44 protein-coding genes and 5 pseudogenes (2 of these 49 running past the window's edge) are annotated in these 57,671 nt (G+C 59.8%); 29 read left to right on the top strand and 20 right to left on the bottom strand.

Annotation, left to right across the window (positions count from 1 at the left end):
* From QFW87_RS13515 to QFW87_RS13535, 5 genes are all read left to right on the top strand, one after another.
* Positions 1-315: the 3' portion of a dimethylamine monooxygenase subunit DmmA family protein gene (locus QFW87_RS13515; protein ID WP_283190750.1), read on the top strand. It extends 288 nt beyond the left edge of the window; 315 of the gene's 603 nt are visible here — the last part of the coding sequence; its start codon lies off the left edge, out of view; its stop codon occupies positions 313-315.
* On the top strand, positions 312-1,280 hold the full coding sequence (locus QFW87_RS13520; RefSeq protein WP_283190751.1) for a PDR/VanB family oxidoreductase: 969 nt from the start codon (positions 312-314) through the stop codon (positions 1,278-1,280). The genes QFW87_RS13515 and QFW87_RS13520 overlap by 4 nt, the downstream gene beginning before the upstream one ends.
* A gap of 17 nt (positions 1,281-1,297) precedes the next feature.
* Complete coding sequence (locus QFW87_RS13525) at positions 1,298-2,338, top strand: DUF3445 domain-containing protein (protein ID WP_283190752.1); 1,041 nt, start codon at positions 1,298-1,300, stop codon at positions 2,336-2,338.
* Positions 2,339-2,426: 88 nt separating this feature from the next.
* Entirely contained in the window at positions 2,427-3,956 is a 1,530-nt protein-coding gene (locus QFW87_RS13530) for an amino acid permease (RefSeq protein WP_283190753.1), read from the top strand.
* A 53-nt stretch (positions 3,957-4,009) separates the two neighbouring features.
* Positions 4,010-5,434, top strand: coding sequence for a gamma-aminobutyraldehyde dehydrogenase (locus QFW87_RS13535; protein ID WP_283190754.1), 1,425 nt, complete (start codon positions 4,010-4,012; stop codon positions 5,432-5,434).
* 7 nt (positions 5,435-5,441) lie between these two features.
* On the opposite strand, the gene QFW87_RS13540 is transcribed toward QFW87_RS13535, so the two are convergent.
* The 4 genes and pseudogenes from QFW87_RS13540 to QFW87_RS13555 form a co-directional block, all read right to left on the bottom strand.
* Positions 5,442-5,621 (bottom strand): hypothetical protein, encoded by a 180-nt coding sequence (locus QFW87_RS13540; RefSeq protein ID WP_283180294.1) that lies wholly within the window; start codon positions 5,619-5,621, stop codon positions 5,442-5,444.
* 24 nt (positions 5,622-5,645) lie between these two features.
* Positions 5,646-5,906 (bottom strand): annotated as a pseudogene (locus QFW87_RS13545) (DNA polymerase V subunit UmuC); the annotation flags it as partial.
* 105 nt (positions 5,907-6,011) lie between these two features.
* A complete protein-coding gene (locus tag QFW87_RS13550; RefSeq protein WP_283190755.1) occupies positions 6,012-6,365 on the bottom strand; it encodes a gamma-glutamylcyclotransferase family protein in 354 nt (117 codons plus the stop codon).
* Between the two features lie 17 nt (positions 6,366-6,382).
* Positions 6,383-7,048 (bottom strand): M24 family metallopeptidase, encoded by a 666-nt coding sequence (locus QFW87_RS13555; protein ID WP_283190756.1) that lies wholly within the window; start codon positions 7,046-7,048, stop codon positions 6,383-6,385.
* Positions 7,049-7,221: 173 nt separating this feature from the next.
* On the opposite strand from QFW87_RS13555, the pseudogene QFW87_RS13560 reads away from it, so the two are divergent.
* Positions 7,222-7,416, top strand: a pseudogene (locus QFW87_RS13560) (helix-turn-helix domain-containing protein); the annotation flags it as partial.
* A gap of 99 nt (positions 7,417-7,515) precedes the next feature.
* Here the strand turns inward: QFW87_RS13560 and QFW87_RS13565 are convergent.
* From QFW87_RS13565 to QFW87_RS13585, 5 genes and pseudogenes are all read right to left on the bottom strand, one after another.
* On the bottom strand, positions 7,516-7,776 hold the full coding sequence (locus tag QFW87_RS13565; RefSeq protein WP_283190968.1) for a hypothetical protein: 261 nt from the start codon (positions 7,774-7,776) through the stop codon (positions 7,516-7,518).
* A gap of 24 nt (positions 7,777-7,800) precedes the next feature.
* Positions 7,801-8,003: pseudogene (locus tag QFW87_RS13570) on the bottom strand (PAAR domain-containing protein); the annotation flags it as partial.
* Between the two features lie 291 nt (positions 8,004-8,294).
* Positions 8,295-9,194, bottom strand: a complete 900-nt coding sequence (locus QFW87_RS13575; RefSeq protein ID WP_283190757.1) for a LysR substrate-binding domain-containing protein — start codon at positions 9,192-9,194, stop codon at positions 8,295-8,297.
* A gap of 6 nt (positions 9,195-9,200) precedes the next feature.
* Positions 9,201-11,414 carry a molybdopterin cofactor-binding domain-containing protein gene (locus QFW87_RS13580; protein WP_283190758.1) on the bottom strand — a complete coding sequence of 738 codons (2,214 nt, stop codon included), beginning with the start codon at positions 11,412-11,414 and terminating at the stop codon, positions 9,201-9,203.
* Positions 11,414-11,878 carry a 2Fe-2S iron-sulfur cluster-binding protein gene (locus QFW87_RS13585; RefSeq protein ID WP_283190759.1) on the bottom strand — a complete coding sequence of 155 codons (465 nt, stop codon included), beginning with the start codon at positions 11,876-11,878 and terminating at the stop codon, positions 11,414-11,416. The genes QFW87_RS13580 and QFW87_RS13585 overlap by 1 nt, the downstream gene beginning before the upstream one ends.
* 118 nt (positions 11,879-11,996) lie before the next feature.
* On the opposite strand from QFW87_RS13585, the gene QFW87_RS13590 reads away from it, so the two are divergent.
* The 12 genes and pseudogenes from QFW87_RS13590 to QFW87_RS13645 all read left to right on the top strand — a co-directional run.
* The gene (locus QFW87_RS13590; protein ID WP_283180300.1) at positions 11,997-12,887 is read left to right on the top strand and encodes a LysR substrate-binding domain-containing protein; all 891 of its coding nucleotides are present in this window, start codon (positions 11,997-11,999) and stop codon (positions 12,885-12,887) included.
* A 233-nt stretch (positions 12,888-13,120) separates the two neighbouring features.
* Positions 13,121-14,050 (top strand): transposase, encoded by a 930-nt coding sequence (locus QFW87_RS13595; RefSeq protein WP_283180508.1) that lies wholly within the window; start codon positions 13,121-13,123, stop codon positions 14,048-14,050.
* A 421-nt stretch (positions 14,051-14,471) separates the two neighbouring features.
* On the top strand, positions 14,472-15,401 hold the full coding sequence (locus tag QFW87_RS13600) for an amidohydrolase family protein (RefSeq protein ID WP_283190760.1): 930 nt from the start codon (positions 14,472-14,474) through the stop codon (positions 15,399-15,401).
* Positions 15,402-15,405: 4 nt separating this feature from the next.
* Positions 15,406-16,311 (top strand): amidohydrolase family protein, encoded by a 906-nt coding sequence (locus tag QFW87_RS13605; protein ID WP_134418495.1) that lies wholly within the window; start codon positions 15,406-15,408, stop codon positions 16,309-16,311.
* 134 nt (positions 16,312-16,445) lie between these two features.
* Complete coding sequence (locus QFW87_RS13610; RefSeq protein WP_283180301.1) at positions 16,446-17,831, top strand: UbiD family decarboxylase; 1,386 nt, start codon at positions 16,446-16,448, stop codon at positions 17,829-17,831.
* Positions 17,832-17,842: 11 nt separating this feature from the next.
* Entirely contained in the window at positions 17,843-18,439 is a 597-nt protein-coding gene (locus tag QFW87_RS13615) for a UbiX family flavin prenyltransferase (RefSeq protein WP_283190917.1), read from the top strand.
* Positions 18,436-19,473, top strand: coding sequence for a GTP-binding protein (locus QFW87_RS13620; protein ID WP_283190761.1), 1,038 nt, complete (start codon positions 18,436-18,438; stop codon positions 19,471-19,473). The genes QFW87_RS13615 and QFW87_RS13620 overlap by 4 nt, the downstream gene beginning before the upstream one ends.
* A gap of 92 nt (positions 19,474-19,565) precedes the next feature.
* Positions 19,566-20,933: a nucleobase:cation symporter-2 family protein gene (locus QFW87_RS13625; RefSeq protein WP_283190762.1), complete on the top strand. Its 1,368-nt coding sequence runs from the start codon at positions 19,566-19,568 to the stop codon at positions 20,931-20,933.
* Between the two features lie 12 nt (positions 20,934-20,945).
* Entirely contained in the window at positions 20,946-22,334 is a 1,389-nt protein-coding gene (locus QFW87_RS13630; RefSeq protein ID WP_283190763.1) for an amidohydrolase family protein, read from the top strand.
* Positions 22,335-22,415: 81 nt separating this feature from the next.
* On the top strand, positions 22,416-23,582 hold the full coding sequence (locus QFW87_RS13635; RefSeq protein ID WP_283190764.1) for an XdhC/CoxI family protein: 1,167 nt from the start codon (positions 22,416-22,418) through the stop codon (positions 23,580-23,582).
* A gap of 84 nt (positions 23,583-23,666) precedes the next feature.
* The gene (locus tag QFW87_RS13640; protein ID WP_283180307.1) at positions 23,667-24,524 is read left to right on the top strand and encodes a hypothetical protein; all 858 of its coding nucleotides are present in this window, start codon (positions 23,667-23,669) and stop codon (positions 24,522-24,524) included.
* 265 nt (positions 24,525-24,789) lie between these two features.
* Positions 24,790-25,026 (top strand): annotated as a pseudogene (locus QFW87_RS13645) (transposase); the annotation flags it as partial.
* 17 nt (positions 25,027-25,043) lie between these two features.
* Here the strand turns inward: QFW87_RS13645 and QFW87_RS13650 are convergent.
* On the bottom strand, positions 25,044-25,661 hold the full coding sequence (locus tag QFW87_RS13650; protein WP_283180308.1) for a dTMP kinase: 618 nt from the start codon (positions 25,659-25,661) through the stop codon (positions 25,044-25,046).
* Positions 25,662-25,947: 286 nt separating this feature from the next.
* Here QFW87_RS13650 and gfa point away from each other — a divergent pair, with 286 nt between their 5' ends.
* The 8 genes from gfa (at position 25,948) to QFW87_RS13690 (ending at position 37,857) form a co-directional block, all read left to right on the top strand.
* On the top strand, positions 25,948-26,526 hold the full coding sequence (gene gfa, locus QFW87_RS13655; protein WP_283190765.1) for an S-(hydroxymethyl)glutathione synthase: 579 nt from the start codon (positions 25,948-25,950) through the stop codon (positions 26,524-26,526).
* A gap of 677 nt (positions 26,527-27,203) precedes the next feature.
* A complete protein-coding gene (gene wecB / locus QFW87_RS13660; protein ID WP_283184574.1) occupies positions 27,204-28,442 on the top strand; it encodes a UDP-N-acetylglucosamine 2-epimerase (non-hydrolyzing) in 1,239 nt (412 codons plus the stop codon).
* A 41-nt stretch (positions 28,443-28,483) separates the two neighbouring features.
* Positions 28,484-30,697: a hypothetical protein gene (locus QFW87_RS13665; RefSeq protein WP_283190766.1), complete on the top strand. Its 2,214-nt coding sequence runs from the start codon at positions 28,484-28,486 to the stop codon at positions 30,695-30,697.
* Positions 30,698-30,709: 12 nt separating this feature from the next.
* Positions 30,710-32,824, top strand: a complete 2,115-nt coding sequence (locus tag QFW87_RS13670; protein ID WP_283180311.1) for a glycosyl transferase family protein — start codon at positions 30,710-30,712, stop codon at positions 32,822-32,824.
* The gene (locus QFW87_RS13675) at positions 32,821-35,364 is read left to right on the top strand and encodes a bacteriophage N4 adsorption protein A (protein WP_283190767.1); all 2,544 of its coding nucleotides are present in this window, start codon (positions 32,821-32,823) and stop codon (positions 35,362-35,364) included. The genes QFW87_RS13670 and QFW87_RS13675 overlap by 4 nt, the downstream gene beginning before the upstream one ends.
* Positions 35,365-35,372: 8 nt before the next feature.
* Positions 35,373-36,026 (top strand): alginate O-acetyltransferase AlgF, encoded by a 654-nt coding sequence (locus QFW87_RS13680; RefSeq protein ID WP_283180313.1) that lies wholly within the window; start codon positions 35,373-35,375, stop codon positions 36,024-36,026.
* The gene (locus QFW87_RS13685; protein ID WP_283180314.1) at positions 36,023-36,997 is read left to right on the top strand and encodes a twin-arginine translocation pathway signal; all 975 of its coding nucleotides are present in this window, start codon (positions 36,023-36,025) and stop codon (positions 36,995-36,997) included. The genes QFW87_RS13680 and QFW87_RS13685 overlap by 4 nt, the downstream gene beginning before the upstream one ends.
* On the top strand, positions 36,964-37,857 hold the full coding sequence (locus QFW87_RS13690) for a hypothetical protein (RefSeq protein ID WP_283190768.1): 894 nt from the start codon (positions 36,964-36,966) through the stop codon (positions 37,855-37,857). The genes QFW87_RS13685 and QFW87_RS13690 overlap by 34 nt, the downstream gene beginning before the upstream one ends.
* Positions 37,858-37,876: 19 nt before the next feature.
* Here the strand turns inward: QFW87_RS13690 and QFW87_RS13695 are convergent, their stop codons facing one another.
* A complete protein-coding gene (locus tag QFW87_RS13695) occupies positions 37,877-40,486 on the bottom strand; it encodes an EAL domain-containing protein (protein WP_283190769.1) in 2,610 nt (869 codons plus the stop codon).
* 458 nt (positions 40,487-40,944) lie between these two features.
* Here QFW87_RS13695 and QFW87_RS13700 point away from each other — a divergent pair, with 458 nt between their 5' ends.
* Positions 40,945-46,560 carry a putative Ig domain-containing protein gene (locus tag QFW87_RS13700; protein ID WP_283190770.1) on the top strand — a complete coding sequence of 1,872 codons (5,616 nt, stop codon included), beginning with the start codon at positions 40,945-40,947 and terminating at the stop codon, positions 46,558-46,560.
* A 183-nt stretch (positions 46,561-46,743) separates the two neighbouring features.
* Here the strand turns inward: QFW87_RS13700 and QFW87_RS13705 are convergent, their stop codons facing one another.
* The 4 genes from QFW87_RS13705 to nspC form a co-directional block, all read right to left on the bottom strand.
* Positions 46,744-48,114, bottom strand: coding sequence for an HlyD family type I secretion periplasmic adaptor subunit (locus tag QFW87_RS13705; RefSeq protein WP_283190771.1), 1,371 nt, complete (start codon positions 48,112-48,114; stop codon positions 46,744-46,746).
* Positions 48,107-49,828, bottom strand: a complete 1,722-nt coding sequence (locus tag QFW87_RS13710) for a type I secretion system permease/ATPase (RefSeq protein ID WP_283190772.1) — start codon at positions 49,826-49,828, stop codon at positions 48,107-48,109. The genes QFW87_RS13705 and QFW87_RS13710 overlap by 8 nt, the downstream gene beginning before the upstream one ends.
* A gap of 319 nt (positions 49,829-50,147) precedes the next feature.
* Positions 50,148-51,383 (bottom strand): saccharopine dehydrogenase family protein, encoded by a 1,236-nt coding sequence (locus QFW87_RS13715; protein ID WP_283190773.1) that lies wholly within the window; start codon positions 51,381-51,383, stop codon positions 50,148-50,150.
* A gap of 27 nt (positions 51,384-51,410) precedes the next feature.
* The gene (nspC, locus tag QFW87_RS13720) at positions 51,411-52,508 is read right to left on the bottom strand and encodes a carboxynorspermidine decarboxylase (RefSeq protein WP_283180321.1); all 1,098 of its coding nucleotides are present in this window, start codon (positions 52,506-52,508) and stop codon (positions 51,411-51,413) included.
* Between the two features lie 215 nt (positions 52,509-52,723).
* Between nspC and QFW87_RS13725 the strand changes: the two are divergent.
* Together QFW87_RS13725 and QFW87_RS13730 are read left to right on the top strand one after the other, a co-directional pair.
* Positions 52,724-52,831, top strand: a pseudogene (locus QFW87_RS13725) (DeoR/GlpR transcriptional regulator); the annotation flags it as partial.
* Between the two features lie 421 nt (positions 52,832-53,252).
* Positions 53,253-53,900 (top strand): MliC family protein, encoded by a 648-nt coding sequence (locus tag QFW87_RS13730; RefSeq protein ID WP_283190774.1) that lies wholly within the window; start codon positions 53,253-53,255, stop codon positions 53,898-53,900.
* A gap of 18 nt (positions 53,901-53,918) precedes the next feature.
* On the opposite strand, the gene QFW87_RS13735 is transcribed toward QFW87_RS13730, so the two are convergent.
* From QFW87_RS13735 to QFW87_RS13755, 5 genes are all read right to left on the bottom strand, one after another.
* Positions 53,919-55,103 (bottom strand): patatin-like phospholipase family protein, encoded by a 1,185-nt coding sequence (locus QFW87_RS13735; RefSeq protein ID WP_283190775.1) that lies wholly within the window; start codon positions 55,101-55,103, stop codon positions 53,919-53,921.
* A gap of 100 nt (positions 55,104-55,203) precedes the next feature.
* On the bottom strand, positions 55,204-55,668 hold the full coding sequence (locus QFW87_RS13740; protein ID WP_074876624.1) for a MaoC family dehydratase: 465 nt from the start codon (positions 55,666-55,668) through the stop codon (positions 55,204-55,206).
* A gap of 13 nt (positions 55,669-55,681) precedes the next feature.
* Positions 55,682-56,113: a hypothetical protein gene (locus tag QFW87_RS13745; protein WP_283190776.1), complete on the bottom strand. Its 432-nt coding sequence runs from the start codon at positions 56,111-56,113 to the stop codon at positions 55,682-55,684.
* Positions 56,114-56,179: 66 nt separating this feature from the next.
* Positions 56,180-57,280, bottom strand: coding sequence for an AI-2E family transporter (locus QFW87_RS13750; protein ID WP_283180324.1), 1,101 nt, complete (start codon positions 57,278-57,280; stop codon positions 56,180-56,182).
* A 215-nt stretch (positions 57,281-57,495) separates the two neighbouring features.
* Positions 57,496-57,671, bottom strand: partial view of an IS481 family transposase gene (locus tag QFW87_RS13755; RefSeq protein ID WP_283182018.1) — the 3' portion only. 943 nt of this gene lie beyond the right edge of the window; 176 of the gene's 1,119 nt are visible here — the last part of the coding sequence; its start codon lies beyond the right edge, outside the window; it ends in the stop codon at positions 57,496-57,498.

A 57,671-nucleotide genomic window follows, 5' to 3' on the forward strand; every position in this document is an offset into this window, starting at 1 on the left:
CGCATGGGCACTCGTCTTTACCTCGCAGGTTCTGAAAGTTTCCTCGGTAGTGCCATGCAAGTGGCCACGCATTTCGACCTGAATCGCGACGAGGTGCTTCGCGAGCACTCTGGAACGCTGGTCCGTCGCGTCTGGTGCGTGCACTGCGACAGCTACACCGAAAACGTCACCCAACGCGTCTACGACTGCCCCGGTTGCGGCATAACGCTGGTGGTTCGCGATCACTATTCCCGGCGGCTGGCAGCATTCCAGGCGGTCAAAGCCGATGCCGAAGTCCCGGGTGAATTGCCTGAAGCCGAGGAGCTCGACACATGAGCCAGAACAATGGGACGTTGAATCTGCGCGTGGACCGAATCGAATCGGTAACCCCGGAAATCAAACGCTTCACCCTGGTCTCGCCGACCGGCGCGCATCTGCCGGCGTTCTCCGGCGGCAGTCACGTTGTGGTGCTGATCGCCAATCAGAACAACACCTTGCGCAATCCCTATTCGCTATTGAGTTCGCCCTACGACACCAGCAGCTATCAGATTGCCGTGCGCCGCGTAGAAAGCGGTCGCGGCGGTTCGGTCTTGCTGCACGACAACGTCAGTGAGGGCGATCTGATCGAGGTCACGCCACCGGCCAACCTCTTCCCGCTGATCAAACAGGCGCGCCTGCACCTGTTCATCGCCGGTGGGGTCGGCATCACGCCGGTCATTTCCCAACTGGAAGAGTTGCGCCTGAGCAAGGTGCCCTTCGAGCTGCATTACGCGGTGCGCGGCGAAGAGCACGCCCAGCTCGGCAAAGAGTTGCAGGCCATCTACGGCGAGCAGGTTCACCTGTACCGCAAAGGCATTGAGTCGCGCATGGAGATTCGCCGAATCCTCACCGGCCGCCCGCTGGGCAGCCACGTTTACGCGTGCGGTCCAGACAGCATGATCGACGCCACCCTGACCTATGCCCGCGACCTTGGATGGACCGACAGCCATGTGCACTTCGAACGCTTCCTTGAACAAAGCAGCGGCGGCGAAGCCTTCAGTTTCACCCTCGGCCGCAGCGGCGCGACGATCGAAGTTTCGCCGGACCAGACCATGCTCGAAGCGGTGGAAGCCGCTGGCTACTCCATGCCCTACCTGTGTCGTGGCGGCGCCTGTGGTCACTGTGAAACCGAGGTATTGGAACTCGACGGCGAGCTGCTGCACACCGATGACTGGCTGTCCGACGAAGACAAAACCAGCCGCAAGAAAATCATGCCCTGCGTATCCCGCGCCAAGTGCAATCGCCTGGTCATCGACCTCTGATCGACGGAGACATAACAATGAATATCAAATTCAATCCCGACGAAACCTACCGCGACGACTACACCTTCGCTAACAGCCCGGAGACTATCGCCCGCGCACCCTTCCCGTTCCCTGATGACGACTACATGTACTCGATGAACCTCGAGCCGCATGTCTCGGTCGGCGACGGTGCGTTTCGCGCCGCCTTCGATATCGATGAACACTACATCAGCGAGTGCCGGGACCGCGCGATCACCCTGGAGAAAGATCCGGGTATGCACTACATCTCGGCGCCGCACATGATGGAGGCACAATGGGACCTGCTTGAGTTGATCATGGAGTCCTATGCCCGGGACTATCCGCAGTACTTCAGCCTGGCGCGTGAAGGTCGGCAGTGGCATTGGACCAACCGTCTGCTGGACATCGACGACCACTTTACTTTCGGCGATCCGACTACCCTGCCCTACGAGCCAATGGAATACATGACCCGTCAGGCCCAGGGCGATTGGGTGCTGCAAGAAGAACGCGACGGCACGCTGTACTGGGGTGCCGGGATCGCTACCCAGCGCGCCGATTATTCCCTGCGTTTCAACCTCGGCATGAGCTGGGAAGAGTTCCATGGGCCGGTGCCGTTGGTGAAGGAAATCGGCATGCTCGACCGCGCGCTGAAGTTTTTGCTGCGTCTGCGCACCGGCCACCCGGTGCGTCGTTTGAACTGGTCGCTGACCGTCAATCCGCGCCTCGAAGTCTCGGCCGAAAGTCTGCCGGAATGGGCACCGGACCGCACCATCGTAACTGCGGAAAACGCCGGCAAGCTGGTCTACCTGCGTATCGAGTTGCAGCCGCTACATCGCCTGCCGCGCAGTAACGCCATCGTCTTTCCGATTCGCACTTACCTGCTCAGCCTCGAAGACATCGCCACCAATCCGGCGTGGGCCCGACGCATGCACCGGGTCCTGCGAGATTTGAACCAGCAACTGGTCGATTACAAAGGTTTCAGCCGCTACCGCGATGCCGCCGTCGAATGGCTCTCCAAGTACGACGACGGCCGCGACAGCGAGACCAAAAAACAGGCTTGAGTCTGACATTCACTACAACAAGAAACTCAAATAAGCGGGACAACCCGCCAGTACTGCAATCAACTGCCATTGATAATGAGGAAATAAAATGAGTGGCTTATCCAACGCGCGTGCAAGCGTCGCCGATCAGGATGCGGAACAACTCCGCGCCCTCGGCTACAGTTCGGATTTCAATAGAAGCATGAGTCTGTGGGAGAACTTTTCCCTAGGCTTCACCTACCTGTCGCCGGTCGTCGGTGTCTACACCTTGTTCGGTTTGTGTCTGGCCGCGGGCGGCCCGCCGATGTTCTGGTCCTACCTGCTGATCGGTGCCGGCCAACTGTTGGTGTGCCTGATTTTTGGTGAAATTGTTTCCCAGTTCCCAATCTCGGGCGGTGTCTATCCTTGGGCCCGTCGTTTGGTAGGCAAGCGCTGGGCATGGATGGTCGGCTGGGTCTATGCGTGGGCCTTGTGCGCAACCATCGCCGGAGTAGCGGTCGGTGCGGGGCCCTATCTGGCGATTATGCTGGGCTTCAATCCCGGTCCCGAGGCCAATATCTATATTGCCCTGACGATCATCCTGCTCTCGACCTGCCTTAATCTGGTGGGCACCAAACTGCTGGCACGAGTCGCAATGTTCGGCTTCCTCTGCGAGCTGGTCGGGGCAGTTCTCGTTGGTGGTTACCTGCTGATCTTCGAGCGTCATCAGCCATTTAGCGTGCTGTTCGACACCTTCAACCTTGAAGTCAACGGCTCGTACTTGCCGGCGTTCCTCGCGGCATCCCTAGCGGGTCTGTTCCAGTACTACGGCTTCGAGGCCTGCGGCGATGTCGCCGAAGAAACCCCGAACCCGGGCAAGCGCATTCCAAAAGCCATGCGCATGACCATCTATATCGGCGGCGCAGCAGCGATGTTCGCCTGCCTCGCGCTAATTCTTTCGGTTCCGGACATGGCCAAGGTGCTGGCCGGTGAAGATACCGACCCGGTAGCTACCATCCTGGCTAACGCCTTTGGCCCGGTTGGTTCGCGACTGGTCATGGCGGTGGTGATGGTGTCCTTTATCTCTTGCGCCTTGAGCCTGCAGGCAGCGGCCAGCCGTCTGTTGTTCGCTTATGCCCGAGACGAAATGATCGTCGGTAGCTCGCTGCTCAAGCGACTGTCGGGCAACCACGTACCGTCGTTCGCGTTGCTCATCAGTGGACTGGTGCCCGCAGCGATTGTCTGCCTGGGAATGTTCATGGCCGATGCCGTGGCGACCATCGTCGGTTTCGCGGCGATTGGTATCTACGTCGCGTTCCAGTTGATCGTCGTCGCGGCATTAATCGCTCGCGCCAAGGGTTGGCGCCCGAATGGCCAATTCACGCTCGGCGCCTGGGGGCTTTGGGTGAACCTGGCCGCACTGGTCTATGGCGTTTGCGCCATCGTCAACATGGTCTGGCCGCGATCACCGGATGCGCCTTGGTACATCAACTATTCGATGATCCTGACGACTCTGGTGGTGATGGGAGCCGGCCTGGTTTACATGCTGCTCGGCAAGCCTTATGACAAAGGTACGGCCCCTGCGGGCGATGCCTGGAAGCTCTCCAAGCCGCTTGCCAAACCCGTTGATAATTCGGGCTTGCCGGTACAACAGCGCTGACAAAGTGCCAGGGAAGTTTCACTTCCCTAGCCTATAAAAAAAGAGGAACAGTCATGCAAACCAAACTGCTGATCAATGGCCAACTGATCGATGGCGAAGGCCCCGCCCAACCGGTGTTCAACCCGGCCCTCGGTCGTGTGCTGGTAGAAATCAACGAAGCCAGCGAAGCCCAGGTCGATGCCGCCGTGCGGGCCGCCGACAGCGCCTTTGAAGGCTGGTCGCAAACCACACCGAAAGAACGCTCGCTGCTGCTGCTCAAACTCGCCGACGCCATCGAAGCACACGGCGAAGAGCTGGCCAAACTGGAATCGGACAACTGCGGCAAGCCTTACAACGCCGCGCTGAACGACGAGATCCCCGCGATTGCCGACGTGTTCCGTTTCTTCGCCGGCGCCAGCCGTTGCATGAGCGGTTCGGCGGGCGGTGAATACTTGCATGGCCACACCTCCATGATCCGCCGCGATCCGGTCGGCGTGATCGCCTCCATCGCACCGTGGAACTACCCGCTGATGATGGTTGCCTGGAAAATCGCCCCGGCCCTCGCGGCGGGTAATACCGTGGTGCTCAAACCGTCGGAACAAACCCCGCTGACCGCCCTGCGTCTGGCGGAACTGGCGTCGGAGATTTTCCCGGCCGGCGTACTTAACCTGGTGTTCGGCCGTGGTTCTACGGTCGGCAGTCCACTGGTCACACACCCGAAAGTGCGCATGGTCTCGTTGACCGGTTCGATTGCTACCGGTTCGAACATCATTTCCAGCACCGCCGATAGCGTCAAACGCATGCACATGGAACTGGGCGGCAAGGCTCCGGTGATCATCTTCGACGACGCCGACATCGACGCCGCCGTGGAAGGCATTCGCACCTTCGGTTTCTATAATGCTGGCCAGGACTGCACCGCTGCTTGCCGCATCTACGCGCAGGCAGGCATCTACGAAAAATTCGTCGAGAAACTCGGCGCGGCAGTCAGCAGCATCAAGTACGGCGAGCAGGATGACCCGTCGACCGAACTCGGCCCATTGATCACTGCGCAACATCGCGACCGCGTGGCCGGGTTTGTCGAGCGTGCCGTGGCGCAGCCGCACATCCGTTTGATCACCGGTGGCAAAGCTGTGGAAGGCAATGGGTTCTTCTTCGAACCAACGGTGTTGGCCGACGCGCAGCAGGACGATGAAATTGTTCGTCGCGAAGTGTTCGGGCCGGTGGTGTCGGTGACCAAATTCACCGATGAAGCACAGGTGCTGGGCTGGGCCAACGATTCCGACTATGGCCTGGCGTCATCGGTCTGGACCTCGGACGTCGGTCGTGCGCATCGCTTGTCCGCACGCTTGCAGTACGGCTGCACCTGGGTGAATACGCACTTCATGCTGGTCAGCGAAATGCCGCATGGCGGTCAGAAACTGTCCGGTTATGGCAAGGACATGTCCATGTACGGACTGGAGGATTACACCGTGGTGCGGCATGTGATGTTCAAACACTGATTGCTACTCAGTGAGCCGTGTCGCTTTTGGCGCGGCTCTTGACCGAACCACCTACGATTTTTTGCTCACCGTCCAGGCGGCCATCGTCAAAGTGATCGACGTTAGCGCCAATTACTCCACCGGCATCCCCTGACAGCTCCGGTTTCACCCGAACAAACGGCCGCATGATTGCCTGGACGCTAATCATCCGGCCCGGTTCCTTGACGAATTAAGGTGTACCCGCCAATTCCCTCGCCGTCTTCTCAATCAGCACACTGAATTTCTTGCGCAGCATCCACGAATCAGCCTTGGCCAGATCCATCGCGGTTTTGATACCCAAAGCATCCAAATGCATTTTCATGCGTCGACCCACACCCCATACCTCAGACACATCCGTGTTGCGCAGCACCCAGTCGCGCTTGAAGGGATCACAGATGTCGACCACGCCACCCGTTTCAGCTTGCAGACGTTTTGCGGTGTGGTTCGCCAACTTCCTTTGTTGACTTTCTGGTTGGGATTATCAGAGCATCATTAAGCTTAGCGCTGTGTACTAACAAACATAGCACTCAACGCCTCTTCACTTTACGCGTCGTTGAATTCAGGCTTGCACGTAAACCCAGGCACTGGCTCCAGACTTCAGCACAACCCCTACCCGCCGATAGTCGGCCACTTCATACTCATCGGCCGCGAACAGCTCCTGCTCCGTGATCTCAAAAACAGTGCCGGCGATTTCATCCGACAGATCCCTGCTCTCTTGCACTATGAGGTGGTGGGTTTTCCCACTCGCGGCCAGCACTGCCGGATCGGTGATTTCGACCCAGTTCTGTTTGTACCCCGGCAGGCTATCAGCTCGCCCTTTCAACTTACGCCCGAAGGTGGCCAGCTGGACTGCTTGATCTTGCAGGGTGCCATAGGAGAACAACAGCACCGGTTGCTCGGCTACATGGGTCATTGGAGCTCCTAAGTTGTTCAGATCAGCAAGTCTTCATAAAACGCGCCAAATGGACGCTCGGGATGGGCAAGCTGGATTTCCAGAATCCACAGGCCGGTGTTCGGATATTGATCAAGATCCCCGAGGTCGCCGCCCCGGTAAATCGCATGGGGAAAATCGCTGACCCTGTGCCCCTTGATGTCGAGGTTGAGCGTCCAGCCCATGGCCAGCGCCTGAGCGGCTGCAAAGTCGTAAAGCGCCACCCCCGAAACCCGCTCACTGCGCCAGAAGCTTTCGACCCGATTGAACAGCTCCTTGGCCGCCGCGGCACAGGCGATCATTTCCGGATCGGAACCCGTGGTGAACGTCGCGCCGGCATCACCTTCATGCCCCTGCCACACCACCCCCATGTCGATGAAGAAAATGTCGTCGGCCCCCAGCTCTGGATCGCCATCTGAACGCTGCTTGAAGGTCTTGAGCGTGTTGCCGCCGAAGCGGATCAGCAGCGGGTGCCAGATCCGATCCATACCCAGTGCCGCCAGGATCTCTTTGCCTCGCAACTGAGCCTCGGATTCGCGCATGCCGGGCGTGATGACTCGGGCGATCTGATCGATGGCCTTCCAGGTCATCTGCTGTGCGTGACGCATCGATTCCAGCGCATAACGTTCACCTACCGCTTCTTTGCTGCTCAAGACCGTACTCATCATTCATTCCCTTGGTGAGAAAGCGCAGGCCAAGCGCTATATAGTTTTATATATTGCGATACTCAACATCAAAGATAAAGCCATGACCCAGGCTTCAACCCAACCTTATGACAATCTCTAGCACCGAGACCGTTGATCAATGCAGCACGCTGGATCACTCTCTCAAGCCCGCAGTGACCAGCATCCGCCAGCGGAATCAGCACCTGATCCTGAAGGCGGCCAGCGAAGAGTTTTCAGTGACTGGTTTCGACGCCACCCAGACTCGTGACATCGCGGCTCGTGCCGGGATTCCTAAGGTAAATCTCTATTACTACTTTCAAAGCAAAGAGAATCTATACGCTCGAGTACTGCTGAGTTTTGTTGAGCCGACGACAGTGACTTGGTGGCTGCTTCCTTGCTGATTATTTGAGCTTGTTCGATTGTTCGTGAGTACTGGCATTCTTCAGTGTCGATTTAGAAGTTTGGCGTCAAGCGAGGTCATCCGGTTCCAGATGCAGTTCTTCAATGATCGAGGTTGGTATGCGCTGGGTATTTCCTAATTCGTTCGTCACGCCTCTGAAAACTTTTCCCGAAGCGGTGGTTACCTTGTAGGCAAAATCGGCCACGGGTTCACCTTCAGTATCGAGCAAGATAAATTGCTCATCGAAGCCAAATGAAATCGGGATAATCGGCGTAAATGTCGCACCACCGCCACTGTTGCCAATGATGACGGTTCCGGATCCGCCCATTACTGCGTTGCCATGATTACCAAGGCTTCCAACAACGACCGCCGGCAAGCCGTTGGTAATGACGTTGTCCGCGATTTGACTGCCACAGGCTGTGGGGTCGGTTTGTCTGGCTGCGCTCAGCCATCAAAAAATACATCTGGCGAACCGCCGGTAATAGGGTTCGTGCCATGAACCGGTAGTGGGCAAGCTGTTGGGTCAGACACCCGCGCTGCAGGTTTACCACTCATATGAAGCTCCTTAATTGACGTGGATTTGATAAGAGCCGGCAGTGCTTCCAAAGCACCAACGGCAATCGACTGGGTCGAATAATTTTATTTGATCCCAACTGCTTGTTTCGGTGTCATGGGTTGCCATTACACCTATGGCTTCACTCTTGTGCCAATGCATCCCCTTTGTGTGAGCATCCAGGATGTTGAGGAGTGCGTTGTAGTCGGCAAATTTTCACTGGTTATAAATCGGGGTTATGCCACGACAGCGAAAAGATCAAACAGCCTTCGGCAGCTCCTTGGTGCGATCTTTTAAGCTCGACCACCCCTTTCCTCGACGACTAACTCGCGCAACGTATCAAGAAAAAGCTTGAGCACCGGCGAGTCATCGTCCGCGCGGTAAGTGGCGTACAGCGGCACTTCCGGCAATGCCGGTGTCAGGCGACGAAACACCAGCCCGACTGGCGCCATCTGCTCGATGGACGCTGGCAATAACGCCACGCCGAAACCCGCCCGCACCAAGCTGAGCAGGGTTTGAACCTCGATCACCTGCTGGCGGATTTGTGGGGTAAACCCCGCCTTGATGCAGCACTGAAAGAGAAAATCGGCAAACCGCGACTGCTTGAGTTCCAGCGCCACAAAAGGCTCCTGTGCCAGGTCCTCCGGTGCCAGGCTTTCGCGCCGTGCCAAGGGATGATCGACCGGCATGACCACGCGAATCGGCTCGTAGATCAGCAGTTCATTGCGCAACTGCGGATCGTCATAGCCGACCCGAAACACACAGGCATCGATGCGTTTCTCCTTCAACGCCATGACCTGTGCCGCCGGCGTCATTTCATGCAGCCGCCAGGACACCTGAGGATAGCGCTCGCGGAAGAGGTGTAAGGCCCGCGGTAGCACGCCCACCATCACCGAACTGATCATGCCGATTTCCAGCTCGCCCAACTGGCCACGACCGGTCTGACGAGTCAGGTCTAGGGCGCGGTTCAGTTGTTCGAACACCAGCGGCGCCTGTTCCTTGAGCATCTGTCCGGCCGCCGTCAGCTCGACCCGGTGATGGCTGCGCTCGAACAGCGGCGTACCCAGTTCCTCTTCCAGTAGACGAATCTGCTGGCTCAGCGGCGGCTGACAGATGTGCAAACGCGTAGCAGCCCGGCCAAAGTGCAGCTCTTCAGCAAGGGCCATGAAATACCGCAGCAATCGCAGGTCCATGACAGCTTATCCCAGGGTCAGTGGCGTCGAGCGCTGGCGCACTCCGGTCAAGATGAACAGTGCATTGGCGATGGCCGGGACCACCGACGTGCTGCCCAGTTCACCGACACCTCCAGGCTTGCTCGGCTCGCCGTCCAGTACCAGAATATCTATCGTCGGCATGTCCGACATGCGGGGCACCCGGTAATCATGGAAGTTGCTTTGCACCACTCTGCCCTGTTTGATGTCCATGCGGTCGAACAGCGCGTGACCGAGGCCCCACATCAAGCCGCCATAGATCTGCTCTTCGACACCGCCCGGCGACACCGCCAGGCCGCAATCGACCACGCAGGTGAGTTTATCGACCTTGATCACACCGTCTTTTTTCGAAAGTCTGGCGACCACCGCGATGAAGCTGGTGTAACCCTGATTGGTGGCGATCCCCAAGGCTGTCCCTTCCGGCAATGGCTGGCCCCAACCGGCACGTTCGGCGGCGTTCTTCAGCACCGCGACGTGCCGGGGCCGGCCTTGCATGTTAGCCAGGCGAAAGGCCAACGGATCCTGTCCCGAGCTGTGTGCCAATTCGTCCATGAAACTTTCGACGGCAAACACATTGGGAATGAAACTCACGGAGCGATACCAACCGCTGGGCACATTGCTTTCGTGCTTGACCCAGACCAGGTCCAGATTCGCAGGACGATAAGCAAAGTCCCACGCAGTGATAGCCTCGGTCGTGCTGTAGTCCATGTGGTCGGGGCGTTCGAAATAGCCTGGTTCCCACTGTTCCGGCGAAGCCGGTGAGACAGCGTCAAGTTTCAACGCCGTCAGGTTGCCCTGAGCATCCAGCGCACCTTTGACTCGATGAAGAGTCGCCGGGTGCATGAACAGCGAACGCATTTCGTCTTCACGGCTGTTCATCAACTTGACTGGCACCTTGGCCTCCTGCGCCAGGTATGCCACTTCGAACAACCAGTACTTGGCCTCCCGCGCCCCGAAGCTGCCGCCGGACACCAACTCATTGATGGTGACCTTATCCTTGGCGATCTTGCACACCTTTTGCGCAGCCTCCAGCGCCGAAGATGGCACCTGAACGCCGCCCCAGTAGGTGATGGCGTTATTCTTCACCTCGGCGGTGATGCAGATCGGTTCCAGCGGGTTCTGCACCTTGTACGGCATGAGGTAATCGGCTTCGAGCAGCTTCGCGGCTTTCGGCCACTGAGCGCTGACATCCCCCGCCGCCATGGCGGACACCCGCTGTGCGGTCTTGTCGTCGATGGCCGCCGCTTGCGCCGTCGCCAGTTGATCGCTGTCGAAACCGGCCAGGGGTGAATCGCTCCATTGCACCTTGAGCAACGCACGACCCTGTTGGGCGGCCCAGTAATTGTCCGCGAGCACTGCGACGCCTTCCTGATTGCCGCCCAGCACATCAGGCCGGCCGGGAATCGCGATCACCTTACGCACGCCCGGTACTTGCAACGCCGTACTGGAATCCACCGAGACAACCTTGGCGCCGACCACTGGCGTGCGCTGAATCACCGCCACCAGCATCTCTGGCAATTCCACGTCGATGCTGTACTTGAAGCGCCCGCAAACCTTGGCCGCCGCATCGCGCTTGTGCCGCAGTTTGCCAATGTACTTGAATTGCGCGGGGTCCTTCAAAGTGACCTTGGCCGGTGCTGGCAATTTCGCGGCAACACTCACCAGCTCACCGTAACCCAGGCTGCGTTTGCTGGCGGAATGCACCACTCGGCCCTCTTCGGTTGTGCAACTGTCGGGACTGACTTTCCATTGTTTGGCCGCCGCAGTGATCAGCAGTGCACGCGCCGTGGCACCGGCCATCCGCAGGCGATCGTATTCCAGCGAAACACTGGTGCTACCACCCGTCGAGAAGACTTTCCATATCGGGTGAATGTAGGTTTCAAAGAACGGATTTTCCGGCGATATCACCTGCACGGTCATCGGGTTGACGTCCAGTTCCTCGGCCACGCAAGCGGCCAATGCGGTGTGGGTGCCTGTGCCGGAATCGTGTTTGTGCACCACCAGTTTCACCGTGCCGTCGGGCAATACCCGAACCCAGGCGTTGGGCTCGAATTCCCCTGCAGGCGCAGGTCCTTTCAGGTCCGTAGCGGCTATGCCTGAGGGTAGATAGAACGCAATTGCCAGGCCGCAGGCAACAGTGCCAGCCTGCTTGAGAAAGAGACGGCGCGGCAGTTCGATCTGTGTGTCGTCGATAAATGTCATCACGCCTCCTTCGGCGCAGCAGCGGCGCGCTTGATGGCTTTATTGATTCGCCCGTAAGTGCCGCAGCGGCACACGTTGCCGGACATGGCGTTGCGGATCGAGTCATCGGTGACTGTCGCACCGGTGTTGAGCAACGCGGCTGCGGACATGATCTGCCCGGATTGACAGTAACCACATTGCGGGACATCTTCGGCTACCCAGGCCAGTTGCAGCGGATGCTGTTCGGTGGGCGACAAGCCCTCGATGGTGGTGATGCTGTGCCCCGCCACGGCGGCGACCGGCAGTTGGCAGGAACGTACTGCGACACCGTCCAGGTGCACGGTACAGGCACCGCACAGGCCCATGCCGCAACCGAACTTGGTGCCGGTGAGTTTCAAGTGATCACGCAACACCCATAACAAGGGCATGGAGGGCGATGGCTCTACCGGCTCGTGTCGTTCGCCGTTTACCGTGAATTCGATCATTGTCAGGCTCCAAGAGAGCGGCCCGTCTTTGTGCAGGCCTGGTCGCCGATTATTGAGAGTCTGTGGAAAATCGGGCCAGCGACGATTTCTGCCATCCTGTGTAAGTAGGACTAACAGCATGTACAAGCGATACCCGTCGGTGCAGTCCATGAGTGCCTTTATTCAGGCGGCTCGCAGCGGAAGCTTCTCCAGCGCTGCGCGCAAGCTTGACCTGACCCACAGCGCGATCAGCCAGCAGATCCGCAGCCTGGAAGACTTCATCGGCCAGCCGCTGTTCGTACGCGAAGGTGGCGGCAGTAACCTGACCGATGCCGGGCAATTGTTTGCCAGCGTGCTGTCCGACGGCCTGGCGCAGATCGACCGGGCGCTTTCCTCGGTGAAAAACCGCAGCGTCGCGCAGCGGCTGACCCTTGATGTCGACAGTGAATTGGCCCAAAGCTGGCTCAATCCACGGCTACCGGAACTGCTCGATTTGTTGCCTGACCATGAAGTGGTATTGCTATCGATGCCGCGCTCGGATCGCAGTTCGTTCGAGCGGGTGGACCTGGCGTTGCGGTACGGGTATGGCGATTGGGAAGACTGCGAGATGACCCAGATCTGCGGTGATCGAGTGACTGCGGTGGCATCCCCGGCGCTGCTTGAGCGCCATGGGTTGCAGGTGCCAATTACGCCGGCGCAGGTGCTGGAATTGCCGCTGCTGGGGTATACGCGGCGCTCATGGATTCCCTGGCTGGATGCAGCAGCAATGGCGCCAACCGAGCCGAATGCTCGGGTGGTTTTCGATAATGCGGCCAACCTGATTGCAGCGGCCGAAGCCGGGGTTGGCGCGGGGCTGGTGCGCGGGTTGCTAGCGGCGGATGCGTTGCGCGCGGGGCGTTTGGTAGAGCTGAACGCGGCGCAAATTCCGGCGCATTACAACCTGTATGCGGTGTGGCCACCTGGGCAGGCCGAGCGGGTGGCTCCGGTGGTTGAAGTGATCAAGACGTTGGCTCAGCAAACGCTGATCTGACGCCTTCGCGAGCAAGCCCGCTTGTGTCTTGGGCAGGAATTAGACTGAGGGTGAGAGCGGTGAGTGGCAAGCTGAATGCCCGGAGTGCTTAAAGCACGTGTGGGAGCCCATGCTGCCATTCACCTCTCCGCTCTGGTTATTGAGCCCGAACAGTTGAACGAGCCGACCTCGAACATTACAAGCGTGGTGCCCAGCCAGAGTGCTCTCACCTTTGAGTGTAAGAGGGATCGGCTATGTTTTCCTGCGCAGGCATCGATGTTTCCAAAGATACCCTTGAAGTTCGGATTAACCCGCAAGACGTTGGCGCGAGTCACCTCAATACCGCCAGTGATTTCCTTGCGCTGATTGACTGGTTAAAGCGCTATCAGGTCAGCCGCGTATTGCTGGAAGCCACCGGCGGCTATGAGCGAGAGGTCATGAAAGCGCTTCAGGCTGCCGGCTTCGAAGTCTTGCGGATCAACCCTCGCCGAGCCAGGGATTTTGCCAAGGCCATGGGGCAGCGCGCTAAAACCGACCCGATAGATGCGCGGCTGCTCGCGCAGTTTGCCGAAGTCATAAAGTCGCCAAGCAACCGAATCACCAGCCCTGAACAGGACAATTTGCGTGCGCTGGTACAGCAGCGCGAAAATTTTGTTCAGCAGCAAGGCGACGATATACGGCGCCTTAAAACAGCCTCTGCTGACACGGTAAAACCCTGTCTGCGAAGTCATATCGACTATTTATGCCAAGCCATAAAGTCGATAGAAAAGCTGATCCGTCAAACTGCTAAAGACCTGGACAGTGATAAAACGGCCCGTTTGTGCTCGGTCAAGGGTATAGGGCTCGTGACGGCAGCCAGCTTGATGGCCTACTTACCCGAGCTGGGCGAGGTTGGACGGCACGAGATTGCAGCGCTGGCAGGCATAGCCCCCTACAACGACGACAGTGGCAAGCATGAAGGCCCCCGCCACATTAGCGGCGGCAGGTTTGCTGCGCGTCGGGCAATGTACATGGCGTGCTGGGTGGTGATTCAGCGACAGCCTGAGTTCAAAGCGCGGTATGACGCACTGCGTCATAAGGGTAAATGCGCAAAAGTAGCGCTCATCGCCTGTATGCGTGTGTTGTTGATACGGCTGAACGCCATGATCCGAGACCGAACCGAGTGGAAAGAACCCTTGGCCTAAACGGGTCGCGGTGTTCCTGTAGGGCATCGCATGGCCTAAAGCTGTGGGAGTTCAGCTGTCTATCAATATGCTTTCAAAATAAAGGTCATCAAGACAGTTGCTCCCACATGTTGATCGGTGCCAGACACAAATCCTGCACTCACTGAAGATCCCCTGTGGGAGCGGGCTTGCTCGCGAAGAGGTCCGCCCATCCACCACAAACCCCTGCCCCATATCGAACACATATCAACACCCCGCCCAATTAATATTGTACGAACCCCACCCCCCCTTCCAATACTTCCCCCCAAGCAGCCAGCGTCCCGAGCCGGATGCGACCAGGCGAGGGAATGCGCAGCAGTGCGCATAGAAATGGCCGATTGCCCGGGACGTGGCTGCTGCGAACCGCAAGGTTCCCTTCCCCGCTATCAGGAGATCGACTTCAATGATCATCGATATCAGTTGCTATCCCACCGACTTGGTGGACCTCGCCTGGAGGCATGACGGTGACCCGTTCACCGGCGAGCGTCTGCTGGAGATGATGGATGGCCCGTACATGGTCAACGGCAAACCTCGCCGTATCGACAAAGCCTTCATCCAGCCGCCACAAGGCAACACCATTTACACCTGGACCGACGGCGACCTCAGCGGACGCGAATCCATCGATGCCTACATGGCTTACACGCTGAAGATGGTCCAGACCTACCCGGATCGCTTCATTGGCTGCTTCGTCTACAACCCGCGCTGCGGCGTGGAAAACGGTGTCGAGGCGATTGAGCGTTACGTCAAGGAACACGGCTTCAAGATGGTCCAGATGCAGGCCAACATGCACGCCTATCGCCCGGACCGTGCGCTGGACTGGGTCCGTCCGGCCTTCGAAAAATGCGCCGAGCTGGGCATCCCGGTCAAGCTGCACACCGGCGACGGGCCGTACAGCATCCCGTCGGAATGGGTGCCGATGATCAAGGAGTTCCCCAACGTCGATTTCATCATGGCGCACTTCGGGGTGCAGACCGGCGGCGTCTACGTGTTCGAACCGATGCAGTGGGCGATGGAGCTGCCCAACGTCTACTGCGAATCGGGCTGGTGCCTGCAATCGCGGATCGTCGAGTTCGCCAAGGTCCTGCCGACCCACAAAATCCTTTTCGGCACCGACACCCCTCCGAACGAGCCGGGCATGTGGCTGCGCCTGCTGGAAGTGCTTTGTCATGAGCCGCCGCAAGGTCTGAATCTCGACGAGGACACCCTCGAAGAATACCTGGGCAACAACACCGCACGGATGATCGGCCTCGAACCGACCCCGCCGCCACGTTCCGTGTCCGAAGCCGAGGCGCAGTTGAAGCGCCCTGTCATTACCCAACTGGCCAGGAGTTGAACCGATGATTATCGATACCCATCTGCACCCCACCAACCTGGTCGATGAGGCCTGGCGCCACACCGGCGAACCGTTCACCGGCGAGCGCATGCTCAAGCTGATGGACGGCCCGTACATGATCAACGGCAAACCGCGCCGCATCGACATGGGCTTCATCCAGCCGCCACCGGGCAACACCGGTTATCGCGACGGCAACCGGCGGGGCCGCGAAGGCGTGCGCGACTACATGTCGTACATCGCCGAGCTGTGCATGAAGTACCCGGATCGGTTCATTGGCAACTTCAACTTCAACCCGCGCTGGGGACCGGAAAACGGTGCGGCAGAGCTGGAGTTTCATATCAAGGAATACGGTTTCAAGATGCTCAAGCTGCACGCCAACATGCACGGCTATCGTCCCGACCGGGCACTGGACTGGCTGCGGCCGGCGATGAAAGTCTGCGCCAAGTACAACATCGTGGTGCTGATCCACACGGGTGACGGTCCGTACACCATCCCGACGATGTTCTACCCGATCATCCGCGAATTCCCGATGGTCAACTTCATCATCGGTCACTTCGGCATCCAGACCGGCGGCAACTACTCGTTCGAAGCGTTCTGGATGGCCATGGACACGCCGAACGTGTACTGCGAATCCGGTTGGTGCTTCCAGTCGCGGATCGTCGAGTTCGCCAAGGAGCTGCCGCGCAACAAGATCGTCTTCGGCACCGACTCGCCGCCGAACGAACCGGGCATGTGGTTGCGCGAACTCGAAGTCCTGTGTTCGCCAGCGCCGCAAGGCCTGGGGATTGATGAGGATCACCTTGAGGATTACCTGGGCAACAACATTGCCCGGTTGTGCGGCATCGAACCGACACCGCCACCCAAGGATCTGATCGAGGCGGACATTCGTCTGACCACGACCTACCTCTAAGCGTTTTAAAACCAGAGCAAAGCGGCTTTCCAGGCGTACAGATGAGCCCGGCGTTCGATCGACCGGCAGGCCAACGGCTTGTCGATCGAACGTCGCCCTCAGCCCTGCACGCCTGCTTTTTACGAGGTGAAACCATGACCCTCTCTACGCTCGGCGATACCCAGGACTTTCACGATTTCATCGACGCCTATCGCCGGCAGTACCCGGACGATGTGCTCACCGTCCACGAATCTCTTTCGGCCGATCAGGACGTCACCGCCCTGGTCGATGCCCTGGCGACTCAAGGCCGTGACCCGCTGCTGATCTGCGAAAAAGTCGGCAACCTCGGTGTGCCGGTGGCGACCAACCTGTTCGCCTCCCGAACCCGCATCGCACGGATCTTCGGTGTCACTGCGGCGCAACTGCACGAAACCTTCCAGGCCCGCGCCAATCATCCGATCGCGCCCCGCTACGTCGAAACCGGTCCGGTACTGGACGAGATCTTCGAAGGCGAAGCCGTGGACCTGGCGCTGTTGCCGATGCTCAAGCACTTCGACAGCGACCGTGGCCCGTACATTACCAACGCGATCATCATCGCCGAAGACCCGGTCACCGGCATCGCCAACATGAGTTATCACCGCTCGATGCGCCATGCCCGACAGACCCTCGCCACCAGCCTGCATTCGCGCGGTCACTTGTGGCGCATGCTGCAAACCGCTCGCGAGCGCGGTGAAGAATTGCGCGTGGCCATGGTGGTCGGCGCCCATCCGCTGTTTATGCTTGCCGCAGCAGCACGTTTGCCGTTCGGCAGCGATGAACGCGCAGTGGCAGGTGGCCTGTTTGGTGCCCCATTGGAACTGGTCAAGACCCCGCTTTATGGCATCGGCGTACCGGCCTATGCCGAGTTTGTGCTGGAAGGCGCCATCGATCCGGCGGCCTATGCCGAGGAAGGTCCGTTCGGCGAGTTCAGCGGCTATTCCTCAGACCGTTCAACCAATAACGTGCTGCGGGTCGACACCCTGATGCGGCGCAAGGACGCTTGGCTGGTGGACGTGGTCGGCGGGCGGTACGCCGAACACCTGACCCTGGCGCGCCTGCCACGGGAAGCGGAAATGAGCGAGAAACTCAAGGCACGCTTCCCCGCCGTCACCGCCGTGCACTACCCCAATTCCGGCACGCACTTTCATTGCTACGTGGCGCTGGATCAAAGCCGCGATGGCGAGGCGCGGCAGATCATGCTCGCGCTGCTGGGCTGGGACCCGTACCTGAAAACCGTGATCGCGGTGGACAGCGACATTGACATCAGCGACGACAGCCAGGTGCTGTGGGCATTGGCCACACACTTTCAGCCGCATCAGGACATCTTTGTCATCGACGGCTTGCCCGGCAGCCCACTGGACCCTTCGTCCTCGGTCAACGGCACGACTTCGCGCATGGGGCTGGATGCTACTCGCGGTTCGGGGTTCGACGGGATCAAGGCGCAGCTGGATCAAGACGTCGTCGAACGCGCGCGCAATCTGCTCAAGAGCTATCAATCGTGAGCCGCCAACGGATGGTGGTCGGCATCAGCGGCGCGTCCGGCTTCATTTACGGCGTGCGCTTGCTGGAGTTGCTGGCTGAACTGAACATCGAAAGCCACCTGATCATCAGCCGGGCCGCGCTGCTGACCATGGCCCATGAAACCGACTACAAACTGGCGGACGTCACCGCGCTGGCCAGCCACTACCACCGGGCCGACGACGTGGCTGCCGGAATCGCCAGCGGTTCGTTTCGCTGCCTGGGCATGGTGGTCGCGCCGTGCTCCATGCGCACGTTGGCGGAGATTGCTACCGGCTCCTCCTCGGGGCTGATCGGCCGCGCTGCCGACGTCACATTGAAAGAACGCCGGACCTTGGTGTTGATGGCCCGGGAAACGCCGCTGACCCTCGCCCACCTGCGCAACATGACCGCCGTCACCGAAATGGGCGGGATCATCGCCCCACCGGTGCCGGCCTTCTACGCCCTTCCGCAAAACCTTTCGCAAATGGTCGATCACAGCCTCGGCCGTGTCCTCGACCTGTTCGGCCTCGACGCCGGGACCGCGCTGCGCTGGGGTGAACCCGGCCCATCGGCCACCGGCCATTTCGCAACAACAAAGGAGCTCGCATGAACAGCCCATTCAACGCCCCTACCCCGAACCGCAAAATTCCGGTGACCATCCTTACCGGTTTCCTCGGCGCCGGCAAAACAACCCTGCTGAACTACATCCTCAGGGAAAACCACGGCCGCAAGATTGCCGTAATCGAAAACGAATTCGGCGAAGTCGGCATCGACGGCGACCTGGTGCTCAGCTCTGAGACCGAAGAAATCTACGAGATGGTCAACGGCTGCGTGTGCTGCACCGCCGAGGTTCGAGAGGACCTGGTGCGCATTGTCCGCGAACTGGTGGCGCGCCCGGTGCGGCTGGATCACATCTTGATCGAGACCAGTGGTCTGGCCGATCCGTACCCGGTGGCGCAGAGCTTCTTTATCAACGACCCGATTGCCGATGAAGTCGAACTGGACGCCATCGTGACCATGGTCGACGCCAAGCACATCGTTCAGCATCTGGAGGATTTGCAGCTGGATGGCGTGGACAACCAGGCGGTAGATCAGATCGTCTGCGCGGACCGCATTGTGATCAATAAGGTCGATCTGGTGAGCGAGGACGACGTGGCAGCGCTGCGCGGCAAGATTCGTGGATTAAACGCCACGGCGGACCTGGTGACCTCCAGCTACGCCGAGATCGACCTGTCGAAGATTCTCGGCATCGGTGCGTTCGAGTCAACGCAAAAGCTGATGGAAATCGGCTCCGAGCACGACCACCACGCCGACGAGCACCACCATGATCTGGATCATGACCACGATTCGAGCGTGTCGTCAGTCGGCATCGCCGTGGACGGCGCCGTGAATCTGCTCGCCTTCCACCAGTGGATCAGCAAGTTGCGCGATGAGCAGGCCGACAACCTCTACCGAATGAAAGGCGTGCTGGCCGTCGCGGATCAGGATCAGCGTTACGTGCTGCAGGGCGTTCACAGCCTGGTCGAGTTCCGTGCCTCCACCTCATGGGGCACGGAACCACGCTCCAGCAAAATTGTGTTCATCGGCCGCGACCTGGACCGCGCGGCGTTGAACCAAGGCTTTGCCGCCTGCCTGGCAGGCTGAAAAAACGGCATCGGAGCCGGTGGATGGCGGCTCCGGGCACACAGAACGAATACCCCTCTCTACAGCATAAAAACAGCAAGAGGTGATTCCCCATGTCGTCAGCCACATCCCCATCAAAAACCCCTTCCACCGTCCACCCGGTCGACCAGATTCTGCCGGTCCGCCAAATGCTCACCCTTGGCCTGCAACACATGGCCGTCTCGTACATCGGCGCCATCGCCGTGCCGTTGATTGTCGCCAGCGCCCTGAAAATGTCCCAGGCCGACACCGTGGTGCTGATCAGCACCACGCTGTTCTGCTCCGGCATCGCCACGCTTTTACAAACCGTCGGCTTCTGGAAATTCGGCGTGCGTTTACCGATCTTGCAGGGCGTGGCGTTCAGCAGTGTCGGCCCGGTCATCGCCATCGGCACCAACCCGGAGGTGGGGTTCGCCGGGGTCTGTGGGGCGGTGATCGGCGCAGGGATCTTCACGATGCTGGTCGCACCGTTCGTGGGTCGATTGCGGCGGTTCTTTCCGCCGGTGGTCACCGGTTGCATCGTCACGGTGATCGGTTTGCAGCTGTTTCCGATTGCCTATGAGTGGGTCGGTGGCGGCCGACACGCCAGCGATTTCGGTGCGCCGGCGTACCTTGCAGTCGCCGCCGTCGTGCTGGCGACCATCCTCTTGGTCAACCGTTATGGCAGCCCGATGCTGCGCAACATGGCGGTGCTGGTGGGCATGCTGGTGGGCGCGGGGCTGGCCTACGGTCTGGGCATGGGCAGTTTCCAAAGCGTTCAGGAGTCACCCTGGCTCACCGTGCCCTACCCGTTCTACTTCGGTTTGCCGACCTTCAGTCTGATCCCGATCGCCACCATGGTAGTGGTGATGATTGTGCAGATGGTCGAGTCCATGGGGCTGTTCGTGGCCATCGGCGACATCGTCGAAAAACCGGTGGAAGACAAACAGGTGATCAACGGCCTGCGCGCCAACGGACTGGCGAGCACCATCGCCGGGATGTTCGCGGCGTTTCCGTTCATCGCCTTCATGGAAAATGTCGGGCTGGTGATTCTGACTGGCGTGCGCAGTCGCTGGGTGGTGGCTGTCAGCGGGTTGCTCATGTGTTCCGTGGCATTGATACCGAAGGCCGGTGCGATCATCGCCTCGATGCCGACCGCCGCACTCGGTGGTGCCGGGATTGCCATGTTCGGCGTGGTCGCGGCCGCGGGGATTCAGACCCTGGCCAAGGTCGATTACGAGCGCAATCGCTACAACGTGCTGATCGTCGGTTTCACCATCGCCGCCGCCCTGGTGCCGGTGCTGGCGCCGGCCCTGTTCAAGCAAATGCCCGAGTGGTCCCAGCCGTTCCTGCACAGCAGCGTGGTGATCGCCTGCCTGGTGTCGGTGCTGCTCAACGCCGCGCTCAACGGCGTCAGCGTTCCCGACAGCGCGGCAACCAAGCCCGCGCCCCACAGCCTCTGACTGGAGAAGCCCATGACTCAACTTCAAAACATCCTGATCAAAAACCCGGTGGCGGTGATGACCGGCCTGCGTGGCCCGCGAGCCCGGGCCGGTGCTGTAGACATTCGAGTGGTGAACGGGCACATTGCCGAAATGGCTGAGGGCCTGGTTGCGCAACCCGGCGAACGAGTGATCGATGCCCGTCACTCGGTGGTCTACCCAGGCTGGATCAACACCCACCACCACCTGTTTCAGAACCTGCTCAAAGCCGTGCCCGAAGGTTTGAATCAAGACTTGCAAGGCTGGCTGGCCAGCGTGCCCTACCCGCGCCTCAACCGTTTTACACCACAACTGGCGCAGATCGCCGCGCGATTAGGCATGGCCGAGTTGCTGTTGTCGGGGGTAACGACCTGCGCCGATCACCATTACCTCTATCACGCCAACGGCACAACCGAGACCGGCGACCTGCTGTTCGACACGGCTGACACGTTCGGGATGCGTTTTGTGCTGTGCCGGGGCGGCGCCCTGGAGTCCGCCAGCGCCCATCCGGGATTCTCGAAAACGGCGCTGCAACCGGAGACGCTGGAGCAGATGGTCGGTGACATCGAACGGCTCAAATCGCGGTACCACCAGGACACTCCAGATGCGATGCGTCGAGTGGTGGTGGCGCCGACCACGCCGACGTTCTCGCTGCCGCCCACCTTGCTGCGCGAGCTTGCGCACACCGCTCGCGGCCTTGGATTGCGCTTGCACACGCACCTCTCGGAGACGCAGAACTACGTCAACTTTTGTCGCGAGAAATACAACTGCCTGCCGGTGGAATTCGTCGCCGAACACGAATGGCTCGGCCCCGACGTCTGGTTCGCTCACGCGGTGCATTTGCAGCCGGGGGAAATCCGCATGCTCGCGCAAACCGGCACTGGCATTTCTCATTGCCCGGTGAGCAACGCACGGCTGGGCAGCGGCGTCGCGCCGGTACCACAAATGTATGAGGCTGGGGTGCCAATATCGCTTGGGGTGGATGGCGTGGCATCGAACGAATCCGGAAGTATGGTCGGTGAGGCGCACACGGCGTGGTTGATTCATCGCGCCGAACAAGGGGCTTCGGCGACCACCGCCGAAGATGTGATTCATTGGGGCTCGGCCGGCGGCGCGCAAGTGTTGGGGCTGGGTTCGGTCGGAACGCTGGAAGTTGGCCAGGCTGCGGATCTGGTGATCTATGGCCTCGATCATCCACGGTTCTTCGGCTTCCACGATATCGCGCTGGCGCCGGTGGTCGCGGGTGAGCCGATTGCCGTGCGGTACAGCATGGTCGGGGGGCGGCTGGTGGTCGACGACGGCGTGATTCCGGGGCTGGATCTGGAGCGCATGCGCGCTGAAGCGTGGGAAGGGGTGCAGCAGTTGATGCATGTCGTCGACTGATCCAACCGCCAACACAACCGCTTGTTGGAGCTGGTTTGCCGGTTCCAACAGGTTGCGCACCGACTTTTGGGATAACACACCATGTCCGGCCTCAACGACCTCCTCCAAGCCATTGAAACCTGCGCCCGGCAAGGCGAAGAAACCGTCCTCGCCACCGTGGTCAAGGTCGAAGGCTCGGCCTACCGCCGCCCCGGCGCACGCATGCTCATTCCCCTCCACGGCCGAACCATCGGCACCGTCAGCGGCGGATGCCTGGAACAGGACCTGGCCAAAAAGGCCTGGTGGCTGACCGATTCCGGCGAGCCGGTGGTGCGCCGCTACAGCACCGGCGCCACCGAAGATGAAGACGATGACCAAAGCGTCCTGACCTTCGGCCTCGGCTGCAACGGCACGGTTTTCGTCATGCTCGAACGCCTGCGCGCGAAGACCCCGTCATTGGCCATCGAACTGTTGCGACAGGTGCGTGACAGTCTCCAACCCGCGGCCATGGCGACCATCATTGCCACGTCTCGCCACACGTCGGTGCGGGTCGGTGATCGGGTGGTGTCGCACGCAAGCCCCGCGCTGCGCAATCGCGCACTCGACAGCAGCATCCGCAAAGACCTGCGCAAAACACTCACCGAGAAAAAATCCTCTCTGCGGCTCTACACCGATGCCCGTGGAGAAGTCGAAGTGTTCTTCGAATACGTGGCTCCGCCTCCGCGCCTGGTGATCTTCGGCGCCGGCCACGACGCCCAGCCACTGGTGCGCATGAGCAAACTGCTGGGCTGGCACGTCAGCGTGATCGACAGTCGCAGCCACTTTGCCCGCCCTGAACGCTTTCCGCAGGCCGATGCGGTCATCGTCGCGAACCTCGACGCCTCCATCGTCCTCGGACCGTTGATTGAGGGGGCCGCAGTGGCCGTCATGACGCACAGCTACCGCCAGGACCGACACTGGCTCGGCCAATTGCTGCAAGGCGCACCAGCCTACATCGGCCAACTTGGCCCCCGCGAGCGGACCGAGCGCTTGTTGACCGACATTCGCCAACATAATCCTGCCCCGAATGCATTGCTACAGCTGCACTACCCAATGGGCCTGGACCTTGGCGGCGATGCGCCCGAAAGCGTCGCGCTCTCGATTCTGGCGGAGATGACGGCGGCGTTGAATCTGCGTAACGGCGGGATGCTCAAGCATCGTAGTAAACCGATTCATTACGTGGATTTGCTGGTGTGTGAAAAGTTGGAGGCAGTGGCAGCGGTCGATTGAGCTGGTTTCAAACAACGACAGTTTCTCGGCACCTATAAAAAAGTCCCTCAAGCCGAAGTGGACGACTACTCAAGGAAATGAAAGATGCAGAACCGCACGTTTCTCGTTCGGCAGACCTTTGCCATCAGTACTCTGTTATTGACGACGGCCACTTCATTGCAAGCTGCCGACTGGAGCGATAACTCAATCAGTTACTGGTATGGCACCCACTTCGCTGAGCCGGGCATCGATGGCCCGATCGCCAAGCACATCGTTGAGTTCACTCACGTTGACGGATACAAATACGGCAGCAACTTCCTCGACGTGCAGGTGTTGTTTTCCGATAAAGACGATCCAGCCGCCGGCGGCGACAACGGTGCTACCGAGGTGTATGCGATATATCGCCATCAACTTTCACTGAATAAAATATCCGGCCAGGATTTCAAGTGGGGACCCGTTCGGGACTGGTCGCTTTCGGGTGGCGTCGACTGGAACACCAAAAACACTGCCTTCGCGCCGGCCAAACGCATGCTCGTCATCGGGCCGACGATCAATTTCAACGTGCCAGGTTTCTGGGACTTCAGTGTGATGTACCGCGCCGAGCGCAACCACAATGGCTTGCCGTTTGCCCAAGAGCACGATATCCGCTTCAACGACACGTACTACCTGGAAACCGCCTGGGACATTCCATTTCAGCTCGGTTCGGTACCGCTCAAATGGAAGGGCTTTGCCAACTTCATCCCGCCCAAGGGCAAGGACGGCTTCGGCAACGACACCGTGAGCGAGACGCTCGTGCACCTCGCCTTACTGGTGGACGTGGGCGAGCTCACTTTCGGCAAGAAAGACACCTTCTTTGCCGGGGTGGGTTACGAATACTGGAAGAACAAGTTCGGTAACAACTCTGCCAACACGCCTGGCACCGAAGCCAACACGCCGTTTCTGAATCTGGAATGGCATCTATAACGCTCGAATCAGAAGGAACACCGCCTTACACGGACAGTAGCATTGAGCTTACCGACTCCATGGACAATGCCCGCACTAATGCGTGGGAGTAGACCCTACAACTTAGCCTCGGGCCGGTAGCCGGGCGGTGGGCTGACCGGACTCATACGGCTAAACCTCAATGTAGCCCTAGGTCTGCGACAGGCAGCTACCGGCCCAGAGTGTGTAAAAACGCCTCCGCGAACCCTTGCTATGATTTCAGAGGGTTTCATCGCAGGGATCGCCCATGAAGCGCTTTATCCAAGGTGAACATCGAAGCCAAAGCACCTTACTTCCCGAGAGCCTCGACGACTACGTCAGCGATACCAACCCGGTGCGCGTAGTCGATGTCTTCGTCGATGAACTCGACCTGATCGTCTTGGGTTTTGACGGCGCTATTCCAGCTGACACAGGCCGGCCTGCTTACCACCCCGCAATCCTGCTGAAGATCTACATCTACGGCTATCTGAACCGCATCAAGACCGGCGCAGCGAACTGCGCCTACGGGCATCGAAGGACTCTATAGATCTCCCAAATCACCTGCATCGTTGCGTCTTCGATCGTTCCTTCATTACGGCATAAAACCCAGCCGTGATCTGCTATCGCTCGCTCGAACGCCTTGGTACAAGCGACATGTTCTTCCAGCTTATGGATCACGGTACTGCTCAGCCCACGACGTCGTGCCGCTGCCCTCGCCCATGAAACATCAGGGGCGGTGACAACCCCTACATGCAGGTCTGGCACTCGCACATTTCGATCAATGTTCAACTGTAGAATCTCTGCAAACGGGACTATCCGGCGAAATGCGGCATCAGACGGGTACCAGCGATCGATCAAGATGATGCTGCCTGGTGGCTGTTTAGCCAGCACGTGGTGGGAAATCCAGGTACGGCTATCAGCAAAGCGCTCACAAACCTCCAACTCCAAATCCCGGGTGGGATTTCTGACGAGTTTGTTAACGAGGGTCATTGTTTCACCCCTAAAGGGGTCGCTTTTTCTCTCACAAAGTCGGATCACCTTTTTGTTGTCTGCCCTCAGTACTTTCGTAACGGCCTCCAACAGTGTGGTTTTGCCGGCTCCTTTGGGCCCATCTAGAGAAACAAACAGCGGACGATTCATTCTTCACATAACGATTGATATACGGTTTTTTTGCCCGGTTCGTTCGCTGGAACCGCTTGGCGCGACTACGCGAATCGAGTGGAGGGTCCTTATGAACAGACATTGATGAACACTCTAACCTGATTTCTGGCTAACGAGTCTCAAAATCCAGGGTTACAGGCGCTTATGAACATCGGTCATCTCAGTTTTTAGTGTGCCTTTGAACTATGATTTTCTCAGGCCTGCCCGAAGGCAACCGCTCGGCCCCAGGCACGTTCGTCTAACACCCTGAAACGGAGAAGCCAACGTGAGCACCTTGAAACTTCATCCCGCACTGGACAACGGTATCCAACCCGCCGCCGCGAATTTCACAGACGGCACCCTGCAATGCCTGTGTGCGACCGACAAGGTCGAGGTCAAGATCGACGCACAAACCCTGCATAACCACGCGTGCGGCTGCAGCAAATGCTGGAAACCGCAAAACGCGACATTCGCCGTCATTGCCGTAGTACCTCGGGATAAGGTCAGCGTCATTGCCCACGGCGAAAAACTGGAAATTGTCGACGAAACCGCCACCATCCAGCGGCACGCCTGCAAACAGTGCCACGCCCATCTCTTCGGGCGCATCGAGAACAAGGACCATGCCTTTTATGGCCTGGACTTCGTCCACACCGAGCTCTCTCCCCAGAGCGGATGGGCTGCGCCGGGCTTCGCGGCGTTCGTGTCCTCCATCATCGAAACCGGCACACCGCCAGCGCAAATGAAGGCCATCCGTGAGCGCCTGCGCAAGATTGGCCTGGAACCCTACGACTGCCTGTCCCCGGACTTGATGGACGCAATGGCGACTCATGTTGCCAAACAAAAAGGCTTGCTCCCCGCCGCCTGATTGATCGGTCGCCGCGGTTTCTTCGTCGGACCGCGGCGGCGCCATTTCTAACGGTGGACGATGGAATGTTGCTTCACTGTTATGGGTGACTCAAAGATCCCCTTCTTCGAGTCACCTGCCTAACCAATATAGGCGGAGTGCCTATCAATAATTGAAGGCAAAGGGAAAGTTCATTTATTACTCCGAAAAAACACTTATTGCATCATGACAATATACAGGCGTCAGTTCAGTGACTATTATAACCCTCACGCTAGAAAGCCAGGCCGTAAACGCATAGATCACGACCGTTATAATGAATGAATAATTCATTCAAGCTGACGAATGGATATAAAATAAATAAAATCGTTAATAAACAATGAGTTGGTGGTGTGTAAATACTCGGGAGAAACCTTCTTAAAATCATAAAAAACTAAACAAGACCGACCTCAACCACAAAAGTTTCAAACTTTAATTATTAAAACAAATTGCACGCATAACGCTTTAAAACATTCGCCATCAATGCTAATAATCCGGCCGGCTCCGGGTTCTTAGGCGATGTACCACCTCGTATGAAGTGAACATCAGACACGCTGATTACCCCGGTCTTTACTAAATCCAAATAACGATGGCGTGCTCAAGTCTCAATAAAACTTGGGCCGTTGTTGTGCTGTGCACTAAAACCGCGCAAGGAAGACATCATCGCTCGCCATCATTCAAGGATTAAAATCCTTTCGATCTTCGGTACCCGTCCAGAAGCCATCAAGATGGCGCCTTTAGTCAAAGCCCTCGCTGCGGAACCTGGCATTCATTCGCAGATATGCATCACCGGCCAACATCAAAGCATGCTTAAACAGGTGCTGGATCTGTTCGACCTCAAGGCCGATCACACCCTCGATGTGATGACGCCGCACCAGTCGCTCAACTCGTTGACCGCGGCGCTATACGGGGCGATTGACCCTGTGCTGGAAATGACCCGCCCGGACCGGGTGCTGGTACACGGCGACACCACGTCAGCCATGGTTGCCTCAATGGCTGCGTTCCATCGACGCATCCCGGTCGGTCACGTCGAAGCAGGACTGCGAACCGGCGATATCTACAGCCCATGGCCAGAAGAAATGAACCGCCGCTGCATCGACCTCGGTGCGGACATGCTGTTTGCGCCGACCCACGAATCGCGCCAGAACCTGCTCGACGAACGCCTTCAAGGTCGCGCCTTCGTGACCGGCAATACGGTGATTGACGCTTTGCAGATGACGGCGCGGCGCATTGAGCAAGACGCTGACCTGCGGGCAAGCCTGGACCAACAGTTCTCGTTCCTGCAAGCCGGCCGCAAGGTTCTGCTGGTGACCGGGCATCGCCGGGAAAACTTTGGCGAAGGCTTCCTGGATATCTGCAAGGCCTTGAGCCATCTGGCGCGGCGCACTGATATCCAGATCGTCTATCCGGTGCACTTGAACCCCAATGTCATGGGCCCGGTCACCGAGCAACTGGGCGATCTGCCCAACGTGCACCTGATCAAGCCGCTGGACTACCTGGCCTTCGTGCGCCTGATGCAACGTGCGCATGTGATCCTCACCGACTCCGGTGGCGTGCAGGAAGAAGCGCCGTCGCTGGGCAAACCGGTGCTGGTGATGCGCGATGTGACTGAACGCCCCGAAGCTGTCGCCGCGGGCACCGTTCGCCTGGTCGGCACCTCGCCGGACTCGATCATCGCTGGCGTCAACGCACTGTTCGATGACGACCTGCTGTGGCGCCGATGTTCCCAGGCGGCCAACCCTTACGGTGATGGCAAGGCCAGTGCGCGCATCGTCGATGCCCTGATGGGCCGTCCGGTCGATGATTTCGTCGTGACTGGGGTGCGATTGCCCAAGTTCCTGCACTACCCGTCAGGGCTACCTGAACCCGAGAAAAGTCTCCCGGCTTTCACCTCTCTATAAACCAAACCGCTCCTCCCCTTATCAGCTCGAGATCTACCTGAATGAAGTCTTCCGTTGCCATCCATACGGGCACGCTCAGCGCCCTTGCCTGTGGCGTGAGCCTGCTCGCGCTCATGCCGACTTTCGCTCTGGCCGCGGACAGCCCGCTCACCCAGGCGATCAACCGACTCAACGCCGACACCCGACAAGAGCGTGAGATCCGCTTGAGCGATCTGGGGATCGATGCACCGATCATCCTCGGCTCCACCGACGCCCGACGCGAGCTGTATCTTCCCGTGCCAGCGGGCGTGCCGCTGACAGACGCCACACTGAATTTCGACGCCAGTTACCTCAATGGCGAAGGTGGACGCAACACGCTGCTGCTGTCGCTAGACGGCTATCCGGTACGCGCCGAAGGGCTCAGCGAAGCCCAAGGTGATGCCAGCGCCACACTGGGCGTGGGCAAGCAAGCGCGTGATAGCGGTTCGCTGCGTCTGGGCATTGCCTGGTCGTCAGTCGTGTCCCGTGTGTTGTGCGAAGACGAACGCGCGATCGGCAATGTATTGCGTATCGAACCGGACACCCGCCTCAATTACAGCTACGACGCCAGCCAGTTACAGGACGTCGGCGCCGCCTGGACGGCACTGCCCGGTAAACCGGGAATCATGGTCGCGCCGGGCACCTTGTCCGCCGACAGCTACGATGCGGCCTGGCGTCTCGGTGTCGCACTGGAGCGGATTGGCAAGCACAGCCGCGTTCTGCCCTTCCCCGCCGTACAAGACACTGTCGACCTGACCAGCCTGCGCATCCCGGCCGAACTGCTGGCTATTCCAGCGTTTGCCAGCCTCAATGGCAAAGGCGCGCACGTTCTGGCCGACCCGGCGCAAATCGGTGCGCTGTTGATGTTGGGGCAAACGCCGAACCTCCAGGCGGATCTGGCGATCAACGACCCGCAACTGCTCAAAGCCGTCAATGAATCGCTGGACGCGTTGCAGAGCCAGATTCAAGGCCTCGACGCCACAGCCGCCAACGCCTTCGCGCAATGGCGTGATCGGCATATCAATGCAGGTCTGGCCGCCACCGGCACTGACAACGTGCGCCTGGCATTGCTGGGCACCCGCCCGGTACTGATGATCGCGCCGCAAGCAACCGGTAAGGCGCTGGCCCTGTTCAGCACGGCCTGGAACGCACTGGCACGCAGCCGCCAATTGACGGTCAGCGAAGCACAAATGCCATTGAGCGCCGACGGTCGTGTGGCCTTGTCGCGCCTGGGCGGAAATCCCGGCGCCATTGACGTGCTGGCCAAATCCGACTGGAGCACTTCTTTCCCTCTGGGCAGCGTGGCCTACGACGGTCGTCTGCCGGTGAAGGCGGTAGTCGATGTGTCTGCCGCACCCGGTGCCTCGGACACCGCGCCGGTGGCCTCGCTGTTTCTCAACGATTACCTGATTGGCGCGCAACAGCTCGTGGCCAACGGTGAACAGCAACGCATCGAAGCACGTATCCCGCGTTACGCCCTCGGTTCGAAGAACGTGCTGCGCGTTTCGTTCCAGCGTCAGCCAGTCAGCGATCGTTGCCTGGAAACGCCACAGGCGTTCCCGGTCTCGGTGCTCCCGACCAGCCACATCGTGCTGGATAAAACAGCCCTGGGTGATGACTTCTCCGGCATGGCAGCGCGCTTTGCCATGGACACGCAAATCCTCGTGCCACAGGCCTACCTCGAGCATCCGGCGAGCAGTTTGCCACAGGTGATTTCGGTGGCCGACGCCGTCGGTGTTTCGCCGCTGCGGGCGCAACTGAAGGTCAGTGCCGACCCGAAAGCCTCGGTCACACCGGACAAAGCCTTCCTCGCCTTCGAGCTGCCGATCAAGGACAGCAAAGAGTCGGTGCAGGTTGATGAGCAGGGTCGCCTGCGCATCAATCACAAGGATCAGGTGTTGCTGGACGTGCATCCCCTCAACCACCTGGCCTCGTTGCAAGTGGTGGATGCCGGCGGCCAGCACGGTCTGGTCTATCGCGCCCTGGGCAATGACGCGCCACGCTTTGCCAGGCAGATTCTGCTCACCCGCGGCGACGTGGCCATCCTCGGTGACAACGGTGCACTAACCACCTTCGACACCCAAGACCCAAGCGGCAGCCAATTGATCGACAACGAAGAACCCAAGGGCCTGGACGCCTGGCGCAAGCCGTCGCTGTTGTGGCTGATTCCGGGTGGCATCTTGTTGGTCCTCATCCTGTTGCTGGCCGGCCGTAACGCCCGTCGCAATCGCCAGTAACGGAAACTTTCGATGACGTCGCTTTATTGGCCCTATTGGCTGGCCCACTACTACAGCTTCCTGGAAATCTCGACCATCGTGATCGCGGTGCTGATCCTGATCTCCAGCCTGGACGATCTGTTCATTGACCTGTGGTACTGGTCTCGCCGCCTGTTTCGCAAGTTCACCGTGGATCGCAAATACCGGCCGCTGACCGCCGAGCAACTGATGGCCCGGGATGAACAGCCGTTGGCGATCATGGTCCCGGCCTGGCTGGAATATGACGTCATCGCACCGATGATCGAGAACATGGTGTCGACCCTGGATTACCAGAACTATGTCGTCTTCGTCGGCACCTACATCAATGACCAGCGCACCATCGATGAAGTGGAACGCATGCGTCGGCGCTACAAGCAGCTGCATCGCGTGGAAGTCCCGCATGCCGGGCCGACCTGCAAGGCCGACTGCCTGAACTGGGTGATCCAGGCGATCTTCCTGCACGAGAAAACCCACGGCATGACCTTCGCCGGCGTTGTATTGCACGACAGCGAAGACGTTCTGCACCCGCTGGAGTTGCGGCTGTTCAACTACTTGCTGCCGCGCAAGGACATGATCCAGTTGCCCGTGGTTTCGCTGGAGCGCAACTGGTACGAATGGGTGGCTGGTACCTACATGGACGAATTCGCCGAATGGCATGGCAAGGATTTGGTGGTGCGTGAAAGCATGACCGACACGGTGCCGTCTGCCGGGGTCGGCACCTGTTTCTCCCACCGCGCCCTGCGCGTGCTGGCCGGGGAAACCCAGAACCAGCCGTTCAACACCGACAGCCTCACCGAGGACTACGACGTTGGCGCTCGCCTGGCCAAGGTCGGCATGAACGCAATCTTCGTGCGCTTCCCGGTGCAGTTTCGCGTGCTGCGTAAATCATGGTTTCGCAAGCCTTACGAATCGACTCTGAAGATGCCGTTGTGCGTGCGGGAATTCTTTCCCGATACCTTCCGTACCGCGTTCCGCCAGAAAGCCCGCTGGACACTGGGCATTGGCCTGCAAGGCTGGGAGCAAATGGGCTGGAACGGTTCGCTGGCCAACCGTTATCTGCTGTTTCGTGACCGCAAGGGCGTGGTGACGGCGTTCGTCAGCATCATCGCCTACGTGATTCTGGTGCAGCTGCTGGGCCTGGTCATCCTGCGCCAGAGTGGCCTGTGGGATGTGAGCTTCCCGACGCCGTTTGAAACCAACGGCTTCATCAAATACCTGCTACTGGCCAACGGTACCGCGCTGGCCTGGCGTATCGCGCACCGCTGCTATTTCACCACCGTGCTGTACGGCTGGCAGCATGGATTGTTGTCCATCCCACGCATGGTAGTGGGCAACTTCGTCAACTTCATGGCCGCCTCCCGCGCCTGGCGCATGTTCATCGTCGGCAAGGTAATGAACCGCAAACTGGTGTGGGACAAGACCATGCACGACTTCCCGTCCACCGACCTGGTTGCCTTCGCACCGCGTAAGTTGGGCAGCGTGTTGCTGTCCTGGCAGGCGATCAACGAAACCGACCTGCAAAGCGCCCTCGACGAACAGAAAACCCGGCACATGCCATTGGGGCGGATCTTGCTCAGCAATGGCTGGCTGGACGACGAGACACTGGCGGAAGCCATCGCCTTCCAGAACGATCTGCCGCGGGTGTTCGATGTGGCCGCCAAGGCACGAGGCTCGGTCCTGACGCTGGACGATGAATTCGCTCTGCGCTGGCGGGTGGTGCCGGTTGGCTTGAATGCCGACGGCCGAGCACAACTTGCCGTGGCCAGCCCGTTGCCGGCCGAAGGTCTGCAACAAGTCAGCGATGTACTGGGCAGCGAACCGGTGCAGCTGATTGCCCGGGAAAGCGAAATCGTCGCGCAGTTGCGTCAACTGAACGTGCGCGAAGACCAGTCCGTACCGGATGCCCGCGCGCCACTGCTGGGTGACTTGTTGATCGAAATGGGCCTGCTGGATCGCGACGTATTCAATCGCACCATGTTGCAGTACCGCCCGCAGCGTCACGGACGCATCGGCGACTATCTGGTCGACAGCGGCGTGCTGCCCCGCGCCACCATCGAAAAGGCTGTGGCGCGTCAGCACAGCCACTACCCTGCGGAGCTTCCGGCATGAACCGCCCCTTCCTGACCCTCATGGCCACGGGGCTAAGCCTGTTACCTGGGCTTGCTCTTGCCGAGACGTTGCCGCTGCCGTTGACCGGCCCGGCCTATGTCACCGCCAACGAGGCCTACAGCGCCTACGAGCGCAAAGATTACGACCTGGCCATCGCCAAGGCCCGCGAAGCCTTGCGTCAGCGGGCTGACATCACCCGCTTGAACACCTTGATTGTGCTGGCTCAGCGCGACAAGGAACTGCGTGATCATCCCAAACGCTACCCCCAGTCGCGTCAGGCCCCAGGCTTCGGCGCCGCGGCCCAGGCGTTCAAGGCCTACGATCGCGATGACTTCGGCACGGCTGCCCAATCGGCACGCAAAGCCATCGCCCAGGCGCCCAAACGCATGGATTATCGATTGCTGCTGATCGAGTCCTTGCAGCGCCAACAGCACTTGCAGGAAGCGGATCAAGCCACCACCCAGGCGCTTGCCGTGTTCCCGGACGACGATACCTTGCTGATGCGTCGCGAAGCGATTCGTCGTCAATTGGCCGCCCCGCTGGCGGTTGAGGGTTATCGTGCCCTGGAGCAAGGCCAAGTGTCCCTGGCCGTGGACCAGGCCAGAAAAGCCGTCGCCTGGGCTCCGGAAATCGGCGCCAATCAGCAACTGCTGATCAGTGCCCTGCTCGCTGCCAAGGATTACCCTGCTGCAGAACGGGCCGCGTCAGGCGCACTGGCTCAGGACGACGGTGAAATCGCACCGTGGATTCTGCGCAGCTACGCCCGTGATCGTCAGGGCAAAACTCAGGCAGCCCAGGCTGACCTGAATCACGCGCTGGCCATCGATGGCCTGCTGGAAGCGGAAACCCGTGACATTCGCTTTTTCGCCGCGGACGCTGCACTGGCGCATGACGAGCCTCAACAAGCGCTCGATCATCTGCAATCATTGGCCGACGATGAAGGCGGTGAAGTGGCCCGCAGACGCACCGCCGCCCGAATGGCGTTGCGGCAGAAAAACAACGGCGCGAACGTTATTGCCCACTTCCCTGCTCCGGCCTTGAACTGTCAGGAAACGGCCTTCGGCCTGGTCTGTGATATCTGGCCGGGCAACCAGCGTGATGGCGGAACCGACATGGCCGGCCAAGCCTACGCGGCCCTGGCCCGCAAAGACCCTGCGACGGCGGTTGCCCTGGCGAACGAAGCCATTGCCCGCGCGCCACAGAATCCGGCGTACCGCCGACTGCTGGTCAGCGCCCTGAGTGATCAGAAACGTGTGCCCGAAGCCATCGCAGCAGCCAGCGAAGGTCTCAAGCTCACGGGCGATGATGCTCGTCTGCTCGCCCAGCGCGGCCGTCTGCGTCAGCAATCGGGTGACGATGCCGGGGCGCGCAAGGACTTCACCCAGGCACTGGCACTGGCCAGCCTTCCCGCTTACGAAGAAGCCAGTCTGTATGCCGCCATCGGCCAGCGCCGAACCGCGCGCGAACGGCTGCAACAAGCGCGGGACACGGGCGAACTGGAATCGATGAGCGACCTGCAGATCGCTTATTTGTCGGTCCAGGCCGGAGACGATGACGGTGCCCACACTTCGTTCCGCAAGGCTGATGCCGACACCCGACTTACGCCGACGGCGACCCAGGACGCGGCCTACAACGCCATGCGGGTCAATGACGACGAGCAAGCCGTCACCTATTTCAAGCGAGTCATCGACGCAAAAAATGCCGGTGAACTCGACATGTCCCCACAGCAACTGTTCGACACCCGTCGCGCGGTGGCCGATGTGTCGCGCACCTGGGGTTTGACCAGCACCACCAGTTATCGCGGTAACAGTTCGAGCAGTGGTCTGAGTGCAGCCCCGAGTAGCGGCAGCAACAGCAATGACAGCCTGCAAAACAGCACCGAGCTTTCCTGGCGTCCCTTGGGCTATCGCAACGCACGTTTTGTCGAACTCTACGGACGCATCACCGACACGCTGTGGAGCAAGAACGGCGATTCGGATACCGGTCTCGATGCGCTGCAAGGCGCCGTGGGTGTCCGGGTCAAACCCTTCACATCGCTGAACGTGATGGCCGCCGTCGAGCGTACATTCCCCTTGGGATCGTCGGACGTCGACGGTGACTGGCTGGTGCGTCTGGGCTACGGCTCAAGCATCGGGACCGATCTGCGGGTGGATGCCTCCAGTTGGTGGACCTCGCAGTTGTTCGCTGAAGCCGGTCATTACGTCAACGACTCGCGCGACTACTTCAACAGCGAATGGCAGGTGGGTCGCAGCTACGCCATCGGCGGCACAGGCTCGCGCTGGGTGAGTTTCCCCCATGTCGTGGCCGCGTTCGACTACGACTCCAAGATGAACAGCAAGACGGACACCGACGGCAGTACGGACTCATCATCGGGCAAGGCCGGCGGCGTTGGTATCGGTAACAACGTCCGATACTGGTTCCGCGAAGATGCGTACAACGCCCCCCGTTCCTATGTGGACTTTTCTCTGCAGTACCGCGTGAAGGTGCTGGGCGATGACCGCGCCGAAGGCGTGTTCGCTCGCCTGACTTATTCCTATTGAGGGCTTACATGAACGTTCGAATGTGTTTGTGGCTGGGTCTTGGCCTGGTCCCGATGTGGGCACAGGCCGCCCCTGAAATCGCCCAGCTGTATGCGCCAAAACTGCCCGAGGGTTCCGCCTGGGTGCGGGTGGTCAATCCCAGCGATACCGCCATGCAAGTCCAGGTGGGCCAAGGCCCGAGTTTTGCCCTTGCCGCACAGACCGCAGTGGCCAGCCCCTTTCAGGTCGTGGACTCGCGACAGCCGTTGCACGTGACCGTCAATGGTCGCGAGATAAAAGGCCTCAGCGCACCAAAAAGTGCGTGGGTCACGCTGATTCTCGACAGCGACCCGGCACGGGCGCCGCGCCTGGTCATCGACCCGCCGCTGCGCGGTAAAGACCTGCGCGCCGAACTCAATGTCTACAACCTGGTCAACGGTTGCGAAAAAGCCGAGGTCAAACTCGCCAACGGTGCTCCTGTGTTCAACCAGCTGCCGTTCAACGGACAAGCCCAGCGCACGATCAACCCGGTGCAGGCGACGCTGGTTGCCAGCTGCAATGAGAACGCGAGCCTGCCGATGAAGCTCGCGCCCTTCAGGGCCGGCGATCGTTATAGCCTGTTCCTGGTCGGCTCTCGCCAGGCGCCACGCCTGATTGGCCTTGTCGACCAGACCGCGCCATGACCCTTCACTTGAAATCTCGCCTGCCGTTTCCCGCCATGATCGGCGGTTTGTTGTTGAGCCTGTCGGTCACCTGCATTCAAGCGGCCTCCGCGGTAGTCACCGGCGAAAATGGCTGGTTGTTCCCGGCCTGGGAAAGCCTGAACAAGGTCGACAACACCGGAGCGGCCCGCAACATTGCGCTGGTCAAGGAACTCCAACAGCACCTTGCTCGGGAGCACATCGGACTCGTCGTGCTGGTGGTGCCGATGAAAGCGCCGTTTTATGCCGCGCGCCTGCCCGCCGGTCAGACCTTGAGTCCTGCGGTCATGCAGCGCTACGACAACCTGCAAAACGAGCTGACCCAGGCAGGCCTGACCACGCTGAACATCAAGCCCATCCTGCAACGCACCGAACAAGGCAAACAGACCGCGTTCTACCGCGCCGATTATCACTGGACAGCCTGGAGCGCGGAAAACACCGCCGATGCCACGGCGCAATTGATCACCGAGCGTTACCGCCTGCAAGGCGAACCCGGCGGCGGCGCAGCGCTGGGCCAGTGGTTCGACCGCCGCGCGTTCGGCGACCTGGCGAGCAACTTCCTGCCGGCGACCAAGCGCAAGGCAATCGGTCGCGACATCTACACCGTGCGCCATCAGGCAGAGAAGGACCTGTTGATTGATGACGCACCGGCTCCCGTCCAAGTGATCGGCAACAGCTTTGTCCAGCCCTATTTGGGTTTTACCCAGAAGCTCTCCAATGCCCTGGACCGTCCCGTCGCACTGACCTGGAACCCCGGCGACGTCGGTCCGTGGGCTACGCTGCTGCAATACCTGGAGTCGGCGGATTTTGCCGAACACAAGCCGCAAGTGATCGTCTGGCAATTCAACGAGGGCCAGTTCCACCTTGGCCCTGATGGGGCAGCCAACTGGAATGCCAAAGGCGTCACCTCGCTGAGCCAATGGCATCAGCGCATCAACAAGGTACTGCCGTGAAGATTCTTGGTTACACCGCGAGTCGCGCTACCCTCGCCGCGCTGTTGTTTGCCGTCACCCTCAGCGCAGGAACCGGCATGCTCTACGTCACAAACAAAAAGGCCTTGCCCCCGGAGATTGTCGGCATCGTCTGGCAGCCGGACAACAAGACCGTCGGTATCAGCGGACACTGGGAAAAACTGGGAGCGCGTGAGCTGCTGGTGCAATGGACAGTCGTCGACGATCAGGCCTTCGTTCCTGGTACCGGCCTGCCCACCGTACCGGTGCTGCCCGATTGGGCGCGCATCGCCAAGGCACCCTGGGCGCAGGATGTGATCCTGGGGCTGGCGGGTTATTTCAGCGAGAACCGCTCACGGGACAACATCGAACAACTGGCCGCTGTCTCGGAACGGATCGCCAGATTGCCTACGCCGTTACACGTGACCGGTTGGTATTTCCCGGCTGAAGTCGACCCCACCTGGACCCGCGCCAAAGAACTGCCCGCGCTGCTGGCCAAGCTGCCGCGACCGTTGTGGATCAGCGTTTATGACGGTGCCAATATCGGCCCCGTCGCCACCGCCGAATGGCTCAAGCAATGGCTACCAGATGACATTGGCGTGTTCTTCCAGGACGGTGTCGGCGTGTACGCCCGCACTGCACCGGTCGCGCGAACCTACGCCGACGCCCTGAGCAAGCGCCTGGGCAAAGATCGTGTGCGGATCATCGTCGAAGCCTTCCGCCCCAACTTTGGTGGCGGCTTCCGCTCCGCGACCGCTGCCGAGCTCAGACCGCAACTGGCGGCCTATGACGGATATCCGCTCTACCTGTTCGACGGGCCGCACTACGTGACGCCAGAGTTGGTCGAGCAACTGGTGCAGTAAAGCGTGCGCAACTGACGTGTTAACTTTCAGCGTGAGCGCTTTCGGCCAGCGCTCGCAGCCCTGAATGCTTCGCGTGGACGCCAATCAAGTGTCCAATCGCCTGCGCATCCATAGGCCGGCTCAAGAAATACCCTTGAACCTCATCGCACCGTGCATCCTGCAACGCCTGAAGTTGCTCGATCGTTTCCACCCCCTCCGCCGTGACTGTCAGCGACAGTGCCCTGCCCAGCCCAACGATGGCCTCGATGATCGACTGATCGTCACCGCTGGCGGCCAGCCCGGAAATAAAGCTGCGATCGATCTTCAACCCATCGAAAGGAAATGAACGCAGGTAGCTCAATGACGAGTACCCAGTGCCGAAATCGTCCATTGCCAGGCGAACACCCAAGGCTTTCAAATCGTGCATGATCTGCAGTGCGCCCTTGGCGTCGTCCAGCATGACATTCTCGGTCAGTTCCAATTCCAGCCGGGCCGGATTCAAACCGGTCTGCTTTAACACCGCCTGAACCCTGGACACCAGCTGCCCGCGTTGGAACTCTGTCGGCGACAGGTTCACCGAGACAAAGAGCTCTTCGGGCCAGGTCGACGCGTCCGTGCAAGCGGTGTGCAGCACCCAGTTGCTCAGCGGCAGAATCAACCCGGTTTCTTCCGCAATGGGAATGAAAACGTCGGGCGACAACAGCCCTCTCACCGGGTGCTCCCAGCGTACCAGCGCTTCGGCACCTGCCATGACCCGGCCTGCAATCTGATAGCGCGGCTGAAAGTGCAGACGCAACTCATCATGTTTGATCGCGTGACGCAGATCGCTTTCCAACTGACGACGATCGAGAATTCGAGCATTCATGTCGCCCGCGTAAAAACGCCAGGTATTGCGTCCTGCATCCTTGGCTTCATACAGCGCGATGTCGGCATAGCGCAGCAACTCGTCGGCCAGGGTGGCGTCAGCCGGTGCCATGGCAATGCCAATGCTGGCACTGATAAACACCTCATGCTCATCAATCTGGAACGGCTGTTCGATGCAGTCGATCAGGCGCTGGCACAGGTGCTCGACCTCATCCTGAGAAACTATATTCGCCACCACCAGCACAAACTCATCACCACCGATTCGGGCGACCAGGTCATCGGAGCGCAAGCACTGCCCTAGCCTTTTGGAGACCTCGTTGAGCACTTGATCGCCTGCGGCATGCCCGAGCAAATCATTCACCGGTTTGAAGCGATCCAGGTCAACGCTGAGCATGACCAACGGATCACTCAGGGTCGGCGCAGCCTTGAGTTTGCCGTCGAGGAATTCTTGCATACGGGCGCGATTCGCCAGGCCCGTCAGCGCATCGTGTTGCGACAGGTATTCGATCCGTCGGCGGGCCGCCACTTCTTCGGTGATATCGCTGGCCGTGCCGCGATAGCCCAGCCCCTCCATTTCTCGCACGGAAAGACGGAAAATCCTGGCTTGCCCGTCCCCTGACAGATAACTGCATTGCAAGATGGCGTTGGTCCGTCGCGAGTGGTTTTTCAACCACTGGGAAAGTGGACCCTGATCAGACACTAGCAAGTCATCGATAGGACGACCAAGACACTCGACCCTGCGCAGTCCCGTCACGGTTTCGAAGCGCTCTGACAGGTAGGTGAAGTGCAACCCGGTATCGATTTCCCAAATCCAGTCGGAGGACGCTTCGGCGACATCACGAAACCGCGCCTCACTGGCCGCCAACGCCGTGCGACTGACCTGCAGGGAGGTGTAACTGGCATCCATCACTTGCGCAGCCGCTGTGGTACGCCGCTGAAAAAGCCAGGTCATTAGTCCGATAATCAGCCCCGCTATACCGATCAGCGGCAACACCACGGTCATCAACCGATGCCCCGGCTGCGCCGGTGTCCACTGCAGGGTGCCCGCCGTACCGGTTTCCCCCAGACGCAAAAACGATGTGCCGAGCGCTGCACTATCACCTGAGGCCACGCGCAATTGAGCAATCCCGAAATCACTGGCCATGGCGCTCAATCGGGCAGCATTGAGCCTGGAGACGAACAACAGTATTGAGGCAGGCCTGTCATCCGTTTCGACCTGGGCGTTGGTGCCAGGCGTCAGGGGCGCGGCAGCGACCAACACCGGGGTGCCGTCGACATCGAGAAACGCCTTGATGGGTGTTTCGCTTTCGACATCGATGCGTGCACGTTCGATGAGCGCGGTGATGGGTTGTTTCAACCAGTCTTCAGCGGGGATCGATTCCAGCTGCCCATTGATGACCGAGTACACCGTACGGTCGGTTGGGTCGATCACAAACACGCCCTCAAACCCGAAATCCTCAAACAGCGACGAGCCGGCATTCTGGCGGACAAATGCCCAGTCGGTATCCACCTTCCTGTGCAAGTGCTCATAGGCATCGCCCCAGAATGCGTAATCCCTGATCGTCAAAAGAACCGACTTCTCCAGGGACTGCACGGCCTTTTCCGTATAGAAACGACTGCGGCGCTCGGCGTCCTGGTTTTGCTCGAAGGCGATGTAAACAATCAAGGTGCTGGCCAACAGGAAGATCGACAACAACAGACAAGAGAAGCCCATCAAAGACATGCGGGTCAGGGAAAGATTGGAGGTTTGCATCTGCGGCAGAGGGGCGAGAGGCTTGCTTTTCATAGGGCTTCCAGGCGGTACAACGGCTACGGGCCAGCACAGGAGACGACGCAGGCTTTAAAAAAACATGCGTTGAAAATGCTCCCTTGTCGAAGTGATTCCTCGCCTTCAGCCCCGGACTGTTGGCAGGATCAGTCCGTAATGTACTTATTGATCTTATCGGCCCGACTGTCGATACCTTGACCCGCTATCGCCTTCAACCGCTCAACGGTCGAGTCTTGCGAGACAAGCCAATCCTGCTCAATTTTTCTGACTCTGTTTTGGATTCGGCTGAACGGAGCGAGCGTCAACAGAGCGTTATTGTCTCGAAACGCCTCACAACCGCTGATCAGTTAGTGCGGTTTTTTGACACTTCCCCGATATGTGGTCACAACTTTTGCGCTCCGCTGGGTCATAACACGGTGGCTGTCGATGGAATATTGGCATCTTTCGAGGTTTTAGCCTGATACGGAGATAAACTCATGATTTTCAACGTACAGAATTTTGGCGCCAAAGGAGATGGCATCACAGACGACACGGCGGCGATACAAAGTGCGATTGATGCAGCGGCCGCAGCAGGCGGGGGGCAGGTGTATATGCCGACCGGAACTTACATCGTTTCGGGAGGTGAGGAACCCTCCGACGGTTGCCTGATGCTCAAGAGCAACGTCTACCTGTACGGCGACGGCATGGGCGAAACCACCGTCAAGGTGGCTGATGGTTCCGACACCAAGATCACGGGTGTCATCCGCTCCGCCTATGGCGAGGAAACCCACGACTTCGGCGTCAGCAACCTCACCATCGACGGCAACCGTGACAACACCACGGGCAAGATCGACGGTTGGTTCAACGGCTACATTCCCGGCGAAGCAGGCTACGACTCAAACGTCACCCTCGACAGCGTCGAGATCAAGGATTGCTCCGGGTACGGTTTCGACCCCCACGAGCAGACCGTCAACATGGTCATCAAGAACAGCGTGTCCCACGGCAATGGCCTGGACGGCTTCGTTGCTGACTTCCTCAGCGACAGCACCTTCGAAAACAACGTCGCCTACGACAATGACCGCCACGGTTTCAACGTCGTTACCAGCACCCACGACTTCACGCTCACCAACAACGTTGCCTACAACAATGGCGGCAATGGCATCGTGGTGCAGCGCGGCAGCGAGGACATCCCCTCCCCCAGCAACATCACCATCACCGGTGGCGAGGTGTACGGCAACGGCGCCGAAGGCGTGCTGATCAAACTGTCCAGCGAGGTGACTGTCAGCGGCGTCGACATTCACGACAACACCAGCGCCGGGATCCGCATCTACGGCAGTAACCACGTCGAGATCATCGACAACACGCTTAACAATAATTCTCTGGGCAGCCCCGTACCGGAGATCATCATCCAGTCCTACGACGACACCTTGGGCGTGTCCGGCAAGTACTTCAACGGCAGCGACAACACCATCCAGGGCAACATCATCAGCGGCAGCAACCTGTCGACCTACGGCGTTGCAGAGCGCAATGAAGACGGCACCGATCGCAATGCCATCATCGGCAACACCATCAGCCACACCAGCAAGGGTGCCACGCTGGTCTATGGTGACGGCAGCTACGTCAGCGCCACGGTGCCGATGACCACCGTGCAAGGCACGGCTGGCAACGACACCCTGCTGGGCAGCGCCGCCAGCGAGATTTTCTACGGCGGTGCCGGCAACGACACCATCAATGGCGGGGCCGGTGGCGACATTCTGGTGGGTGGTGCAGGCATCGACAAACTCACCGGCGGTACCGGCGCCGATACGTTCCGTTTCGTCGCCCAGTCCGACAGTTACCGCAACGCAACCGCAAGCTTCGATGACACCATCACCGACTTCGACGTCACCCAGGACAAGATCGACCTCGCCGGCCTCGGCTTCACGGGCCTGGGCAATGGCCGTGGTGGCACCTTGCAGGTCAGCTACAGCGCCAGCAACGACCGCACCTACATCAAGGACTACGATGCCGACGCCAGCGGCAATCGCTTCGAGTTGATTCTCTCGGGCAACCTCGCCAGCACCCTGACCGCCAGCAACTTCATCTTCAATCGGGTGGTCACCGGCACCAGCGGCAGTGACTCGCTGCTGGGTAGCGATTCGGCCGACACCCTGCTCGGCCTGGCGGGTAACGACAGCCTCAGTGGCGGCGCGGGCGACGACAAGCTCGACGGCGGTGCCGGTATGGACACCCTCACCGGTGGCGCCGGAGCGGACATCTTTGTGTTCTCCAATCGGCTGGACAGTTACCGCAACTACAACACCGGCGGTGCCAACCTTGGCGACCTGATCACCGATTTTGATATCACCGCCGACAAAATCGACCTCTCGGCCATGGGTTTCACCGGCCTGGGGGACGGCAAAAACAACACCGTGTACCTGGCGCTCAACACTGCCGGCACCAAGACTTACATCAAGACCCTGACTGCCGACGCCAATGGCAACCGCTTCGAGGTAGCGCTGGACGGCAATTACCTCGACAAACTGACCAGCGCCAATTTCGTCTTTGCCACTTCGCCAACGGTCAACCATGCGCCGGTGGTGGCAACGGCATTGCTGGATCAGAACGCCACTGAAAATACCCCGTTCAGCTACGTGGTGCCGGCCACCAGTTTTACCGATCCGGATAACGAGAGCCTCAGTTACACCGCCAAACTGGCCAATGGCAGCGCCCTGCCCGGTTGGCTGACCTTCGACGCCGCCACCCGTACTTTCAGCGGCACGCCAAGCGATACGGCATCGGGCAATTACTCCATACAGGTCACCGTGTCCGATGGCAGCAATGCAACCGTCAGCGACAGCTTTACCCTGGCCGTACAGGACGTACCCGCCGCACCCACTGTGATCAATGGCACGCCGAACAACGACACGCTGACGGGCACCGCTGCCAACGAACAACTGTTCGGTGGCGCCGGTAACGACACCCTTAATGGCGGCGCCGGCGACGACATTCTGGTCGGCGGCACCGGCGCTGACAAACTCACCGGCGGCGCGGGTGCCGACGTATTCCGCTACACCTCAAAACTCGACAGCTACCGCACCGGGTCCACCAGTGCCAGTGACCAGATCCTCGATTTCGATGTGGCTGCCGACAAGATCGATGTCTCGGCAATCGGCTACACGGGCCTGGGTAATGGCCTGAACGGCACGCTGCAAATGACCTACAGCGCTTCGAGCAACCGAACCTACCTCAAGGATCTCACCGTCGACGCCAACGGCAACCGCTTCGAAGTGTCACTGGCGGGCAACCTGGTGAACAGCCTGACGGCGAGTCATTTCGTCTTCGCCGACCAAAACACCCCCAGCAATGTAGCGCCGGTGGTGGCCATCCCCCTCCTCGACCAGAACGCCACCGAAAGCACGCCGTTCAACTACACCGTAACCCACGACAGTTTCACCGATGCCAACCAGGATGCGCTGACCTACACCGCGACCCTCGCCGACGGCAGCGCCCTGCCCGTTTGGCTGAGTTTCAATGCCACCAGCTTGACGTTCTCCGGCACGCCGATCAGCACGGCGTCCGGCAATTACAACGTGCTGGTCAAAGCCACGGACCCGGCCGGTGCATCGGTCAGCGATAGCTTCGCCTTGGTAGTGGCCGATGCGCCTGCCAACACCATCACCGGCACCAACAACGCCGAAAGCCTCAACGGCACGGCGGGCGCAGACTTGATCCTCGGCCTCGGTGGCAACGACACAATCAAGGCCGGCACCGGCGCGGACATCGTCGACGGCGGCGCCGGACGCGATTCGCTGTACGGCGGCGACGGTGCCGACGCCTTCCGCTACACCAACGTACTCGACAGCTACCGCGACTACGACACCGGCGGTGTCACGGCCACCGACACGATTTATGACTTCACCGTGGGCGTCGACAAGATCAATGTTGCGGGCCTTGGCTTTCTCGGCCTCGGCGATGGCAGCAATGGCACGTTGTACATGACCCTCAACGCGGCCGGCGACAAGACCTACATCAAATCCGCCGAGGCCGACGCCGATGGCAATCGCTTCGAAATCGCCCTCAACGGCAACTACCTCAACACCCTGACCGCCAGCGACTTCGTGTTCGGCGAGCGCGCCCAGCAAGACATCCTCTACCTGCCCACACTCGGCCAATCCAATGCGCGCCTGTTGCGCATGACGGAGGACGACGATCAGTCCGGCACCTCGATGCTGGTCAAAGACCTGGACCGTTACACCACCTATGACGTGCGCAGCCAGTTCACCGACGCCGATGGCAATGGCATTGACATCGCGGTGGGTGGCAGCACGGTCAACGGCCTGTCGACCCTGGGCGCCGAGCAACTCAAGTTGTGCTGGTGGCTGACCGACACCAACCAACCCGGGCCTGCGCTGTTGCGTGCCGTGGCATTGCTGCAGGACCAGCTCACCGAACTCAAATCCATCGATAATGTCACCATGGGCATCATCTGGGGCCAGGGCGAGGAAGCCGCCCAGGAGATCGCCCGCGCCACGGACAAACCGGCGGCAGCAGCGGCCTACAAGGCCGCGACCCTGAACGTGTTTGATTACCTGCATGCCCAGTTCGGCAGCTTCAGCGTGTACATGATGGAAACCGGTCACTACGAGCAGGACGCGGCGCGTGCCCGTGGCTACTCGGAAGACAAGATTGCCTCCATCGTCGAGGGGGTTGGCTATGTCCGCGCCGCCCAGGAAGCCATCGCCGCCGAGCGCGCCGACGTCAAGCTGGCGGTGGACTACACCGACCTGCCCTTGCGCTACGAGGTCGATCCGCTGGTGTATCCCGACGACGTCTGGCACTTGCATGAGGAATCGGCGGAAATCGTCGGCCAGCGTTTGGCCGATTACATTGCCAATGACCTTGGCTTCCAGGGCAACCCCAACGACAACAACAGCGTTCAGGCTATTTTCGACAACGCTCAGAACCAAGGCGGGATGATTTCCGGTACTGATCAAGCGGATACCCTGGTGGGCAGCTCGGGCAACGACACACTGGATGGCGACTTGGGCGCCGACACCATGACCGGTGGCGATGGCAACGACATCTACGTGGTCGATAACGCGTTCGACAGCGTGGTGGAAACCAACAACTCGACCTCGCAGATCGATACCGTGCAAGCCTCGGTCAGCTGGACACTGGGCGCCAATCTCGAGAACCTGGTGCTCACCGGGGTGTCGGAGATCGACGGCACCGGCAATGAGCGGCGCAACTTCATCACCGGCAATGCCGCCGACAACGTGCTCGATGGTGCCGCAGGGGCCGACAGCATGAGCGGCGGCGATGGCGACGACACTTACTATGTCGACAACGCCGACGACACCGTGATCGAAACCAACAGCAATGTGGTGGCTGGAGGGATCGACAGCGTGCACAGCAGCCTGGCGGCCTATTCCCTCGGCAATAACGTCGAGAATCTGTATGTCGATAGCACTGGCGCCGCCAATGGTACGGGCAACGCGCTGGACAACACGCTGTTCGCCGGAGCCGGCAACAACGTGCTGGACGGGCGCGATGGCATTGACACGGTGTCCTTTGAGCGCGCCCTGTCCGGCGTTACCGTAAACCTGTCGACGTCAGCGCAACAAAACACCGTGGGTTCCGGGCTCGACACCCTGAAACTCTTAGAAAACCTGACGGGAAGCGCCTACGCCGACAGTCTGTCGGGCAACAGCGCCGCGAACGTTCTGAACGGTGGTGCGGGCAACGACACGCTGGTGGGCGGTTCGGGCGATGACCGGCTGATCGGCGGTGCAGGCACCGACAACCTCACCGGTGGCACTGGCGCGGATACCTACGCGTTTGGTGCCCTGTCGGACATGGGCGTCGGGGTTTTGCGCGATGTGATCAGCGGTTTCAAGAGCACCGAGGGCGATCATCTGGATTTCACCGGCCTGGACGCCAACCCGCTGACCGCTACCGTCGACGCCTTCACGTTCATCGGCAGCAATGCCTTCGACCCTGCCAACGCCACCGGCCAACTGCGCTTTGCCGATGGCATTCTCTACGGCAGTGTCAACGCCGACGCCACCCCCGAGTTCGAATTCGAAATGGTGGGTGTCAAGGAGCTGCAGGCCAGCGATTTCACAGCCTGACCTAATGTGAAACGGGCCTGCTCGCGATGACGGCGGTACATTCAGCAAGGAAGCTGATTGACCGACCGCTATCGTCGGAACGCCGCCCGGAGCAAGCTCGCTCGCACAGGGGATTTTCAGTGCCGGGAAAATCAACGACCAACACAGGACAAATGTGGCGATAGCGGCAGCGGTCGGTCATGCTCATTCCTCTTTGAAGGCCGCAAGCAAGCGTTCACGCAAAGGTTTCATCAGGTAATTCATCAAGGTGCGTTCCCCCGTGACCACCGTGACATCGGCGAGCATGCCGGGGCGCACCAGCAGGCCGGCGGCCTGCAGCGAGGCGACGGTGTCGGCGGGAATTTCGACCTTGGCGGAAAAGTACGGCTGGTGCGTCTGTTCATTGATCAACTGGTCCGCCGACACCGTAGTCACCGTGCCGGTGACCGTCGGCGTATCCACCCGTTGCAGCGCGGTGAAATGCACATGCACCGGCAGACCCGGGCGTAACTTATTGGCCATCAGCGGCTCGAAGCGCGCAGTGATCGCCATCGGCGCATCGAGCGGCACCACCTGCATCAGGGTTTGGCCGGCCTGCGCAACGCCCCCGACCGTATGAATGTTCACGTCCATGACCTGCCCGGACACCGGCGCTCGGATCGCACCGTTGTCGACTTCAAACTGCAAGGCACGAATCTGATCGGCAAAACCTGCCGCCTCGGCAGAGACCTCGCTGAGCCGGGTTTCGGCATCGCGGCGAAATTCCTGCTGCGCCTGCAAGGCCTTGAACCGGCTTTCGTTGATCGCCTGGCGGGTCCTGCCGACATCGCCCACCCCAGAGGAAATCTGTCCGGCCAATTGGGCTGCGTTGCGCTCGGCCTCGAAGAGTTTGTTGCGCGGAATGTAGCCTTCACGGGCCAACTCACGCAGGCCTTCCAGCTCTTGCTGCTGAAAGCGCATCTGCGTGTCGTAGTTGCGCTTGACGCCTTCGTAGCCGAGCAATTGCTGCTGCAATGCCGCGGCTTCGTGTTCGATGATCTGCAAGCGGCTGCCCAGTTCTGCGCGGCGGGTCAGAAACAACTGGCTCTGCAAGGCCATGGCGGCCTTGACCCGCGGCTCGTCGGCATGTTCCAGCAGTTCAGCGGGCCATTGGATCTCGGCAGAACCCAGGCGCTCGGCAATCAACCGCGCCTCGACGCTGCGATCGTTGAGCAATTTGCCCAGGGTCACGTCCCGTTGTGACTGCGCCTGCACCGTATTGAACTGCACCAGCAACTGTCCCTGAGTGACGCGATCACCATCGCTGACCAGCAGTTTTTCCACCACCCCGCCGACCAACGACTGCACAGCCTTGCGTTCGCCCGCCACCACCACGGTGCCGCTGCCCACGACACCCTGGTCGAGCGGCGCCAGGCAGGCCCAGAGCAGGAAGCCGCCCAGCGTCAGGACCAGGAAACCGACACCATAGCGTGCCGCCCCCCCGGCGTCGGTACTGGCGCAGGGCAGCGTTGTGGCGCCGCGCACGCTCAGCCCCTGCTCGCTGTACGTTTGTGCCTCTGGGGTCAGATCACGCATCTCCGCCAGCCTCCCTGACCGCAGCCGGTCTTGGCCCCGGCATCAATGCCTTGAGCACCCGATCCCGTGGACCGAATGCTTGTTGAGTGCCGTCCTTGAGCACCAGAATGTGATCGACCACCGCGAGCACATTAGGCCGGTGGGTAATCAGCACCACGGTGCTGCCAGTAGCCTTGAGCGCACTGATGGCCTGCACCAGTGCCAGCTCTCCGGCTTCATCGAGGTTGGAGTTGGGCTCATCGAGCACAATCAGCGACGGGCGACCATAGAGCGCGCGAGCCAGGCCGAGACGTTGCTTTTGACCACCGGACAAGCCAAGCCCGCCGGGGCCCAACGGCGTGTCGTACCCCTTGGGGAACCTCAGGATCATCTCGTGAATGCCAGCGTGACGCCCGGCCGCGATGATCTTGTCGGCGTCCTGTTCACCGAAGCGGGCAATGTTGTCGGCCACACTGCCGTCGAACAGCTCGATATCCTGCGGCAGGTATCCGAGGTGCGGGCCCAGGGCGTCGTGGGACCATTGACTGATCTCGGCGTCGTCCAGGCGCACCGACCCGCCCATGGCCGGCCATACCCCGACCAGCGCCCTGGCCAGCGTTGATTTACCACTGGCGCTGGGGCCGACGACCGCGAGCACATCACCTTTGGCCAGGCTGAAATTGATGCCCTGCAGGATCGGTTGCGAGGCGCCGGGCGGGCCGACATACAACTGCTCCAGGCGCACTGCGCCGGTGGGCGGTGGCAATGGCATGCGCAGGCGCTCGCGCGGATGCTGGGCAAGCAGTTGGCTCAGGCGCTGGTAGCTCTGGCGGCCGGAGTTGAATTGCTTCCACGAGCCAATGGCGATTTCCACGGGCGCCAGAGCACGCCCCAGCAGCAGCGACATCGCAATCATCATGCCCGCTGACAATTGGCCTTCAAGCACCAGCAACGCCCCCAGGCCCAGGGCCAGAGATTGTCCGGAGATGCGCACGAAACGGGTCATCGAAGTGATACGCGCGCCGCGGTCACTGGCATGAGCCTGGGCGGCAATGATGCGTTGCTGCAGCAGGCTCCAACGCTGGCGCAATGGCCCGAGCATGCCCAGGGCCTGGATGACTTCGGCATTGTGTAACGTGCTGTTTACATAGATCGACGACTGCACACCCAGGCGATTGGCTTCGCCCAAGCGTGTGCGAGTCGCTAACTCGCCCCACAGCGCCAGGCCGATCAGTACCAGCGCCAGAACCAGCGTCAGCACGCCAAACCAGGGATGAAAGATGAACGCCACCAGCACGAAGATGGGCAACCACGGAGCATCCAGCAAGGCGATCAGGCCCTGGCCGGTGATCAACTGCCGCAGTGTCGCCAGATCGGTGAGCACCTGCGCCGGGTTGGCGTTGTGCTCACGCAGGCTGCGGGCGAAGGCGGCGTCGAAAATCCGCTCGCCCAAGGCATCGTCCAGCCCCGCGCTCATGCGAATCATCACCTCGCCGCGTGCCCACTCGATCAGTGCGCTGAACATGAACAGTCCCAGAGCGATCAAGGTGAGCATGAACAAGGTGGTTTCGTTGCGGCTGGTGAGGACCCGGTCGTACACCTGCATCATGTAGAGCGACGGCACCAGCACCAGCAGGTTGATCACCCCACTGAACAGCGCCAGCGACCAGAACACCCGGCGATAGCTTAATAAAGCGGCATCAATGTCATGACGCGGATCGAGAAGCAAACCCATAGAGTGTCGCCCGCAAAAGGAAAAGTCGGTCCAAGACGCAATCCATCGCGAGTTTTTTTGCCCCAAGGCATTGGAGAAAACACTAAACGTAACCTGATGTGCCGCTATCAGAGACGACCCTCGTTGCGCTACTGGCGCCAATTACTGACCACGCAACCACGGGTTAGTGCCGGTTCGACGGGCTGGGTTTCCATGTGGGTGACGGGCGGGAATGTTGCATTCCCCATTACGCACAAACCAAAACGCCGCTCAAAGAGCGGCGTTTTTGCGTATGGAGCGGGAAACGAGGTTCACCTGTATGTTGCGAGCCTCAAGCGTTTCAGCTCCAGGGACGATCTCCATTCTCATCCTTGATGCGGGTCGGCAGGCCCATCACATCCAGCGCCTTGAGGAAGGGCTCAGCTGGCAACTCCTCGACGTTGGCCATGCGCTGCACGTCCCACTCGCCGCGGGCGACCAGCAAGGCTGCTGCCACGGGCGGCACACCTGCGGTATAGGAAATGCCCTGGCTATCAGTTTCCGCGTAAGCGTCTTCATGATCAGCCACGTTGTAGATGAACACCTCGCGCGGCTGGCCATCCTTGGTGCCCTTGACCAGATCACCGATGCAGGTCTTGCCGGTGTAGCCGGGCGCCAGCGAGCTCGGATCAGGGAGCACGGCCTTGACTACTTTCAGCGGCACAACCTCCAGGCCTTCAGCGGTCTTGACCGGCTGCTCGGAGAGCAAGCCAAGGTTCCTGAGCACGGTGAACACATTGATGTAGTGCTCGCCGAAGCTCATCCAGAAACGCACGTTGGGCACGTCGAGGTTCTTCGACAGCGAGTGCACTTCATCGTGGCCGGTCAGGTACAGGTTTTGCGCGCCTACGACCGGCAGGTCGTCGGTGCGTTTGACTTCGAACATTGTGTTGCTGGTCCACTGGCTGTTCTGCCAGCTCCACACTTGTCCGGTGAATTCGCGGAAGTTGATTTCCGGGTCGAAATTGGTGGCGAAATACTTGCCATGGGAACCGGCGTTGACGTCGAGAATGTCGATCGAATCAATGCGGTCGAAATACTGTTGTTGCGCCAGTGCTGCATAGGCGTTGACCACACCCGGGTCGAAGCCCACGCCGAGAATGGCGGTAATGTTCTTCTCTTTACACTCTTCGAGGTGGTTCCACTCGTAGTTGCCATACCAGGGCGGCGTCTCGCAAATTTTGCCCGGTTCTTCGTGAATGGCGGTGTCCAGATAGGCCACGCCGGTATCGATGCAGGCGCGCAGCACCGACATGTTGAGGAAGGCGGAACCGACGTTGATGACGATCTGTGACCCGGTTTCGCGGATCAGCGCCTTGGTCGCTTCGACATCCAGGGCGTTCAGCGAGAAGGCCTGGATCTCGGCGGGCACTTTGAGGCTGCCCTTGGCCTTGACGCTGTCGATGATGGCCTGGCACTTGGAGATGTTGCGCGACGCGATAGCAATACGACCGAGTTCATCGTTGTGCTGCGCGCACTTGTGGGCCACCACCTTGGCGACACCTCCTGCACCAATGATAAGCACGTTCTTCTTCAATTTTTCTCTCTCTCCTTCTCTGCCAGCTTACGAAAGGCTGGACATGTAGTCGTTGTAACCAAACTCACGAACCACCTCGACTGTACCGTCGAGTTGTTTCACTACGATGGACGGCATTTTCAGGCCGTTGAACCAGTTCTTCTTGACCATGGTGTAACCCGCTGCGTCGATGAACGACAGCCGATCCCCGATCGCCAGCGGACGATCAAATTGATACTCACCGAATATGTCTCCGGCCAGGCAGGATTTGCCGCACACCATGTACGTGTGCTCGCCCTCGCTGGGCGCCAGCTTGGCATTCAGGCGATAGATCAGCAGATCGAGCATATGCGCTTCGATGGAGCTGTCCACAACCGCCAGGTGCTTGCCGTTGTAGAGGGTGTCGAGCACGGTGACTTCCAGCGACGCGCTCTGAGTGATGGCGGCTTCGCCCGGCTCCAGGTAGACCTGCACGCCGTATTTTTGCGAGAAGGTTTTAAGGCGCGCGCAGAACTCGTCCAGCGCGTAGCCTTCACCCGTGAAATGGATACCGCCACCGAGGCTGACCCACTCGACCTTGTGCAGCAAGTCGCCGAAGCGTTCTTCGATGGTGCACAGCATCTGGTCGAACAGGCCGAAATCACCGTTCTCGCAGTTGTTGTGGAACATAAAGCCAGAGATCTGCTCGATAACCTGTTCGATCTTCACCGGGTCCCACTCGCCCAGACGGCTGAACGGCCGCGCAGGGTCGGCCAGCAGATAATCCGAGCTGCTCACCTGCGGATTGACCCGCAGGCCGCGCACCTTGCCTGCTGAAGCCTCGGCGTAGCGCTGCAACTGGCTGATGGAGTTGAAGATGATCTTGTCGCAGTTGTCGAGCATCTCCTCGATCTCGTCGTCGGCCCAGGCCACGCTGTAGGCATGGGTCTCGCCAGCGAACTTCTGTCGACCGAGCTTGAGCTCGTAGAGCGACGACGACGTGGTGCCGTCCATGTATTGCTGCATCAGGTCGAACACCGACCAGGTGGCGAAGCACTTGAGTGCCAGGAGCGCCTTGGCCCCGGATTGTTCGCGCACATAGGCGATCTTCTGCATGTTCGCCAGCAGCTTTTGTTTGTCGATGAGGTAGTACGGCGTTTTGATCATTTCGAGGCGCCTCCGGCAAGGCCAGCCAAAAAAGGATGCGCATTGTGCCTTCACTCGCTACATATCGAAAGAGCAGGAAGCTCTCTCCACGCGAAACGTGGCTCAATTTTAGTCCCAGGCACCGTCAGATCGCCGCGCTACTGATCCCGCCACGGATTTCGCTACTATGTTTGACCGCTAACTTTACCGTCAGCTTTCCTTAATCTGGAGCCCGAATGCCTAATCAAAAGGACATCGCCGCCGAAAGAGGCGCACCGATGATTCCTGAACAGCGCCGTGAATTGATACTGCGACAGTTGCGCAAGCATAAGGTGCTGAGCGTGCGCGCAAGCCGTCGGCCACGCTCAGTCCGGACAGCTTGGTGAAGATCCAGTAACCGGCATTGTTGATACCTCGGTAATCCCATGTGACCTGTAGCAGCTGGCGAAGCCTGCGTTCGGCTCGGGCCGCGATCGGACGTAGCAGTCGTGAAATCAGGCAATGCGGTGTATCAGGAAAACCGCGCGCTCAGGGTTTACGACTGCTGCGCAGCCGAACGCAGCCTCGCAAGCTCGACAGCTGCTACAGAGCCGAACGCAGGCTTCGACAGCTGCTACAAGGCATGCGTTTCCGCGCCCCGCGGAGTGGCAAGTTTTGAGCACTGACTTACACTGCGATACACCCAATGCGAACGAATGAATGTTCAACAGATCGATAGGTTCCATGGCAATCCGGGGATCACGTCATGATCTGGGTGAAGCCAACATGAAAACGGTCACGACCCTTTTCACCTGTCTGCTCGCTGCCAGCGTTTGCGCGGCGACGAGCACCTGCGCAAATGCTGCGTCGTTCAAGACCAGCTTCGACTGCGCCACGGCAAGGCCATCCGTCGAAAACCTTATCTGTCGCGATTCGCAACTGGCGCAGATGGATATCGAATTGACGCGTCTTTATCGCCTGGCGCTCACGGATGAACGTTCAGTACCGCGGCCAGACAAAGTCTTGATCGACCAGCAGTTCTGGATCGACTCCCGTAATCAGTGTGCGTCCACGTCTGAACCCAAGGCGTGCACGATCCGAAGTTATGCCGAGCGCGCGCACCAGCTACGCCAAGGCTCGGCCATTGTGAGAACCAAGGATCCAGACAGGCTCACCGAAGGCCCCCTGGCTTTTCGTTGTACAGGGTTTAACGCACTGATTGCCGCCACCTTCTTTAACACGCAGCCAGGTGTCGTGTACCTGAAATGGGCGAACACCTCGATCACCCTGAGCCAGGTGCCGAGTGATTCGGGAACCCAATACACTGGCAAGGATTCCCAGGGGAACTATCGCTTCTGGCAAGACGGCAACGGGGTCATTTTCCAGAAGCCAGGTTCAGGGGCGATGAGTTGTACGGCTGAGCCGGTCAGCTGATTTCTCTGGGGCCCTCTCTCACGTACTCGGCGATTTATGCCACGGATACCCTTTCGCACTGAGTTCAAAGGCGTAATCGAACAAGCGCTTCATGTACTCGCCATCAAATCTGTGATTGCGAGAAATATCAAAGTCGGAGCCGATGTACGCCAGATTGAAGTCCGCCCCATCCTGCTGTGCAATTCGGTAAATTCGATCCAGATCGCTGATCCCCTGACTCTGGATCAATGCGCTGATGGCGCGACCGCCGATGCTCAAGGTGCGGCGCTTGGTTCCGGACCACTGCAACTCCAGTTTGCCGTTGCGAATGACATAGAAATGCCGTTCATCACGCAAACGCGCACCGGTCACACGGTTCAGCGCCATCACGGTGCCGGGTGGGTAAAGGAACACCTGAGTCAGGACGCCTCCGTCCACGTGCATTTCCTGAAACTGTTGGCCGTCAACCTCCACATCGATCATGACGGGTGAAACGGCGCCGGGAATACTCATCGACGCGATCATGATGTTGCGAAACAGGTCGAGCGCGCCCGGTGCCTGGCTGGAGGCAATAGCGCCCATGTTCCAGGTGACCGGGCGTCCAGAATCAAGGTCGGTGGTGCCGATCATCAGAAGACGTCCTTTGGCGTATTCCGACGCGATCGCCGCAAGAACCTCGGCAGTGATGTGCTGTGCAATGAGCCGCGACAGAGGCTTGCTGTGCGCGATACCGTCGCTGGCAAGACGGGTCAGCACATTGCGCGCATGGAAAATGTCTTTTGGACCGACTGCGTTGCAGATACCCAGAATGACACCGTCGTACTGGGGCCCCAGGTAGGCAAACGGGGCGACCAGGGCGCCAGCGCTAATGCCGGTGACGACTTTGAACACAGGTCGAGTCCCATGCAGGGTCCATCCCGCAATGATGCCCCCCGCGAATGTGCCTGCATCGCCGCCCCCCGAAACGGCCAACATGCTTGCCAGCGGCAGGGTGTCATTGGGCATCCCTGCGCTGGCGAGCGCCTCAGCCTCTCGAAGGTTGGCCTGACTCACATCCCGAATGAACGGCGTCAGATCCTGGTCCAGCCAGTAGCGAGCATCTGGAATGCCAGGGATGAGCGCTTTTTCCGTTAACGTTGGCGGCACCGCATCTCGGCGTTGCAGGCACGCTTGACGCAACATGTTCAGCGTTGAGGCGCTAGGTCTGAGCAGGAATGTTTTCACAACGCCGCCTCCGGCCCCTGCAATCGACAAAGAACGCGCTCAATGTAACGGCAAGACGCCTTGCCGATCACGCACGCTCCACACACCCATGACTACGTTCTCAATCAGGCGCCGGTCTTCTGAAGACCAGCAGTTTGCCGGTGGCTCGCTGCACGACCTTGTCGTTTTGATTGAGTGTTTCCATGAACAGGGTCACCACACCCCGGTCTGGTTTGGTGCTGGATGGATCGATGGCCTGCACGGTGCATTGCAAACGCAACAGATCGTCCGGGTAGGTCGGCGTCGGCCAGCTCAATTCGATGCCCAGGCCGATGATCCCGTCGGCCAATGGCACGCTTTCCACCAGCAGCTTCATGGTCAAGGCTGCGGTGTTCCAGCCACTGGCTGCCAGACCACGGAACAGGCTCAGCTCGGCGGCTTCAGGATCGAGGTGAAACGGTTGCGGGTCGAACTCCTGAGCAAAGGCCAGCATCGACGCTCGATGGACACGCAAGCTGTCGCTTTCGAACTGCTGACCCAGGCTCAGGTCATCGAGGTAGAGTTTTTCCCAGGAATGGATGGTCATGATTCAACCCTCTCTAGGCGTAGCGGATGTCGCTGAGGTCGATAGCCACCCTCAAGACATCCTTGTCTGGCTGCCCGTCTGCTTCAACGGAGTCATGGACATACTGCGCGGCAGGCGGGCCGCCACTCACGTCCACGTCGTAGTCGTGTCGACGAAGCAGGAAGTCCTCGCCGAAGTAGAAATCCTGCACCGCGCAGTGAGTGGCGATGTTCTCGGGAAAGGCCGTCCGTTGATCAGGCCCACCGAATGGCATCACCGAAGCGCGCTGTTGATGCAGCCAAACGGTCATCTGGCGGGGCGCACTGTCCTGCGTCAGCCCTTTCATGCCCCACAGCGAGCCGCCGGTCACGAGCGTGGCGCGAACTTTACTGAAGTGGTTCCAGCGTTCCAGACCACCATGGGCGATCAGCACCTGGTCCAGCAGTGGATGATTCTGTGCAGTCATGGCGGCAGCCCTGCTCGTCAGGACGAGTGGCCTGAACACCTTTCATGCTAGCGCAAGCCCGGCCAGTCATAACATCGGCGGGACGTCCGGTCTGTTCTGCGGCTGATCTTCCACCCATTGCCAAAACAACTGATAGCCGACCGCAAGCACCACCGGGCCGATGAACAGCCCGAGGATGCCACTGGTGACCATGCCGCCGAGGGCACCGATCAACACCACCGGCATCGGCACATCGACACCGCGCCCCAGCAGCAAAGGCTTGAGTACGTTATCCACCAGGCCGGCAACGAACACATAGATGGCGAAGATGATGGTCGCCGTGCTGGCCCCCTCGGTGGCGAACACAAAGGCAATCACGGGCAGCGTAATCAGCGTCGCCGGCAATTGCATGATGCCGAGCAGCAGCACCGCCAAGGCAAGCAGCCCGGCACCGGGGACGCCCATGAGCACGAATCCGATCCCCACCAGCAGCATCTGGATGAAGGCGATGCCGACCACCCCCAGCGCGACCGCACGGATCGTTGCGGTACACAGTTCGGCGATTTTCGGTCCCTTGCCCGGATCGCTGACGCGGGTCGCGATCTGTACCGCGCTGCGCCTGCCGCTCTCGCCATAGGCCATGAAGATGCCGGCGATGATCAATGCAAAGATAAAGGTGAGGAACCCCATGCCGACGCCGGCCAGTTTGCCCAGGAAACTCACGCTGAAATGTTTTATCTGCGGCAGGTACTTCGCTGCCAGGTCGGGAAGATCGGTTGAGGCCTGCAGCCATACAGCCGAGACTGACTTGCCCACTAACGGCCAGTCAGCGACTGAGTCAGCGGGTGGCGGAATATGGAAGTTGCCGTCCTTGACGGTGGTCATGGCATGCGCGACCGAATCGGCAATCGAGGTGACCAACAGATAGATCGGCACCATGAGCACTACGATAGCAATCAGCACAATCAGCGTCGCAATGTGGCCGTCTTTCTGAGCCAGCGGCCCCTTGAGCCGTTCTTGCAGCGGATAAAGGGTGATCGCCAGGATCAGCGACCACAGCATGAGGTCGCGGAACGGGCTGAAGATCTCAAAGCAGAACAGCACCAGTACGGCAATCAGTCCGGCACGGATCAAAACATCGAGCAGACTGCGTGTGAACGCCTTCTCGGAACTGGATGTGGGCACCATTGCTGCCTCCTTGCAGATCGCGGCAGAGGTATGGGATCGGTTAGCCCAGCATAGACGTTCAGTTGGATAAGTGACTGGATGGGTTGAAAGCGAAGCGTTGATTGGGTGATTCTGGATTTTGTGCCTGGCTCAGGATCCACCCCTCACCCCAGCCCTCTCCCCATGTTTGTACCGGACACATGGTGGACACATGTTCGGGGACATGGTGGACGTCTTCAAAGCCGCTTTCCTGATACAACGGTCTGCAAGCTCAAGTCAATTTTGGCAATGCGATGTCTGCTCCAATAGATGTCGTAGATGCCATCCTCGGTCGTTTCTCTGATGGCTATGTGCTCGCCGATGAAGGCCTTTCCAATCGCATACTTGCGGCTTTTCCAGTACATCTCGCCAT

Origin of the sequence: Pseudomonas sp. PMCC200344, from assembly GCF_030053095.1 — a bacterium.
In the GTDB taxonomy this organism is placed as follows: Bacteria; Pseudomonadota; Gammaproteobacteria; order Pseudomonadales; family Pseudomonadaceae; genus Aquipseudomonas; species Aquipseudomonas svalbardensis.

Excerpts from the sequence above, each read along its gene's own strand:
- QFW87_RS13520 (WP_283190751.1), top strand. The coding sequence starts at position 312 with ATGAGCCAGAACAATGGGACGTTGAATCTGCGCGTGGACCGAATCGAA.
- QFW87_RS13525 (WP_283190752.1), top strand. The coding sequence starts at position 1,298 with ATGAATATCAAATTCAATCCCGACGAAACCTACCGCGACGACTACACC.
- QFW87_RS13530 (WP_283190753.1), top strand. The coding sequence starts at position 2,427 with ATGAGTGGCTTATCCAACGCGCGTGCAAGCGTCGCCGATCAGGATGCG.
- QFW87_RS13535 (WP_283190754.1), top strand. The coding sequence starts at position 4,010 with ATGCAAACCAAACTGCTGATCAATGGCCAACTGATCGATGGCGAAGGC.
- QFW87_RS13540 (WP_283180294.1), bottom strand. The coding sequence starts at position 5,621 with ATGATTAGCGTCCAGGCAATCATGCGGCCGTTTGTTCGGGTGAAACCG.
- QFW87_RS13550 (WP_283190755.1), bottom strand. The coding sequence starts at position 6,365 with ATGACCCATGTAGCCGAGCAACCGGTGCTGTTGTTCTCCTATGGCACC.
- QFW87_RS13555 (WP_283190756.1), bottom strand. The coding sequence starts at position 7,048 with ATGAGTACGGTCTTGAGCAGCAAAGAAGCGGTAGGTGAACGTTATGCG.
- QFW87_RS13565 (WP_283190968.1), bottom strand. The coding sequence starts at position 7,776 with ATGGGCGGATCCGGAACCGTCATCATTGGCAACAGTGGCGGTGGTGCG.
- QFW87_RS13575 (WP_283190757.1), bottom strand. The coding sequence starts at position 9,194 with ATGGACCTGCGATTGCTGCGGTATTTCATGGCCCTTGCTGAAGAGCTG.
- QFW87_RS13580 (WP_283190758.1), bottom strand. The coding sequence starts at position 11,414 with ATGACATTTATCGACGACACACAGATCGAACTGCCGCGCCGTCTCTTT.
- QFW87_RS13585 (WP_283190759.1), bottom strand. The coding sequence starts at position 11,878 with ATGATCGAATTCACGGTAAACGGCGAACGACACGAGCCGGTAGAGCCA.
- QFW87_RS13590 (WP_283180300.1), top strand. The coding sequence starts at position 11,997 with ATGTACAAGCGATACCCGTCGGTGCAGTCCATGAGTGCCTTTATTCAG.
- QFW87_RS13595 (WP_283180508.1), top strand. The coding sequence starts at position 13,121 with ATGTTTTCCTGCGCAGGCATCGATGTTTCCAAAGATACCCTTGAAGTT.
- QFW87_RS13600 (WP_283190760.1), top strand. The coding sequence starts at position 14,472 with ATGATCATCGATATCAGTTGCTATCCCACCGACTTGGTGGACCTCGCC.
- QFW87_RS13605 (WP_134418495.1), top strand. The coding sequence starts at position 15,406 with ATGATTATCGATACCCATCTGCACCCCACCAACCTGGTCGATGAGGCC.
- QFW87_RS13610 (WP_283180301.1), top strand. The coding sequence starts at position 16,446 with ATGACCCTCTCTACGCTCGGCGATACCCAGGACTTTCACGATTTCATC.
- QFW87_RS13615 (WP_283190917.1), top strand. The coding sequence starts at position 17,843 with ATGGTGGTCGGCATCAGCGGCGCGTCCGGCTTCATTTACGGCGTGCGC.
- QFW87_RS13620 (WP_283190761.1), top strand. The coding sequence starts at position 18,436 with ATGAACAGCCCATTCAACGCCCCTACCCCGAACCGCAAAATTCCGGTG.
- QFW87_RS13625 (WP_283190762.1), top strand. The coding sequence starts at position 19,566 with ATGTCGTCAGCCACATCCCCATCAAAAACCCCTTCCACCGTCCACCCG.
- QFW87_RS13630 (WP_283190763.1), top strand. The coding sequence starts at position 20,946 with ATGACTCAACTTCAAAACATCCTGATCAAAAACCCGGTGGCGGTGATG.
- QFW87_RS13635 (WP_283190764.1), top strand. The coding sequence starts at position 22,416 with ATGTCCGGCCTCAACGACCTCCTCCAAGCCATTGAAACCTGCGCCCGG.
- QFW87_RS13640 (WP_283180307.1), top strand. The coding sequence starts at position 23,667 with ATGCAGAACCGCACGTTTCTCGTTCGGCAGACCTTTGCCATCAGTACT.
- QFW87_RS13650 (WP_283180308.1), bottom strand. The coding sequence starts at position 25,661 with ATGAATCGTCCGCTGTTTGTTTCTCTAGATGGGCCCAAAGGAGCCGGC.
- QFW87_RS13665 (WP_283190766.1), top strand. The coding sequence starts at position 28,484 with ATGAAGTCTTCCGTTGCCATCCATACGGGCACGCTCAGCGCCCTTGCC.
- QFW87_RS13670 (WP_283180311.1), top strand. The coding sequence starts at position 30,710 with ATGACGTCGCTTTATTGGCCCTATTGGCTGGCCCACTACTACAGCTTC.
- QFW87_RS13675 (WP_283190767.1), top strand. The coding sequence starts at position 32,821 with ATGAACCGCCCCTTCCTGACCCTCATGGCCACGGGGCTAAGCCTGTTA.
- QFW87_RS13680 (WP_283180313.1), top strand. The coding sequence starts at position 35,373 with ATGAACGTTCGAATGTGTTTGTGGCTGGGTCTTGGCCTGGTCCCGATG.
- QFW87_RS13685 (WP_283180314.1), top strand. The coding sequence starts at position 36,023 with ATGACCCTTCACTTGAAATCTCGCCTGCCGTTTCCCGCCATGATCGGC.
- QFW87_RS13690 (WP_283190768.1), top strand. The coding sequence starts at position 36,964 with ATGGCATCAGCGCATCAACAAGGTACTGCCGTGAAGATTCTTGGTTAC.
- QFW87_RS13695 (WP_283190769.1), bottom strand. The coding sequence starts at position 40,486 with ATGAAAAGCAAGCCTCTCGCCCCTCTGCCGCAGATGCAAACCTCCAAT.
- QFW87_RS13700 (WP_283190770.1), top strand. The coding sequence starts at position 40,945 with ATGATTTTCAACGTACAGAATTTTGGCGCCAAAGGAGATGGCATCACA.
- QFW87_RS13705 (WP_283190771.1), bottom strand. The coding sequence starts at position 48,114 with ATGCGTGATCTGACCCCAGAGGCACAAACGTACAGCGAGCAGGGGCTG.
- QFW87_RS13710 (WP_283190772.1), bottom strand. The coding sequence starts at position 49,828 with ATGGGTTTGCTTCTCGATCCGCGTCATGACATTGATGCCGCTTTATTA.
- nspC (WP_283180321.1), bottom strand. The coding sequence starts at position 52,508 with ATGATCAAAACGCCGTACTACCTCATCGACAAACAAAAGCTGCTGGCG.
- QFW87_RS13730 (WP_283190774.1), top strand. The coding sequence starts at position 53,253 with ATGAAAACGGTCACGACCCTTTTCACCTGTCTGCTCGCTGCCAGCGTT.
- QFW87_RS13740 (WP_074876624.1), bottom strand. The coding sequence starts at position 55,668 with ATGACCATCCATTCCTGGGAAAAACTCTACCTCGATGACCTGAGCCTG.
- QFW87_RS13745 (WP_283190776.1), bottom strand. The coding sequence starts at position 56,113 with ATGACTGCACAGAATCATCCACTGCTGGACCAGGTGCTGATCGCCCAT.
- QFW87_RS13750 (WP_283180324.1), bottom strand. The coding sequence starts at position 57,280 with ATGGTGCCCACATCCAGTTCCGAGAAGGCGTTCACACGCAGTCTGCTC.